The organism is Sphingobium sp. TB-6 (assembly GCF_012927365.1).
In the GTDB taxonomy this organism is placed as follows: Bacteria; Pseudomonadota; Alphaproteobacteria; order Sphingomonadales; family Sphingomonadaceae; genus Sphingobium.
Window position 1 is genome coordinate 1 of record NZ_JABBGL010000018.1, and the last position, 57,671, is coordinate 57,671.

At 60.7% G+C, this 57,671-nt stretch carries 45 protein-coding genes, 1 pseudogene and 1 other annotated feature (1 of these 47 running past the window's edge); of the genes and pseudogenes, 26 read left to right on the plus strand and 20 right to left on the minus strand.

From position 1 onward, the window contains the following. Positions 1 to 652: 652 nt before the first annotated feature. From rodA to HHL26_RS24535, 4 genes and pseudogenes are all read right to left on the minus strand, one after another. A complete protein-coding gene (rodA, locus tag HHL26_RS19060) occupies positions 653 to 1,774 on the minus strand; it encodes a rod shape-determining protein RodA (RefSeq protein WP_169576418.1) in 1,122 nt (373 codons plus the stop codon). A 140-nt stretch (positions 1,775 to 1,914) separates the two neighbouring features. Continuing rightward, positions 1,915 to 2,136, minus strand: a complete 222-nt coding sequence (locus HHL26_RS19065) for a hypothetical protein (RefSeq protein WP_169576420.1) — start codon at positions 2,134 to 2,136, stop codon at positions 1,915 to 1,917. Positions 2,137 to 2,414: 278 nt separating this feature from the next. Beyond that, positions 2,415 to 3,275: a histidine kinase dimerization/phospho-acceptor domain-containing protein gene (locus HHL26_RS24625; protein WP_337960594.1), complete on the minus strand. Its 861-nt coding sequence runs from the start codon at positions 3,273 to 3,275 to the stop codon at positions 2,415 to 2,417. A 33-nt stretch (positions 3,276 to 3,308) separates the two neighbouring features. Continuing rightward, a pseudogene (locus HHL26_RS24535) lies at positions 3,309 to 3,689 on the minus strand (DUF4118 domain-containing protein); the annotation flags it as partial. Between the two features lie 186 nt (positions 3,690 to 3,875). Here HHL26_RS24535 and HHL26_RS19075 point away from each other — a divergent pair. From HHL26_RS19075 to HHL26_RS19095, 5 genes are all read left to right on the plus strand, one after another. Further along, on the plus strand, positions 3,876 to 5,906 hold the full coding sequence (locus tag HHL26_RS19075; RefSeq protein WP_169576423.1) for a lytic transglycosylase domain-containing protein: 2,031 nt from the start codon (positions 3,876 to 3,878) through the stop codon (positions 5,904 to 5,906). Between the two features lie 220 nt (positions 5,907 to 6,126). After that, positions 6,127 to 9,312, plus strand: coding sequence for a transglycosylase domain-containing protein (locus HHL26_RS19080; RefSeq protein ID WP_169576426.1), 3,186 nt, complete (start codon positions 6,127 to 6,129; stop codon positions 9,310 to 9,312). Positions 9,313 to 9,381: 69 nt separating this feature from the next. Beyond that, positions 9,382 to 10,680, plus strand: a complete 1,299-nt coding sequence (locus tag HHL26_RS19085) for a mechanosensitive ion channel domain-containing protein (protein ID WP_240962503.1) — start codon at positions 9,382 to 9,384, stop codon at positions 10,678 to 10,680. Between the two features lie 11 nt (positions 10,681 to 10,691). Beyond that, a complete protein-coding gene (locus HHL26_RS19090; RefSeq protein WP_169576428.1) occupies positions 10,692 to 11,156 on the plus strand; it encodes a hypothetical protein in 465 nt (154 codons plus the stop codon). Positions 11,157 to 11,274: 118 nt separating this feature from the next. After that, positions 11,275 to 11,330, plus strand: a sequence feature (sul1 is cis-regulatory element that is thought to sense ions involved in sulfur or methionine metabolism; They are found in Alphaproteobacteria). A 61-nt stretch (positions 11,331 to 11,391) separates the two neighbouring features. Further along, on the plus strand, positions 11,392 to 12,888 hold the full coding sequence (locus HHL26_RS19095; protein WP_169576430.1) for a SulP family inorganic anion transporter: 1,497 nt from the start codon (positions 11,392 to 11,394) through the stop codon (positions 12,886 to 12,888). Between the two features lie 52 nt (positions 12,889 to 12,940). Here the strand turns inward: HHL26_RS19095 and HHL26_RS19100 are convergent, their stop codons facing one another. Further along, positions 12,941 to 14,503 (minus strand): DUF389 domain-containing protein, encoded by a 1,563-nt coding sequence (locus tag HHL26_RS19100; RefSeq protein ID WP_169576432.1) that lies wholly within the window; start codon positions 14,501 to 14,503, stop codon positions 12,941 to 12,943. 149 nt (positions 14,504 to 14,652) lie between these two features. On the opposite strand from HHL26_RS19100, the gene nhaA reads away from it, so the two are divergent. Together nhaA and HHL26_RS19110 are read left to right on the plus strand one after the other, a co-directional pair. Further along, a complete protein-coding gene (gene nhaA / locus HHL26_RS19105; RefSeq protein WP_169576520.1) occupies positions 14,653 to 15,855 on the plus strand; it encodes a Na+/H+ antiporter NhaA in 1,203 nt (400 codons plus the stop codon). Beyond that, positions 15,848 to 17,146 (plus strand): chloride channel protein, encoded by a 1,299-nt coding sequence (locus HHL26_RS19110; RefSeq protein ID WP_169576433.1) that lies wholly within the window; start codon positions 15,848 to 15,850, stop codon positions 17,144 to 17,146. Before nhaA ends, HHL26_RS19110 begins: the two co-directional genes overlap by 8 nt. 37 nt (positions 17,147 to 17,183) lie before the next feature. Here HHL26_RS19110 and HHL26_RS19115 read toward each other — a convergent pair whose 3' ends face one another. Then, entirely contained in the window at positions 17,184 to 17,684 is a 501-nt protein-coding gene (locus tag HHL26_RS19115) for a MarR family transcriptional regulator (protein WP_240962504.1), read from the minus strand. A 266-nt stretch (positions 17,685 to 17,950) separates the two neighbouring features. On the opposite strand from HHL26_RS19115, the gene ectA reads away from it, so the two are divergent. Genes ectA through HHL26_RS19155 form a run of 8 tightly spaced genes read left to right on the plus strand, consistent with a single transcriptional unit; the run spans position 17,951 to position 26,421 of the window. Beyond that, positions 17,951 to 18,451 (plus strand): diaminobutyrate acetyltransferase, encoded by a 501-nt coding sequence (gene ectA / locus HHL26_RS19120; protein WP_169576438.1) that lies wholly within the window; start codon positions 17,951 to 17,953, stop codon positions 18,449 to 18,451. A gap of 4 nt (positions 18,452 to 18,455) precedes the next feature. Further along, entirely contained in the window at positions 18,456 to 19,766 is a 1,311-nt protein-coding gene (gene ectB, locus HHL26_RS19125) for a diaminobutyrate--2-oxoglutarate transaminase (protein ID WP_169576440.1), read from the plus strand. 19 nt (positions 19,767 to 19,785) lie between these two features. Further along, positions 19,786 to 20,199 (plus strand): ectoine synthase, encoded by a 414-nt coding sequence (locus HHL26_RS19130; RefSeq protein WP_169576441.1) that lies wholly within the window; start codon positions 19,786 to 19,788, stop codon positions 20,197 to 20,199. Positions 20,200 to 20,225: 26 nt separating this feature from the next. Next, positions 20,226 to 21,146, plus strand: coding sequence for an ectoine hydroxylase (gene thpD, locus HHL26_RS19135; protein WP_169576442.1), 921 nt, complete (start codon positions 20,226 to 20,228; stop codon positions 21,144 to 21,146). Continuing rightward, positions 21,143 to 22,585 carry an aspartate kinase gene (locus tag HHL26_RS19140; protein WP_169576443.1) on the plus strand — a complete coding sequence of 481 codons (1,443 nt, stop codon included), beginning with the start codon at positions 21,143 to 21,145 and terminating at the stop codon, positions 22,583 to 22,585. Before thpD ends, HHL26_RS19140 begins: the two co-directional genes overlap by 4 nt. 19 nt (positions 22,586 to 22,604) lie before the next feature. Next, positions 22,605 to 23,840 carry an MFS transporter gene (locus HHL26_RS19145; RefSeq protein WP_240962505.1) on the plus strand — a complete coding sequence of 412 codons (1,236 nt, stop codon included), beginning with the start codon at positions 22,605 to 22,607 and terminating at the stop codon, positions 23,838 to 23,840. Continuing rightward, entirely contained in the window at positions 23,837 to 25,168 is a 1,332-nt protein-coding gene (locus HHL26_RS19150; protein ID WP_169576447.1) for an MFS transporter, read from the plus strand. The genes HHL26_RS19145 and HHL26_RS19150 overlap by 4 nt, the downstream gene beginning before the upstream one ends. Further along, positions 25,165 to 26,421, plus strand: a complete 1,257-nt coding sequence (locus HHL26_RS19155) for a mechanosensitive ion channel domain-containing protein (protein WP_169576449.1) — start codon at positions 25,165 to 25,167, stop codon at positions 26,419 to 26,421. Before HHL26_RS19150 ends, HHL26_RS19155 begins: the two co-directional genes overlap by 4 nt. Here the strand turns inward: HHL26_RS19155 and HHL26_RS19160 are convergent. The 4 genes from HHL26_RS19160 to HHL26_RS19175 are packed head-to-tail and all read right to left on the minus strand — an operon-like array spanning position 26,394 to position 30,749. Beyond that, complete coding sequence (locus HHL26_RS19160) at positions 26,394 to 27,791, minus strand: trehalose-6-phosphate synthase (protein ID WP_169576451.1); 1,398 nt, start codon at positions 27,789 to 27,791, stop codon at positions 26,394 to 26,396. The two genes, HHL26_RS19155 and HHL26_RS19160, sit on opposite strands and share 28 nt — an antisense overlap. Beyond that, positions 27,788 to 28,519, minus strand: a complete 732-nt coding sequence (locus HHL26_RS19165; RefSeq protein ID WP_169576453.1) for a pirin family protein — start codon at positions 28,517 to 28,519, stop codon at positions 27,788 to 27,790. The genes HHL26_RS19160 and HHL26_RS19165 overlap by 4 nt, the downstream gene beginning before the upstream one ends. 8 nt (positions 28,520 to 28,527) lie before the next feature. Further along, complete coding sequence (locus HHL26_RS19170; RefSeq protein ID WP_169576454.1) at positions 28,528 to 29,214, minus strand: response regulator transcription factor; 687 nt, start codon at positions 29,212 to 29,214, stop codon at positions 28,528 to 28,530. Further along, positions 29,211 to 30,749 carry an ATP-binding protein gene (locus HHL26_RS19175; RefSeq protein ID WP_169576456.1) on the minus strand — a complete coding sequence of 513 codons (1,539 nt, stop codon included), beginning with the start codon at positions 30,747 to 30,749 and terminating at the stop codon, positions 29,211 to 29,213. The genes HHL26_RS19170 and HHL26_RS19175 overlap by 4 nt, the downstream gene beginning before the upstream one ends. 229 nt (positions 30,750 to 30,978) lie before the next feature. Between HHL26_RS19175 and HHL26_RS19180 the strand changes: the two genes are divergently transcribed. The 6 genes from HHL26_RS19180 (at position 30,979) to HHL26_RS19205 (ending at position 37,727) form a co-directional block, all read left to right on the plus strand. After that, positions 30,979 to 31,416 carry a response regulator gene (locus HHL26_RS19180; RefSeq protein ID WP_240962506.1) on the plus strand — a complete coding sequence of 146 codons (438 nt, stop codon included), beginning with the start codon at positions 30,979 to 30,981 and terminating at the stop codon, positions 31,414 to 31,416. 104 nt (positions 31,417 to 31,520) lie between these two features. Further along, positions 31,521 to 32,219, plus strand: a complete 699-nt coding sequence (locus tag HHL26_RS19185) for a hypothetical protein (protein WP_169576457.1) — start codon at positions 31,521 to 31,523, stop codon at positions 32,217 to 32,219. Between the two features lie 179 nt (positions 32,220 to 32,398). Next, positions 32,399 to 32,842, plus strand: a complete 444-nt coding sequence (locus HHL26_RS19190) for a potassium channel family protein (RefSeq protein ID WP_169576459.1) — start codon at positions 32,399 to 32,401, stop codon at positions 32,840 to 32,842. A gap of 226 nt (positions 32,843 to 33,068) precedes the next feature. Beyond that, positions 33,069 to 34,844, plus strand: coding sequence for an SLC13 family permease (locus HHL26_RS19195; protein WP_169576460.1), 1,776 nt, complete (start codon positions 33,069 to 33,071; stop codon positions 34,842 to 34,844). A gap of 52 nt (positions 34,845 to 34,896) precedes the next feature. Continuing rightward, a complete protein-coding gene (locus HHL26_RS19200) occupies positions 34,897 to 36,429 on the plus strand; it encodes a right-handed parallel beta-helix repeat-containing protein (RefSeq protein WP_240962507.1) in 1,533 nt (510 codons plus the stop codon). 86 nt (positions 36,430 to 36,515) lie between these two features. After that, complete coding sequence (locus tag HHL26_RS19205) at positions 36,516 to 37,727, plus strand: hypothetical protein (protein WP_169576464.1); 1,212 nt, start codon at positions 36,516 to 36,518, stop codon at positions 37,725 to 37,727. Between the two features lie 130 nt (positions 37,728 to 37,857). On the opposite strand, the gene HHL26_RS19210 is transcribed toward HHL26_RS19205, so the two are convergent. Both HHL26_RS19210 and HHL26_RS19215 read right to left on the minus strand, forming a co-directional pair. Next, positions 37,858 to 40,923: an Ig-like domain-containing protein gene (locus HHL26_RS19210; protein WP_169576465.1), complete on the minus strand. Its 3,066-nt coding sequence runs from the start codon at positions 40,921 to 40,923 to the stop codon at positions 37,858 to 37,860. 453 nt (positions 40,924 to 41,376) lie between these two features. Continuing rightward, positions 41,377 to 42,261 carry an MBL fold metallo-hydrolase gene (locus HHL26_RS19215; protein WP_169576467.1) on the minus strand — a complete coding sequence of 295 codons (885 nt, stop codon included), beginning with the start codon at positions 42,259 to 42,261 and terminating at the stop codon, positions 41,377 to 41,379. 58 nt (positions 42,262 to 42,319) lie between these two features. Between HHL26_RS19215 and HHL26_RS19220 the strand changes: the two genes are divergently transcribed. From HHL26_RS19220 to HHL26_RS19235, 4 genes are all read left to right on the plus strand, one after another. Then, positions 42,320 to 42,634, plus strand: coding sequence for a metalloregulator ArsR/SmtB family transcription factor (locus tag HHL26_RS19220; RefSeq protein WP_169576469.1), 315 nt, complete (start codon positions 42,320 to 42,322; stop codon positions 42,632 to 42,634). A gap of 4 nt (positions 42,635 to 42,638) precedes the next feature. Beyond that, positions 42,639 to 43,160 carry a rhodanese family protein gene (locus tag HHL26_RS19225; protein ID WP_169576470.1) on the plus strand — a complete coding sequence of 174 codons (522 nt, stop codon included), beginning with the start codon at positions 42,639 to 42,641 and terminating at the stop codon, positions 43,158 to 43,160. Positions 43,161 to 43,179: 19 nt separating this feature from the next. Further along, on the plus strand, positions 43,180 to 43,950 hold the full coding sequence (locus HHL26_RS19230; protein ID WP_240962508.1) for a sulfite exporter TauE/SafE family protein: 771 nt from the start codon (positions 43,180 to 43,182) through the stop codon (positions 43,948 to 43,950). Positions 43,951 to 45,139: 1,189 nt separating this feature from the next. After that, a complete protein-coding gene (locus HHL26_RS19235; protein ID WP_240962509.1) occupies positions 45,140 to 45,580 on the plus strand; it encodes a hypothetical protein in 441 nt (146 codons plus the stop codon). On the opposite strand, the gene HHL26_RS19240 is transcribed toward HHL26_RS19235, so the two are convergent. Beyond that, positions 45,564 to 49,298 carry a conjugal transfer protein TraG N-terminal domain-containing protein gene (locus tag HHL26_RS19240; protein WP_169576472.1) on the minus strand — a complete coding sequence of 1,245 codons (3,735 nt, stop codon included), beginning with the start codon at positions 49,296 to 49,298 and terminating at the stop codon, positions 45,564 to 45,566. The two genes, HHL26_RS19235 and HHL26_RS19240, sit on opposite strands and share 17 nt — an antisense overlap. Positions 49,299 to 49,311: 13 nt before the next feature. After that, on the minus strand, positions 49,312 to 50,667 hold the full coding sequence (locus HHL26_RS19245; RefSeq protein WP_169576528.1) for a conjugal transfer protein TraH: 1,356 nt from the start codon (positions 50,665 to 50,667) through the stop codon (positions 49,312 to 49,314). 172 nt (positions 50,668 to 50,839) lie between these two features. Between HHL26_RS19245 and HHL26_RS19250 the strand changes: the two genes are divergently transcribed. Continuing rightward, on the plus strand, positions 50,840 to 52,009 hold the full coding sequence (locus HHL26_RS19250) for an ATP-binding protein (RefSeq protein ID WP_240962510.1): 1,170 nt from the start codon (positions 50,840 to 50,842) through the stop codon (positions 52,007 to 52,009). Positions 52,010 to 52,029: 20 nt separating this feature from the next. On the opposite strand, the gene HHL26_RS19255 is transcribed toward HHL26_RS19250, so the two are convergent. From HHL26_RS19255 to HHL26_RS19280, 6 genes are all read right to left on the minus strand, one after another. Next, the gene (locus tag HHL26_RS19255) at positions 52,030 to 52,539 is read right to left on the minus strand and encodes a hypothetical protein (protein WP_240962517.1); all 510 of its coding nucleotides are present in this window, start codon (positions 52,537 to 52,539) and stop codon (positions 52,030 to 52,032) included. 62 nt (positions 52,540 to 52,601) lie between these two features. Then, positions 52,602 to 53,396 (minus strand): conjugal transfer protein TraF, encoded by a 795-nt coding sequence (locus HHL26_RS19260; RefSeq protein WP_240962511.1) that lies wholly within the window; start codon positions 53,394 to 53,396, stop codon positions 52,602 to 52,604. 68 nt (positions 53,397 to 53,464) lie between these two features. Then, complete coding sequence (locus HHL26_RS19265) at positions 53,465 to 54,064, minus strand: S26 family signal peptidase (protein ID WP_169576476.1); 600 nt, start codon at positions 54,062 to 54,064, stop codon at positions 53,465 to 53,467. Beyond that, positions 54,036 to 54,635 (minus strand): type-F conjugative transfer system pilin assembly protein TrbC, encoded by a 600-nt coding sequence (locus HHL26_RS19270; protein WP_277349421.1) that lies wholly within the window; start codon positions 54,633 to 54,635, stop codon positions 54,036 to 54,038. The genes HHL26_RS19265 and HHL26_RS19270 overlap by 29 nt, the downstream gene beginning before the upstream one ends. A gap of 220 nt (positions 54,636 to 54,855) precedes the next feature. Then, positions 54,856 to 55,941, minus strand: coding sequence for a conjugal transfer protein TraN (traN, locus tag HHL26_RS19275; RefSeq protein WP_169576480.1), 1,086 nt, complete (start codon positions 55,939 to 55,941; stop codon positions 54,856 to 54,858). Further along, positions 55,938 to 57,671, minus strand: the 3' portion of a protein-coding gene (locus HHL26_RS19280) for a hypothetical protein (protein ID WP_169576482.1). It continues 204 nt past the right edge of the window; 1,734 of the gene's 1,938 nt are visible here — the last part of the coding sequence; its start codon lies off the right edge, out of view; its stop codon occupies positions 55,938 to 55,940. Before HHL26_RS19280 ends, traN begins: the two co-directional genes overlap by 4 nt.

Genomic DNA, 57,671 nt, shown 5'->3' on the forward strand with positions numbered 1-57,671 from the left:
GACGACCGCCGCGAACGAAACAACAACAGACGTAGCCAGCACGGCCCTGTCTCCGGGGGCGACATCATCTCGGAACAAAGGGGCGCAATCATCTCGGAAACGAGGGGCGGCTTCATCGGAATCGGCATGTAGAGAAATTCGGAGCGTCATCGATGAACCGGGTGATCAGCCAGCCCCGGCCGCCGCCCTTCTCTGCAGTACCGACCCGGGAGGTCGCGCCATGACCCGGCATGGCGGCAACAATGCTCGTTGGTACCATGCCCCGGGTCAGAGGCGCCCTTGTGCCGCTTCCCAATCCCGTGCTCTTGTCGACGCTATTCGCAGGGGGCTCTCACCGAAACAAGTATCGAAGCCGGCAGCAATATTGCTCGTCTGCATTGGATGTCGCCGGCTTCATAACCGACCAATGGCTCCCCAGGGCCGGGCGAAAAGCGAAATCCTCATAGGCCTTCGCCAAGCCCTTGCGGGTCGTCCATGTCAGGCTTTCGTACGCCTGGCGGCGCCCGAAACCCATCACCTATGCAGACTGACCGGTTCCAGATTGTAAATTGATGTAAGCGGACATTCTTCACTGCAAACATTAGCGTCCTTGATCGAGTGCAGAGATGCGAAGTCGGCCGTGTTCGGTTTCGCGACGACCGAAGTCAGCAGGTTAGTTATGCAGCCAATCTTTGCCCAAACCTGCTGAGCGTTGCTCGTCGCGATGGAATGCCATCAATATCCCTAGAAGGAGCAGGACGGTTAACATTGCCGAACCGCCGTAGGACATGAGCGGAAGCGGAATCCCGACCACAGGTGCGAGCCCCATTACCATGGAAAGATTAATTCCCACATATAGGAAAAGGGTGAAAGACAGTCCCAACGCGGTCAATTGCGTGAAACGAAATCGGCTGTTGTTGCCAAGCCGAGAGCCCCACCGGATAAGATAGCCATAGGTGAGGGCGATGAAGATTCCTCCGATCATGCCCCACTCTTCCATCATGGTAGCGAATATGAAGTCGGTGTGCGTTTCCGGGAGGTATTCCAGGTGGCTTTGGGTGCCGCTCAAGAAGCCCTTCCCCCAAAAGCCACCTGATCCAATAGCAATTTTTGACTGGCTGATGTGGTATCCCGTTCCCAACGGATCGCTGTCCGGGTCGAGAAAAATGAGAATGCGGTTCTTTTGATAGTCATGCAACATGGCCCAACCCACAGGCGCCATGACGAGTACCGCCGCGCCCCCGCCAATAAAATAGCGCCATGCCGTTCCCGCGAGGAACATAAGGCACACACCGGCAAAGGTTATCATCATGGCAGTGCCCAGGTCGGGTTGCAACATGACCAAGCCTGCCGGGACGCCCACAATCGCTGCCCCTGCTAATACAATGGCAGGACTGCTTGTGAACATTGGAGGTGTCCGATGGTAAAAACGTGCCAATGTCAGGACTACGGCGATCTTCATGAATTCCGATGGCTGTAGCCTTATGATGCCGAGATCAATCCATCTCTGCGCGCCCATGCCGATCTTGCCGAACAACTCCACGACAAGCAGCAGGCCCAGTGTAATGGCATAGAAGGGATATGCGATTTTCATCCACGTTGATACGGGAACCAGTGAAACAACGCACATCAAGCCGAATATGGCGATGAAGCGTATGCCCTGATTCAGCGCCCATGGTGAGACATCGGCTCCTGCAGCCGAATAAAGGGTGGCCAGGCCAAAAGCTGTGATTGCGAACAGGACAATCAGCATGTCCCATGGAAGGCGACGAAGGCTGTCGGGAATTAGACTCATTTGTTCATCTGGATCATTTTTGGTCCGGATTCTTGAATAACCGGAGGAGCAGGGGCTTCAAACGGTATGGGTGTGGCGGCGCTCAACTCAATGTGCGTTGGTAAGCCGTACTATGGCGATCCGAACAAGTCCGCCGATTGTCATGCGTTCACGGGATGCATCAAGACTTGATCCAGATACTCATTTTCCGGAAAACGCGTTCGCGCAATCAAGATGGCCTCTTGCACGAGCGCGGCATAAAGCTGGCGCCGCGTTTCAACGCTCGCTGTCTGGCAATCCAGTTCCCCGAATCCCGCGGAAAGTTCTTGGACGAGCTTGGGGCGGATTGACGTTATGGTCGGCGATTCCATCCAGTTATGCATCAAACCATCTCTCCATCATCGCTTTCTCTCATCCCGGTCGGGCGAGCTAGAGCTGATGTGCCGTTCACCGCGAGATGTTTTCCGAATGTGCAATCCAACAAATGGGCCACGGCGGCGGCGCTATGGGCTTGAATAGAAAACCTCCGCCGTGGTTGCGTCACTGATGCCTCTCCAAGGGAATGAGAGGCATAGCACTTGCGTTCTAGAGTTGGACTGGCAGTCGGTCCATATATATAAATCCTATATAGTGAAGCCGTGCGAGAAGATGCCGGTCAGACTTATCGGTTTTGCACAGTGACGGTCACCGCCCGACGGTTCTGCGCCCATGCGTTCTCATCCGATCCCAGCGCCGCTGGCTTTTCCTTGCCATAGCTGATGGTCGAGATTCGCGAGGAGTCCACCCCGATCGAGGCGAGATAATTTTTCGCCGCATTTGCCCGACGGTCACCCAAGGCGATGTTATATTCCCGCGTTCCCCGTTCATCACAATGTCGATCGATGGCATCCACTTTCGTTTGCTGGTCGGCGGCGATCCCCGCTTCCAGTCGACCAAGATCCAGAAGATTGGCGGTGTATCGATCGAGACGTTGGCATTGCTCCTCGATGGTGCGGAGCAATTGCCGATGTGTCTGCCGATCAAGCTCGTCGGAAAACGACGCCAGACTGGAAGCCGAAGCGGCAATCGCCGCCAGCGGCGTGCGCATGTCGTGCGACAGGGAGGAAAGCACAGCCGTCTTGAACACTTCCGACCGTCGGACCGCCTCGATACGCGCCTGCTGCTGAAGAAGCAGGCAGCATTCGGCTGCCAGGCTCATCAGATTGACCAGTGCTTCGATGTCGACCGGCGCTTTACGGACAGCCTGCGGCTCATTGTCGAACACGATGACTCCTCCGGGTCCGATCGCGGTCAAAAGCAAATAGGCGACATGCCCATCCCGTTCATATCGAGGCATGCCGCTCTGCAATGTCTCTCGAGCGATTTGGCCGAAGCGGGCAGGAAGGTGTTCGGTGCCGATGGGGTTCCCGTCCCGATCGAAGAACTCGCTTTCGTCCAGCCAAGCCGTCCCGATATCGCGAAGCGCGTCTGCAACTTCTTCGAGCTGCAAGGCATTTTGAAGCCTGTTGCTCACAGTCAGCATCAGATGAATGCGTGTCTGGGCTTCTTCCGCCGCTGCTGCGCGATCTTTCAGGCGGCCGGCAAGGACGCCGGACAATATGGCTGTGGCGTTGAAGGCGATCAGAGGCGTCAATTCGTCAAATGATGTCGCGCCAAATTGCAGGACCGGCTCACTCAGAAAGAAATTATATATGGCGGAAGCGGCGATGGCGGCGGCAAGGCCGCTCCGCAGGCCCGCGAATGAACCGATAAAGGTCACGCCGACGACATAGATCAGCGCGGCGCTGACGCGCTTCCCAGCTCCCTGGGCGATATAGACACCGGCCGTGCTGGCCATAAACAGGCCGAGGCTGAAAATTCTGGGCTTGATGCCATCCATCCAGTGCGGGGAAGGGTGCCAATGCGCGTATAAATTTCCGGACCCAGACCGTGGCATGGCCGCACGATAGCCGCTCTGGGCTAAATCCGCACATACGGATTTTATACGCGCTGATGCAAAGGCTCCGGAACCATAGAAAAGCTATAGTAACCTCCTATGCCGATCCTGTGTAACATGAGTGAAATGCAATCTGCTGCGCTGCAATTCCTGCGCTTTTGAATGTCGTTGATGGTGCCTGCAACAATGATCCCTATTCTGCTCATGATGGTCGCGGCCAGCGCGCAGAGCGAAGCGTCGGTTCCCACTCCCGCTGCAACCTATCCTCCAGGCGCTGTGGTACAGCCGGTTCCGCACTCGACCGAGCCGAGCCCATGGCGGCAGGCACAAAGCCGAATCGGTGTGGCGAGCGATTCCAGCATCTCCGGCACGATCAGCCAGTGGCGCGCCCTGCAACAGAGCGATGCGCTCGGCCCGTCCACCTATATGAGCTTCATCATGGCCAACCCCGGCTGGCCCGGCGAGGACCGGATGCGGCGGCTGGCGGAAACGGGGATCAACCCCAACAGCTATGATCCGGGGCAAGTCATCGCCTTCTTCACCCGCTTCCCGCCGCGGACCGCAACCGGCAACGCGCGCTATGCGCTGGCATTGATGCAGCAGAACCGCATGGGCGAGGCGCGGGTCGCCGCGCGCAACGCCTGGATCGGCGGCATACTCACGTCCGACGATGAAGCGCGGCTGTTCTCGCTCTTCGGCTCGGGCTGGACCTTGGTCGAACATGATCTGCGCGCCGACATGCTGCTGTGGAAGGGCGACACGGTGGGGGCGCAGCGGATGCTTAGCTTTGTCTCGCCACCCCGCCGCCCCATCTATGAAGCGCGCATCGCCTTCCGCCAGAAGGCGCCCGACGCTGCGATGAAGATGCAACTGGCCGAAGCGGTCGGCGCCAGCGACGCGGGCTTTGTCGCGGACAAGGCAAGCTGGCTGCTCAATACCGGCAACTGGATAGCGGGGCGCCAATATCTCGCCAACCGCCCGGCACTGACCTTCCGGCCTGGCGACGCGGAAAAATGGTATGAGACGCTGCTGACCCAGGCCCGCGCCGCCGCGAACGACAGCCAGTGGAGCTTCGCCTACAGCATCGCCAGCAAGCTGGACGATGCGTATCCGGCGGGAACCGACGTGAGAATAAGGCCGATCGGAGAGCGCGACGATTATACCAGCCTCGCCTGGCTGGCAGGATCGACGGCCTTCTACAATCTGAACAAGCCGCTCGACGCGATGGAAATGTTCCGTCGTTATGCGGAAGCCGCGAAATCTCCGCAGACCCAGTCGAAAGGCTTTTACTGGGCAGGTCGCGCTGCGCTTGCAGCAGGGGACGCCGCCAGCGCGAACAGCTATTTTGCCCGTGCCGCCGTCTTCCCAGACCAATATTATGGCCAGCTTGCGCTCGAACGGCTGGGCCGCCCGATCCCTGCTCCCGCAGTGGTGGAGCGCCCGGTGGAAATCTCCGCGGCTGAGCGGACCGCCTTCGCCAACCGCTCGGTCGTCCGAGCCGTGAAAGCGCTGGGCGAAATGGGCTATTGGGAGGATCAGAGCAAATTCGCCCGCGCCATCGCCAATAATGCCGACAGCGACGCCGACCATTATCTCGCCGTCGAACTGGCGCAGAGCATCGGCCGCCCCGACATGGGCGTGATGGTCGGGCGGCGCGCTGTCTCCAGCGGCCTGACCGGCTATGGGACCAGCGCCTTCCCCCGCGTGCCCGTCCCGTCCGAAGCGCAAGCTAACTGGACCATGGTCCACGCCATCGCCCGGCAGGAAAGCCAGTTCGACCGGCAGATCGTCAGCCATGCGGGCGCGCGCGGCCTGATGCAGCTGATGCCCGGCACGGCGCGCGAACAGGCCGGAAAGATGGGGATGAGCTATGACCCCAGTGCTCTCAACGATCCCAATTACAACATCATGCTGGGCTCGTCCTACTTCCAACGGATGCTCAACTATTATGGCGGCAGCTACCCGCTGGCGGTGGCGGCCTATAATGCCGGGCCGGGCAATGTTAACCGCTGGATCAAGGCCAATGGGGACCCCCGTATGCCGGGCGCCGACATGCTGCGCTGGATCGAGCAGATCCCGATCTACGAGACGAAAAATTATGTCCAGCGCGTGCTGGAAAATGCGGTGGTCTATGAAGCGATGAACCCGGAACGCGCCCGCTTCCGGGGGACGACGACGCCGCTGTCCAAATATCTCGGCAAACAGACACCGGGCTGAGGCTGCCGGCCATCATCGATGGATTATTGGGTCCATATCAGGTTGCAAAAGGGCTTCGGCCTGCACATTGAGCGACGAAGTGAATTAAATTTGCGATGAAACGAATTTCGGTTCTGTGCGTTCTTATCATGTGCAATTGCGTTACGGCGGGTGCGGTTTCCGGTTTGTTGTCGATGGCAGAGATGTGAAGCTGCGGCGTCGCCTTGAGGTGAGGAGGGCGATGACGGCATTTCCAGGAACCGAGAAGATCAAGGCTGGCGTGGCGCGGCGGACAACCGACCTGGGCGCGTTCATGGGTCGTCGATGGTGGAACCGTCGTTGGCTGAAAGTCGCGTTTATAGGAGCGGTAGCTTTCTTGCTGCTCGCCGTTCTGGAGATGCGAACCTCCTATATCCAGTCTCAGCTTTTTTCCCACTTGGCCGGGCGGATGCATTTCAGTCTGGGCGATGGCGCGAACGACAACATCGTCTTTCCTGGTCACGGCCCCTTCGACCGGCGACTGGGCTATGCGCGATTGCCGGATTATATAGAAAGCCTGACGCGCAAAGGATATGCGATCGAAAAGCAGGCGCGGACGTCACCCACGCTGCGAGCATTCCAAAATCTCGGCGGATTTCCACCCTATCGTGAGAAGGCTTCTGCGGGCCTGACGCTGGTCGGCGACAAAGGTCGGCCCATCTTTTCCTATCGCGATCCAACTCATGTCTATGCGTCCTATGCGGAGGTGCCCGACCTTGCCGTGCGTAGCCTCCTTTTCGTTGAAAATCGCGAACTGCTGAATCTGCGTCATCCTCGCCGCAATCCGGCCGTCGAATGGGACCGGCTGGGTCTCGCGCTGGTAAGTTTTGGCGCTCGCGCCGATGGCGAGCGCAGCCCAGGCGGCAGCACGATTGCCACGCAGATGGAAAAGCTGCGTCACTCGCCCGAGGGACGGACGACCGGTGCTATAGAAAAGCTGCGTCAGATGACGTCTGCTTCCCTGCGCGCCTATAATTCAGGTCTCAATACGATCGCGTTCCGCAAGCAGACGGTGGTCGACGCGCTTAATCTGATTCCGCTGGCCGGCTTTCCGGGACATGGTGAGGTCACCGGCCTCGGCGATGGGCTTCAACTCTGGTATGGAGCCGATTTCGCCAGCGTAAACAGGGAGCTTCGCACGCCAGTCCGGTCGATGTCCGACTGGGGTCGGAAGGGACTTGCTCTCAAGCAGGTGTTGAGCCTTGTGATCGCCCAGCGCCGCCCCGCTTATTATCTGGGGAAGGGGCGGGCCGAACTGGAGGCGCTCACGGAGAGCTATCTGCGCCTGATGGCTTCTGAAGGCGTGATCCAGCCCGAACTTGGCGATGCTGCGGTTGCTGCGCGGCTTCGGTTCAATAAGTCGCCCCCCGCTCCGGCGCCTCTGCCTGACTCCATCGCCAAGGCAGCAAATGCATTGAGAGTGGATCTTGGGAAGCTGATCGAAACGCCAAGCTTCTATGATCTCCACCGCCTGGATCTCACTGTCGACACAGCAATCGACAAAAAGGCCCAGGGAGAGGCGACGGCGCTACTACGAAGCCTGAAGCAGCCCGGGCGGCTGTCGGAACTGGGTCTGATCGGTCCGCGCATGCTAGGAGGAGATGCGCCCGCCCAGGTCAATTACAGCTTCACTCTTTATGAGCGCGGTCCTGACGCCACCCACGTCCGCATCCGCACGGACAGCCTTGACGGTCCGCTGGACGTAAATGCCGGAACGAAGCTGGAATTGGGTTCCACTGCGAAGGTTCGCACCCTCATCACCTATCTCGACATCATCGCCGATCTGCATGGCAAGCTGAGAGGACAGTCGACCGAACAACTGACCCGCCTGACCGAAAGGGGAGATGCATTGACTGCCTGGGTAGCCGGGGAGCTTCTCGAAAAGGGTGATATTCTCAAAAGGGGAGGCGGGGGGCTTGCGGCCATCATAGACGCGGCGATGGAGAAGGAATATTCCGCGGGGACCGGCGAGCGCTTCTTTACGGCGGGAGGGATGCACCGCTTCGCCAATTTCAGTCGGCGTGATGGGGGCATGATGACCGTGTCCCATGCGCTCCAGCAGAGCGTCAATCTCGTCTTCATCCGCATGATGCGCGATATCGTGGACTATCATATCGCCCGCATCCCCGGCACGGAGGGGATACTCGAAAACCCCGATCATCCCGCCCGGCGCGAATATCTGCGCCGTTTCATCGACATGGAGGGCCGCCAATATCTCGCCCGCTTCCTTCCCGCCTATCGCGATCTGAACCAGGCGGCGATCCTCGACCATGTGGCGGAGGGTGCCAAATTCCTTCGGCCACGGCTGGCTGCGGCTTTCCGCACGGTGCTACCCCAAGGGGATATCGATCAATTTTCCGCCTTCATTCATCGGTGGGCGACACATCCCCCGATGAATGATGATGGGATGCGCGATCTGTATGAGACCTATGCGCCCGACCGTCTCGATCTCGCCGACCGATCCTATATCGCCGATATTCATCCGCTCGAACTCTGGCTGGCCGGTTACCTCTATTCGCACCCCGGCGCTTCCTGGCGGGATATAGTCGCTGCGGGCGCTGACGTGCGACAGGAGTCCTACCGCTGGCTGCTCAAGCCCAACCGTTTCGCCGCCCAGAACCGCCGGATCAGAACCATGCTCGAGCAGCAGGCCTTCATCCCGATCCATAAAGACTGGCAGCGGGTCGGTTATCCTTTCGAGGCCCTCATTCCCTCCTATGCGACCGCGATCGGCACGTCGGGAGATCGTCCCGACGCGCTGGCCGAACTGATGGGCATCATTGCCAGTGGTGGCTATCGGCTGGCGCCCAGACTGATCGAAAGGCTGCATTTCGCGGAAGGCACGCCCTATGAAACGATCGTGACGGCAAAACCCGAAAAAGGCGAACGGGTGCTTCGCCCGGAGATTGCCGCAGCAGTCCGTCGCGGCCTCATAGATGTGGTGGAAAATGGCACGGCGAGGCGCGCCTATGAAGCTGTCGTCGGGCCGGATGGCAAACCGATCACGATCGGCGGCAAGACAGGGACGGGCGACAATCGCGAGCAAAGATATGGGCCGGGACACCGGCTCGTCGGGTCGGAGGCGCGGTCGCGCACAGCCACTTTCGCCTTCTTCATCGGCGATCGCTATTTCGGTACTGTGACCGCGTTCGTGGAGGGTAGCGCTGCTTCCCATTACCGGTTCACCAGCGCCTTACCGGCGCAATTGTTCAAACTTCTGGCGCCCGTGACAGAGCAGGTGATCCGACCATCTGCGAACAGCGTCCGGGCAGAGACGGAAAAGACCGCCGATTTCGACTGGTCGGCTGCACTTGCCCGGCCCCATCTGCCTGATACCGCGCTACCGGGCTTTTTCCGGTCTCCATCCTTGCTGATGACCTTCGATTGACCCTTGGCCACCTCTCTTGCCCTTGTCCGGTCCGCCCATCGACAGGCCGCAGAGCAGGGGTGGAACCACATGACTGGAGACATTGTGATGGACTGGCATGAATGGAGCCAACGCCTGGGGCCGGGCGCAGTTCAGACGCCCGACCTTGCATCGCTGATCGTCGCCGTGGGGCTGATTTCCGGGGCTTGGGCGATCGGCTGGGCAGCGGGACGAATGGCCGGGCCGCCCCTCGCCGCGCGTCTGGCACAGATTGAGGGCCGATTTGCTTCGAAATATGCCGAAGCCATGTCGGTGGTCGTCCGTAACGCTGCCGTTATCCTGTTGCTGCTCCTGTCCTTCAAGCTCGTAGCACTGAGTCCGCTGGGCGACCTGCTGGCGGCGCTGGGCATCGGCCTGGCGGCGGCGCTGCTGGCATTTCGCCTTGCGCGCGCCGGCGGTCTGCGCTGGCTCGCGGCGATGGCTCTGGGAACATTCGCCCTATTGGTGGCGACCATCGGCACACTGGGCGGTCTGGCGCCTCTCCTACAGGGAATGAGCGATGTGGGATTTTCCGTGGGCAAGCACCGTTTCTCGCTCCTGACCGCCATCAATTCCCTTATCATCGTGGCAATCCTCTATGCAGCGGCTCGCCTGGCCAATCAGGTTTTGCATCATCTGATCGGCCGGGCCAGCGGGCTGGACGCGGCGCAGCAACTCCTCGTCCAGAAGTTGGCCGGCATCGGCGTCATCGTGGTCGCGGTGCTGCTTGGAATTGACTTGCTGGGCCTCGACCTGACGGCACTGACCGTCTTTTCCGGGGCGGTCGGTCTGGCTGTAGGCTTCGGCCTGCAAAAGACCTTCGGCAACCTGATTGCGGGCCTGATCCTGCTTATGGATCGGTCCGTCAAGCCGGGCGACGTCATCGTCGTGGGCGATACATTCGGCGCCGTCGGCAAAATCGGGGTGCGTGCCGTCTCGGTGGTGACGCGCGACGGCAAGGAGCATCTCATCCCCAATGAGCAACTGATGACCGAAGCGGTCGAGAACTGGTCCTATTCGGATCGCAATGTCCGTATTCACATACCCGTGGGCGTCGGCTATGGCAGCGACCTTGCATTGGCCCAGAAGCTGATGATCGAAGCGGCATCTGAGGCGACGCGCGTACTGGACGATCCCAAGCCCTCGGTTTGGCTGAAGGGCTTTGGCGATAGTTCAGTGGATCATGAGATTCTGGCTTGGATCGGCGACCCCGAACTGGGGGTCGGCAATGTGCGGTCCGACATTTTGAACCGCGTCTGGCGGCTATTTTCCGAAAAGGGCATTGAAATCCCGTTTCCCCAGCGCGACGTCCATATTCGATCGATGGCGTCGGCAGAAATGGCGAAGTGAGGAGATTGGAAATGCGTTTCTTCATCCTGCTCGGCCTGGCCGCGCTTTCAGCATGTGATTCTGTCGAACGAAAGGATGATCTGGCATCGCTTCCGGCTGACAATTCGAGCGACGATATGATGGCATTGCCAACGGAGCCAGATACGAATGTCGCAAATGAAACGCCGGTGCCGAGCGAAGTCAGCATGCCCGCATTTGCTCCCCAATATCCCGGCTCGACGATCAAGGTCGCCATCAACGCAAATGCGGGTAGCGACGTGACGCATGAAGTGCGGCTGGCCACAAAGGATGACGCGGCAGCGATCTTCGAATTCTACCGGGGACACTTCACGGCGGCAGGGCTACGCAAGACGTCTGAATTTCAGTCTGGCGGGACCGGGATGATGTCCGCTATCGGAAAGGGCCGGAAAGCGTCGATCGCCATCGCCAGGGAAGGGGATCACAATATCATCATCGTTACATTCTCGGGCGACTGAGGACGGTTTCACATGCCCGTAGCGGTCAAGAGGGGGAGAGGTAGCGTTACTCGCGCGACATGCCATGTTCCAAGTCCTTGCAATGCGGCAGGCACTTTGGCTACCAGCGGCCCATTCGTAAGGACCCGGTGAAATTCCGGGTGGCTATTCCGGCCGCCGATCCGCCGGACAACATCACACATGAATAGACGGGAAGCGTCCTGGTGGCGCCATGTGCCTTGTTGTGGATTTTGAGATGATTGACAGATTTGCCTCTTACCGGCGCCAATGGTTCGCGGACGCAAACACCGCGCGCGCCGACGTCCTTGCCGGGATTGTGGTCGCGCTCGCGCTGATACCGGAAGCCATCGGCTTTTCCATCATCGCCGGAGTTGATCCCCGCGTCGGCCTGTACGCGTCGGTCGTTATCGCCATGGTCATTGCCCTGATCGGCGGACGGCCCGGTATGATCTCCGCCGCGACGGCGGCCGTCGCCGTGCTGGTCGGGCCGCTGGTGAAAGACCATGGGCTCCCCTATCTGTTCGCCGCGACCATATTGATGGGCGTGATCCAGGCGATGGCCGGACTGCTGCGGCTGGACCTGTTGATGCAATTTGTGTCCCGGTCGGTCATCACGGGGTTCGTCAATGCGCTGGCGATCCTCATCTTCATGGCCCAGTTGCCACAAATCACCCATGTCGGCTGGCAGACCTATGCGATGGTCGCTGCCGGGCTTGCGATCATCTATCTTTTTCCGCGTCTGACGAAGACCATACCATCCCCCCTGGTCGCCATATTGGCTCTGACGGCGATCAGCATAGGCTTCGGTATCGACGTTCACACCGTAAGCGACATGGGCAGGCTGCCGCAGGGATTGCCGAGCTTTGCGCTCCCGCAGGTTCCATTCAGCCTGGAAACGCTGCGTATCATCCTGCCCTACTCCGTCACCATGGCGGCGGTCGGCCTGCTGGAATCGCTGCTGACCGCGCAGATCGTGGACGACATGACGCATACGGACAGCGACAAGAAGCACGAATGCATCGGTCAGGGTGGCGCGAACATCGCCGCTGCCCTGTTCGGCGGCATGGGTGGCTGCGCCATGATCGGCCAGTCGGTCATCAACGTGGCGTCCGGGGGCCGGGGCAGGCTGTCGACATTTGTGGCGGGCGCGGTCCTGCTCATTCTGCTCGCCCTGCTGGGACCATGGGTCGGCCGCGTGCCGATGCCCGCCCTGGCCGCCGTCATGATCATGGTGTCGATCGGCACCTTCAGCTGGAATTCGATTCCGAACTTGCTGCGGCATCCGCCGACCTCTTCCGTGGTCATGCTGGTGACAGTGGTGGTCGTGGTCGCGACGCGCGATCTGTCCCTGGGCGTCGTGAGCGGCGTGTTGCTGTCGGGCATCTTTTTCGTGGGCAAGGTCCAACGGATGTTCGCCGTTGGGCGCAGCCTGTCAGACGATGGTCATCAAGCCGTTTACAGGGTCACTGGACAAATCTTCTTTGCCTCCGTCGACCGCTTTTCGCGGGCCTTCCAACCCGAAGGGTCGGCTCGCCATGTGACCATCGACGTATCCGCCGCGCATTTCTGGGACATTTCTGCCGTAGCGGCACTCGACAAGATCGTTCTGCGGCTGCGTCGGGAGGGTAAAGAGGTCGATATTATCGGCTATAACCGGGCCAGTGCGGACATCATCGACCGCTTTGCCCTCCACGACAAGACGGGCGTGGAAATGGGAGCGGCGCCACATTGAATGTCGTGCCGGTGTCCTGCTTGCAGCGGCATCGCAAGAGTCCGCATGGACGTTAAGGAAGGCTTTCTGTGCGGGATGGGAACAGACGAAATGCCTGTCCGGCAGGAGCGCGGGATACGGCCTTGACGCCATTTACCCGCAACAGCTCCGCAATCGCCAATGCCCGCCGTTGCGCAAGATTAGGGCTTTCTGAAGCCGCTTCGGGCAGAGCGGGAACAGCGAGCGCCTGAATGTTCCACCGCCGCGCCGCCCAGGCCGAGGTCAGCACCGCTTGCCGGGCGATGCTGTCGAGCGTGTCGCTGTTGTCCGCAAAGGATATTATCGGCAAGTCGGCCTGCGGCGGGATGATCGCCAACTGCCAACCTTCGACCTGCCCCGACGCGCGCGCCTCAAGCGCTCGATAGGTCGCAAGCGTCGCGCCGGGCAGCGGTGCTGCGGCTACGCTGGCCCGATGGTGATCGCGGTCTACGGTTACCTGATCGGTCGAGACCCCCGCCGACAGGGCCAGCGACTGGACGACCATGTTGACGCGGTTGGATTCCAGCGCCGCTGCTTCGCTGGCCTGGCGCATTTCTTCGCGCTGGGCGTCGATGGCCCCCGCGCCCGGTTCCAGCAGAACCCGATCCAGGCGAAGCCGGATCGGTCGCCCAAGACGCTGCTCCAGCTCGGCCTGTAGAGCATCGTTGTTCCTCGCCTGATTGCGTGGGCTAATCACCACGGCCCGCACCAGAAGCGGATGGGCGTCAAAGTCCAGGTCAAGCTGTGTGATGCGGGAGTTCGAACCGAAGCGATCCGAAAGATAGGAGCGGGCCTGATTGGTCGTTACCGCTTCGGTTGCTATGCGCTTGAGCGAAATGCCGAGCGGGACAGCCATGGCTGCAAAGACGAACAGCAGGATGAAGGTCTGCGTCCAGCTCTGTTGGCTGGAGAGATGGTGGCCGAAACCATAATAGCGCGCCATCACATTGGCAGACAGGGCAATTGTCACGAAGTTGGTCACGAACAGCGCGAAGGCGCCCCCCAGGACCGGCATGTTCCAGGTGGCAAGGCCGTATCCGACCACCGCCAATGGCGGCATCAGGGCGGTTGCAATAGCAACGCCGACGATGGTGTCGCCACGGCCGCGGATGATCGCGAAGGTTCCCGCCAGGGCCGCGAACAGGGCGACGGCCAGATCGAAAAGGTTGGGCCGGGTGCGCGCGATGATTTCGGCGGTCGGGGCCTGAAGCGGAGAAAGCGCGACGATCAGCGCCGTGAACAGCACCGCCGCGACGCTGCCGATGGCGAGCGCGACCAGCGCCCGGCGCATCTCCCCAAAGTCGAACAGCGCCAGGCTGAAGCCCAACCCCAATATGGGGCTCATCAAAGGCGAGATCAGCATCGCCCCGATCACTACTGCCGGGGACGAGAGGAGCAGGCCGAGAACCGCGATCCCGGCCGACATCATCGTCATGAAGGCATAGCGCGGGGACCAGCCGCTATCGCCGAAAATCCGTTCCAGCACATGTTCATGGTCGACCCGTCCGACGACGGCACTGCGCCACCAGCGATAGAGGGCCACTCTTTCCAGCCGCTCATCGGCAAATTGTGCGAAACCTTGCAATTGCGCTGTCATATATTCCCCTTGCGCACCGTTTCCCGCACCCGATCGCTATACCATCCCTTGAGCCCAAAACCAGCTTCAGGCCTAAATCTGCGATTTTTCTTGCGAAATGACCCGGTTTTCTTGGACATGGCATGGCAAGGGCCGTTATCGGCTTTCCCATGCTGACTCTCGATACTTTCAACCGCCCACGCTCGGCGCTGCGCGATTTTCTCAGGACCGAGGCGGCGGGGGGTATCCTTCTGATCCTTGCGGCGCTGCTTGCGATGATTGTCGCGAACAGCCCATGGGCCAACGTCTATTTTGAGGTCCTGCACCTCCATCTGGGTCCGCTGTCGTTGCTCCACTGGATCAATGACGCGTTGATGGCGCTGTTCTTCCTGCTTGTGGGGCTGGAGATAAAGCGAGAGTTCATAGATGGGCGACTCTCGAAATGGAGCGACCGTTGGTTGCCCGTGATCGCGGCGATGGCAGGAATGGTTGTTCCCGCCGTTACATATTTGCTGGTTGCCGGTCGCACGCCGGGACTCGCCAACGGATGGGCGATCCCGGCCGCGACCGACATCGCCTTTGCCATCGGCGTGCTTGCCCTGCTGGGCAAGCGCGCCCCAACATCGCTCAAGCTGCTGCTGACCACCGTCGCCATCGTCGACGATATGGGCGCGGTTCTCATTATTGCGCTGGCCTACACCAAGGGGATCAGCGGTCTTGCGCTGCTGATCGCTGCGCTTTTGTTCAGCGCGATGCTGATCCTCAACCGGTCGGGCGTGAAGAAGCTTTGGCCCTATTTGGTGCTGGCCGCCGCCCTTTGGCTCGCGGTATTTTTATCCGGGGTCCATGCCACGATAGCCGGTGTTCTGGCCGCGCTGGCCATTCCCATCCGCACGTCGCCGGGCGCTCCGGACGATGCAGAATCCCCCCTCCATCGTCTCGAACATGGTCTGCATCCCTGGGTTGCATTTGCGATCGTGCCCCTGTTCGGATTCGCCAATGCTGGCGTATCGCTCGCCGGTGTCGGCATGGAACAGATCACTGGGCCGCTCCCACTCGGCATCGGCGCCGGATTGTTTCTGGGCAAGCAGGTCGGGATATTCGCCAGTATCCGGGGCGCGGTAGCCGCAGGGATCGCAGACCGTCCGGCAGGCGCGACCTGGCTTCAGGTCTATGGTCTCGCGCTCATCTGCGGCATCGGCTTCACGATGAGCCTTTTCATCGGCGGCCTTGCGTTCAGCGATCCGCTCCTATCCGACGAGGTCAAGATCGGGGTTTTGGGTGGATCAGTGCTTTCTGCGGTTGCGGGCTATCTGCTTCTGCGGCTTGCTCCACGATTGCCTCGCGGCGAGGGGAGCGCCGACGATGCGTAATTCTCTGCGCCTCCGCGCCCGCCTGCGCCTATACGGCCTGAGGCCGACGGTCTGGCGCAGGCGGGCCGCCTTCCTGGGTGGGGCGATATTGATTGGCCTCGTCGCGCTGACATTCGCGCACCTGGCCGACGAGGCCAATCATGTCTTCCTGTCAATCGTGGCGCGCTGGTGGTGGGCGCCGCTGCTCATTACGCCAGCGGGCTTTGCCGGGCTGGTCTGGGCGACGAGACGGTTTGCGCCGGCCGCCACCGGATCCGGCATACCCCAGACGATCGCCGCGACCCGCAATCCGGAGCGAGGCATGGATCGGCTGGTTTCCGCGCGGACCGCGATGGCCAAATTCATTCTCACGATCTGCACTTTGCTGCTGGGCGCGTCGGTCGGCCGGGAAGGCCCTACCGTGCAGATTGCAGCTTCCATCATGGGATACGCGCACCGTTTCCTTGCAATCCCGGTTCGGGCCTCGGTCTATATCGCCGGTGGCGCGGCAGGCGTCGCGGCTGCGTTCAACACGCCGTTGGCGGGTGTGGCCTTCGCGATCGAGGAACTGGCCGCCGCCTATGAGCAGCGGATGACCCTGTTGGTGATGGCGGCCGTGCTGATCGCCGGCATGGTCAGCCTGGGTCTTGCTGGGGATTATGTCTATTTCGGTGCCATGCAGCAGACGCTGAGTGTCCGTGAGGCATTGGTGGCTGCGCCGATTGCAGGCGTGCTGGGGGGGCTGCTCGGTTCGTTTTTCTCTCGCGCCTTGCTCGCGGTAGGAAGCACAGCCTGGCGGCCGATGGCCTGGATGAGGAGGCGGCCCCTCATGTTCGCCACATGTTGCGGCGGCATCGTCGCGGTAACCGGCGTCTTGACGGGTCTGACCTGGGGCACGGGTTATTCCACGGCGCATGCGATCATCACCGGATCGGACGTTCCAATCTGGTTCGGCGCGGCCAAGCTGCTGACGACGTTGGCAACGGCGGTATCGGGGCTTCCCGGCGGCATCTTCGCGCCTTCGCTCTCGGTCGGCGCAGGCGTTGGAGATGTGCTTCGAAGCATCTTTCCAACCTATCCGCCCGGAGCGATCGTCCTCCTTGGGATGGTGGCATATTTCACGGGCGTGGTGCGTGCGCCGCTGACGGCTGTCATCATCATTTCAGAAACAACCGCAAGCCGGGGGCTCATGATGCCGCTTCTGGCGTCCGCGCTGGTAGCCGATTTTGTGGCTCCCTTTGTCTGCCGCAAGCGGCTTTATCATCAGATGTCGCTGCGCTTCATGGATTCAGGCGGAACAAAATCGATCTGATCGGGACGCTTTGCATCGGCGAGCAAGCCCCTGTCTCTCAATCTGGGGTGGATCGATCAATCAGTCCACTGTCCAGAAGCGGGGCCGCGTCGATTTCCTGCGCTCCCATGAGGGTCGCCAGCTTTTCCACGGCAGACAGGATCATCGCCTGTTCCCAGCTGGGCAGCTCGATGAACCGTTCCGTGAACGTCATCTGCAAGGAGTCCGGTGCGTCGGCAATCGCGGCTCTGCCAGCCGGGAGCGCGGTCAGCATGAACCGGCGTTTATCCTTTTCGCCGCGTTGACGCTGAACAAAGCCAAGCGCCTCCAGTCTGTCGACGATCGTCGTGATGGTGGCCTGGCTGAATTGCAGGGCTTGCGCGATGCCGCTTGGCGTCGCCTTCTTTTGCGCGTCGATTTCGCGCAGCACCAGCAACTGGGATGGCGTGAGGCCGGTGGTCGTGGCGAGTTGGCGGCTGCCGATTTCCGTGGCGCGAAGAACCCGGCGCAGCGCGCGAAGGGTGAGTGAGGCAATTTCAGAATCCATGCGCCACCACATAGCCGGAACGCCTTGCGCGCGCCAATCAGGAGAGATTTTCGCCCCAGCGCCAAGCAAACTACTTTGGTAGATAAAGTATTATTTTGGAGACAGGGTTGAAATTTTCGCCTTAACCTGCATATATTGCGCCAAATCGTTGAAGGGTGCGGTCCTTTCGATGTAAATAATCGTTCGGGAGATAAAACATCTTCATATCCCAAGCTACAGCGGCGTCCACGCCGCCACGGGCTTCTGCGCGCCTCGAAGCAGGCAAGGGGCAGAAATTTTTGTTTCGCAGACCTGTGGCGACCGATGGTCCCGCCATAACCGCACTAATTGCGGCTTGTACGCCGCTGGATTCCAATTCGGCCTATTGCAATTTGCTGCAATGCACGGATTTTGCTGGCAGTTGCATCGTCGCCGAGCGCGGTGGTGACCTGGTCGGCTGGGTGTCGGGCTATCGCCCGCCTGTCGCCCCGGAAAATTTCTTCGTCTGGCAGGTCGCGGTGTCGGCCCCAGCGCGCGGTCAGCGACTGGCCAGTCGAATGATCGATAGCCTGCTGTTCCGCCCTGAACAGCAGGGCGTCACCCATCTGACAACGACCATCACCGATGACAATGGCGCCTCCTGGGCGCTGTTCGAGGGCCTCGCCCGCAATTGGTGCGTGCCGCTGGAAAAGAGCGTTCGTTTCGATCGGCAGACCCATTTCGCCGGAGCGCATGCCACGGAATGGCAGGCGCGAATTGGTCCGATGTCCGACTTATTGAAGAAACAGGAGGAGAGCTGAGATCATGAACAACCCCAGCCAGCCTAAACCCAGTGCAGACATTCCCGATATTGCCATTTTCGAACGGCGAGAATCGGAAGTGCGAAGCTACGCCCGGTCGATGCCGCGCCAGTTCAACACCGCTGAAGGCGTGTGGATGCAGGATAGCCATGGAGGGCGCTATCTCGATTTTCTGTCGGGCTGTTCGACGTTGAATTATGGTCATAATCATCCGGTCCTGAAGACCGCGCTGATGGACTATATTGGCGCCAATGGCATCGCTCATGGACTTGATCTGCACACCGACGCCAAGGCTGATTTCCTGCATACGTTCGAGCAGCTAATCCTGAAGCCCCGATCGCTCGACTATCGCGCGATGTTCACCGGGCCGACTGGCACCAATGCGGTCGAAGCCGCGATCAAGCTGGCGCGCAAGGTGACGGGGCGCGAACTGGTGATCGCTTTCACCAACGGCTTTCACGGCATGACGCTGGGCGCGCTCGCCTGCACGGGTAACGCCGCCAAGCGCGGTGGGGCAGGGGTTCCCCTCTCCCATGTCGCGCATGAACCCTATGACGGCTATCACGGGCCGGATGTCGATACGGCGGGCCTGCTGGAGCGGCGCCTGAGCGATCCATCCAGCGGACTTGACGCGCCAGCTGCCATATTGGTGGAGACGGTGCAGGGTGAAGGCGGCCTTAATGCCGCTTCGCCCGAATGGCTCCGCAAGATAGCCGATATCGCCCGCCGTCACGGAGCCTTGATGATCGTCGATGATATCCAGGCAGGCTGCGGCCGCACCGGCGACTTCTTCAGTTTTGAAGGCATGGGTTTCACGCCGGACATCGTCACTATGGCCAAATCGCTGTCAGGCATGGGTCTGCCCTTTGCGCTCACGCTGTTCCGGCCGGAACTCGACCAGTGGTCGCCCGGCGAACATAATGGCACCTTCCGGGGCAACAACCATGCCTTTGTAACCGCAACGGCGACACTGCGCCATTTCTGGAGCGATGATCGCTTCCAGCAGGATGTCGCACGGCGCGCTGCGCTGCTGGAGCGACGGCTGGAGGCGATGGCCTTCGAGCATAGCCTGTCGACGCGGGGTCGCGGCATGATGCGCGGCATCGACGTCGGATCGGGCGAGATCGCCACCCAGGTGACATCGGCCTGCTTCGACCAGGGACTTATCATCGAAACCAGCGGCGCTCATGACGAAATCGTCAAGGTTCTCGCGCCTCTCATCATCGATGAAGCTCAGCTTTCGGCCGGTCTCGACATATTGGAGCAAAGCATCCGTGCGGCTCTGGCAGTCCCCTATGGCGTGGCTGCAGAATAAGAAAGGAGTCAAGCAGACAATGATCGTTCGCAAGCTGCGTGACATCCGCAAGTCCGACCGCAATGTGAAATCCAAGGGATGGGAAAGCGCCCGTCTTCTGCTCAAGGACGACAATATGGGATTTTCCTTCCACCTGACGACCATGTATGCCGGGGAGGAACTGCACATGCATTATCAAAACCACCTCGAAGCCGTGCTGGTGCTGAAGGGCAATGGCACGATCGAGGATCTGGGCACGGGTATCACGCACCAGCTCGCACCGGGGGTCATGTATGCGCTCAACGCCCATGACAAGCATATCGTCCGGCCTGAAACCGACATCCAGTGCGCCTGCGTGTTCAATCCGCCCGTGACCGGCCAGGAAGTGCATGACGAAAACGGGGCTTATCCCGCCGATCCGGCGCTGGTGCGCCAGTCCGCTCTGACCAACTGACTATAACCACGAAAGGGGGAAGTCCCTTGCAAGACATCTACCCATCCCGCCACGCAAAGGTGGCGGAGTTTTTGCCGCGCCTTGATCCCGTCGTTCATGGCGACTGGACCGAGGATGCGCCTATCAGCCGTGAGCAGGCCGATGCCTTCGACCGGGATGGCTATCTGGTCCTGGAAGAGCTGTTTTCGGACGAGGAAATGGCCTTCCTGCAGCGGGAGGCCGGAAAGCTGCTGGCCGATCCCGATGCGCTGGAGGAAGAGACCGTCGTCACGGAACCGGGCGAACGCGAGATCCGGTCAATCTTCCGCATCCATGCGCAAAGTCCGGTGGTGGCGCGGCTGGCGGCCGACCAGCGGCTGGCCGGAATTGCCCGTTTCCTGCTGGGGGATGCGGTCTACATCCATCAGTCACGGCTCAACTACAAGCCGGGGTTCCATGGCAAGGAATTCTACTGGCACAGCGATTTCGAGACCTGGCATGTGGAAGACGGGATGCCGCGGATGCGCGCGCTGTCGATGTCCGTCCTGCTGGCGGAAAACACGCCGCATAACGGCCCGCTCATGCTGATCCCCGGATCGCACCGCACATTTCTGACCTGCGTCGGAGAAACGCCGGAGGATCATTATCGCCAGTCGCTCAAGCGCCAGGAATATGGTGTGCCCGATCAGGACAGCCTGGCCGAGCTTGCGCACAAACATGGTATCGTCGCGCCGACCGGAAAGCCGGGGTCGGTCGTGATCTTCGACTGCAACATCATGCATGGGTCGAATGGCAACATCACGCCCTTCCCGCGCGCCAACGCTTTCCTTGTCTACAACGCCGTAAGCAATGCGCTGGAGGCGCCCTTCGGCGTGGGAAAGCCGCGCCCGCAATTCATCGCGGCCCGCGGAGCGCCCGAAGAGGTGGTGCCGGTAGCCGGCGCGCTGGTGGGGGAGGTGCTGGTATGAGTGGACAGCATAGCGTCGAGAAGATCGGCGGCACATCCATGGCCGCGACAGCGACATTGTTCGACAATGTCCTGATCGGGGGGCGCGGCGGCGCTGATCTCTACAACCGCATTTTCGTCGTTTCGGCCTATGCCGGCATGACCGACCTGCTGCTGGAGCACAAGAAAAGCGGCGAGCCGGGCGTCTATACCCGCTTCGTTGCCGATGACGGCGCGGATGGCTGGCGCGAGGCCATGGAAAGGGTCCGTCAGGCGATGCACGATCGCAATGGCCAGATGTTCGCGCGGTCGCAAAGCCGGGGCGAGGCGGACCGCTTCGTCGACACGCGAATCGACGCGGTGGCGGCCTGTCTGGACGATCTGGCGCGGCTGCGCAGCCATGGCCGCTTCTGCGTCAAGGAACAGCTTGTCACCGTGCGCGAACTGCTCGCGGGGCTGGGGGAGGCGCACAGCGCCCACAGCACCGCTCTGCTGTTGCGCGACAGGGGCGTCAATGCCCGCTTTGTGGACCTGACGCTCTGGGACCGGCAGGAGATGCAGGAACTGGACGACCGGATCGTCGCCGCGCTGGAGCCGATTAACCTTGCCACGACCCTGCCGATCGTCACCGGCTATGCCGGGTGCAGCGAAGGCATGGTGCGCCGATATGCGCGCGGCTATTCGGAAATGACCTTTTCCCGCATTGCCGTGCTGACCAGCGCGCGCGAGGCGATCATCCACAAGGAATTTCACCTCTCGAGCGCCGATCCTCGACTGGTCGGTGCGGACAGGGCGCGCAAGATCGGCCGCACCAATTATGATGTCGCCGACCAGCTTGCCAATCTGGGAATGGAGGCGATCCATCCGGGCGCAGGCCGCGGGCTGCGGCAGACGGCGATCCCGCTGCGGGTGCGCAACACCTTCGACCGGGAGGATGGCGGGACGCTGATTTGCGGAAATTATGTGTCCGATAGTCCGAGGGTGGAAATCGTTACCGGAATCCACCGAGCGCAGGCCTTGCAGTTTTTCGAGCAGGACATGGTCGGGGTGAAGGGCTATGACGCTGCCATATTGGAGGCGTTGACGCGCCATGGCGCGTGGATCGTCAGCAAATCGTCCAACGCCAACACCATAACGCATTATCTGTCCGCCGACGCCGCGACCGTGGCGTGGGTGATCACTGATCTCCAGCGACTCTATCCCGACGCTGCCATCTCGTCCCATCCGGTTGCGATGGTGTCCGTGATCGGCAGCGACATTGCACGGCCGGGATTGGTCGTCGATGCGCTCCGGGCGCTGGACGATGCCGACATCGGCGTGATTGCGATGCAGCACCAGATCCGCAATGTGGATGTGCAGTTCATCGTCGCGACCGATGATTTCGAAGCCGCCATCCGCGCCCTGCACGAAGCGTTGGTGGAGGGCGGCGGCCAGGCCGGCGAGGGACGGCGCGCGGCCTGAGCGGCCCGTCTGGAAGTCCATGCTATCCGCCATCCTGCCTGTTCGCGCCCTGTTGCTCGCCATCTTCATGCTGATGGCGGGCAGCGGCTTTCTGGCGACGCTCCTCAGCCTGCGCCTTAACCGTGCGGGATATGACACGATGCTGATCGGCCTCGTCGCGACCGCCTATTTCGGCGGCTTGGTGATCGGCGCCTTGCGGTCGGCATCCGTCGTGCGTCGGGTCGGACATATCCGGGCCTTTGCTGCGTTCGTCGCGCTGCTGTCGGCTAGCACGCTGGGCTATGCCCTGCTGGTACATCCGCTCCTGTGGGCCGGCTTGCGGCTGGTCGATGGGCTGTGCGTTGCGGGAGTGTTCGTCTGCCTGGAAAGCTGGCTCAACGACCGTGCCGATGCTGCGATGCGCGGCAGCGTGCTGGCCGCCTACATGGTTGCGCTCTATTCCGGGCAGGCGTTGGGGCAGCCTCTGCTCGCGGCGAGTGGCGGATTGCCCGCCGTGCCGTTCGAACTGGCGTCGATCCTGATCTCGCTGGCCATCATTCCGCTTTGCCTGACCCGCAGTTCCGCACCCGTGCCGGCAGAAGCGAGCGCCTTCTCCATACGCACCCTGTTCGCCGCTTCTCCGCTGGGTGTGGTTGGGGCGGTGGCTACGGGACTGATGCTCGGCGCCTTCTACGGCCTCGCTGCGGTCCATGTCCGCCGGCTGGGCCTAGACCTGACGCAGACCGCCAGTTTCATGATGACCGTCATTCTGGGCGGCGTCGCTCTGCAATGGCCGCTGGGGCGGCTGTCAGACCGCTATGACCGGCGACAGGTGATCGTGCTGAGTTTCGCGGCGACGCTGGGCGTCAGCCTCGCGCTTTCCATGATATTGGCGGGCGGGCCGGTGCTACTGGCGCTGGGCGCAATCTTCGGCGGGCTGAGCTTCGCGCTCTATCCGCTCTGCGTCGCCCATTGCAACGACCGCCTGCTTGCTTCCGAGCGCGTGGCGGCAAGCGGGCGGCTCGTGTTGCTCTATTCGATCGGGGCAGCGCTTGGCCCGGTCTGTGCGGCCATGTTCATGACACTGTCGGGCAATAGCGGCCTGTTCCTTTTCATCGCCCTGTGTGCCGGGGCTACGCTGCTGTTCGGCCTCTGGCGACAAGCGGCGATGAGCCCGGTGCCGACCACCGGCCAGCAGGATTTCCAGATACTGCCCCGCACGACGCCCATGGCTTCGTTGCTCGATCCCCATACAGCCGATGGACAAGGTGAATGACCGCAATCGCAACCAACCCGCCCCTTGCCGCTGTTGAACCCTCGGCCCTTCGCCGCGCCATCGCGGCATCGGCCATGGGCAACGCCACCGAATGGTTCGACTATGGCATCTACGCCTATGGCGTCACCTATATCTCTGCCGCGTTGTTCCCAGGTGAGGTGGACGACGCCATATTGTTCGCGCTGGCGACTTTCGCCATCTCCTTCCTTGTTCGTCCGCTCGGCGGGCTGTTCTGGGGGCCATTGGGCGACAGGCTGGGCCGCAAGTCCGTGCTCGCGCTGACGATCCTGCTGATGGCAGGGGCGACGCTGGGTGTGGGCCTGATCCCCGATTATGCCATCATCGGCCTCTGGGCGCCGGTGCTGCTGATCATCCTGCGCATGGTGCAGGGCTTTTCGACCGGCGGCGAATATGGCGGCGCTGCAACCTTCATGGCCGAATATGCGCCTGACGAAAGGCGCGGCTTCTATGGCAGCTTCCTGGAGTTCGGAACGCTGGCGGGCTTTTCGCTGGGGGCGGCGTTGATGCTCGCCTTCTCGCTGCTTCTCGGCGACCAGGCGATGCACCAATGGGGGTGGCGCATCCCCTTCCTGATCGCCGGGCCGCTGGGGCTGGTCGGCATGTATCTGCGCGCGCAGATGGAGGACACGCCGATCTTTCGCGATCAGGAGCAGCGGGGAAGCGAGATGGCGTCTATGCCGGTGAGGACCATGATGCGCCGATACCGGCGGCCGATGCTGGTGGTCGGCGGGCTGGTCGTTGCGCTCAACGTCGTCAACTACATGCTGCTCAGCTACATGCCGACCTACCTTCAACGGCGCATCGGTCTGTCGCCGGACCATGCGCTGCTGGTGCCGATCATCGGCATGGTGTTCATGATGCTGCTCCTGCCCTTCGCCGGGGCCTTGTCCGACCGGGTGGGCAGGCGCGCGATGTGGCGGTTCTCGCTCATCGGACTGCTGTTGGCGGTAGTGCCGCTCTACATGCTGATGGCGACGGGCTTTGCTGGCGCGATCATTGGCTTCGTCCTGCTGGGCATGCTTTATGTGCCGCAACTGGCGACGATTTCCGCGACCTTCCCAGCGCTGTTCCCGACGCCTGTCCGCTTCGCCGGGTTCGCCATCGCCTATAATGTCTCGACCTCGATCTTTGGAGGGACGGCGCCTGCCATCGGCAGCGGCCTCATCACCCTGACGGGCAATGAACTGATGCCGGCGGCTTACATGATGCTGGCCTGCATCATCGGGCTGATCGCCCTTCGCTTCATGCCGGAGACCGCAGGACGATCGCTTCATGGTGACCCCTTCAACGAGGAAAAGATTGCATGATCACCAACATGCCGCTTTCGCCGGATAGCATCGGCATCCTGGCTCACAGCTATGTGCGGGAGCCATGGATGCAGGCGGGGTTTGCCCTGCTGGTGCTGACGCTTGTCGCCTGGGTTGCGAATTGGGTCACTAAGCGGATCGTGCTCAAGCTGTTGCTGCGCCTTGCCGGGCGGTTGGGTTTCAACATGGAGGCCAGCCATCTGGGCAGGATGACGGCGCGCCTGTCCAATATCGTTCCCACGCTTGTGATCCAGCTGGGCCTGGCTGCCATCCCGCATCTTCCACCCCAACTGGAGGCATTGGCGCAGAGCCTGTGCACCGCCTTCATCATGCTGACTGTCGCGCTGGCGCTGGCCGGTGGCCTCGACCTGCTCCATGATTTCTATCAGCGCCGTCACGATGCCGTGCACCGTCCGATCAAGGGCTATGTTCAGGTCGGCAAATTGCTGGTCTACGGCGCCGCCGCGATACTGATATTGGCCGCCTTGATGAATCAGTCCCCATTCCTGCTGCTTTCCGGCCTGGGGGCTATGGCGGCGGTGCTGATGCTAGTGTTCAAGGACACGATCCTGTCCCTCGTCGCTTCCGTCCAGATCGGATCCAACGATATGGTGCGGGTGGGCGACTGGATCGAAATGCCGCAACTCGATGCCAATGGCGACGTGGTCGATATCGCGCTGCACACGGTCAAGGTGCAGAATTTCGACAAGACCATCACCACCATTCCCACGCATCGGCTGATCTCGGAGAGCTTCCGCAACTGGCGCGGCATGGCGGAGTCGGGCGGTCGCCGGATCATGCGATCGATCATGATCGACCAGAACAGCATCGCCTTTCTGGACGACGCCATGTTGGAATCCCTGTCTCGCTTCGAGTTGCTGAAGGCCTATCTGGACGGCAAGCTGGAGGAACTCGGCAGATGGAATGATGCGCAGGGCGCCGGGGAGCAGGTGAACACGCGGCGGCTGACCAATATCGGAACATTTCGCGCCTATATGCTTGCCTATCTGGAGGCCCGAACCGACATTGCCAGCGACAAGACGCTGTTGGTCCGGCAGCTCGCGCCGGGGGAATATGGCCTGCCATTGGAGATTTACGCCTTCGCCGACACGACTGAATGGGCCGAGTATGAAAGAATTCAGGGGGACATATTCGACCACCTGCTGGCGATCCTGCCGGAATTCGGCCTTCGGCTCTTCCAGCGTCCTACCGGGGTCGATGTGAATTATCGGTCGATGCAGTCGGCGGCTTGATCGGCCAGATGTCCGACGAAGCGATCACGCCACCACTCCATGTCCTGGCGCTGGACTATCGCAATCAGCTGTTCCCACCGCGCTACGCGTTCGGCCTTGGGCATGGCCAGCGCCTTGGCGATCGCATCGGAAATGTCTTCGCTGCTATAGGGGTTTACCTGCAGCGCTGCGGTTAACTGTGCCGCAGCGCCGGCGAAACGGGAGAGAATGAGGACGCCGGGGTCTTCAGGGTCCTGAGCGGCGATATATTCCTTGGCGACGATGTTCATGCCGTCGCGCAGGGGAGTGACCAGGCCAATGCGAGCCGCGCGATACATGCCGGCAAGTTCCGCACGACTAAATCCCTGATTGACATAGCGGATGGGAACCCAATGCGGACTGGCATAGGCTCCGTTGATGTGGCCCGACAGCGTTTCAAGGCTGTGACGGATATCCTGATAGCTCAGAACCTCGCTGCGGGAAGGCGGAGAGATCTGAAGCAGGAAGATCTGCGCGCGCAGATCGGGCCTGTCAGCGAGAAACCGCTCATAACCGCGAAATCGCTCCTGCACGCCCTTGCAATAATCCAGCCGGTCGACGCCGATGATCATGGCGCGGCCATTGGCGCTCTCGATCATCGACTGATAGCTGGAGCGAGCCGTGTCGCTTTTGATGTGGGCCCGAAAATTCTCCGTATCGAGGCCGATCGGGCAGGCCACGACTTTCACCGATCGACCATTCCAGCACATCACACCATGCTTGTCGGGCGTCAGCCCGATTTCGACGCGAACATAGTCCAGAAAGGAGTCCATCCAATCCGTGGTCTGGAAGCCGATCACATCATAGGCGAAGAGCGCCTCGACAAGCTCCCTGTGATTGGGGAGTGAAAGCAGCAGGCGCATGGGTGGCCAAGGAATGTGAAGGAAAAACCCCAGTCGATTGCGTCGTTCGCGCACGCGCAATTCCCGTCCCAGTGGGATAAGATGGTAGTCATTGACCCAGATCAGGTCGTCAGGTTCCAATAACGGGATCAGTGTTTCGGCAAAGCGCTGGTTGACCCGTTCATATCCGCCCGCGAAGCTCCGGTCGAATGCGGTAAGATCGATACGATAATGGAACAACGGCCAAAGTGTGCAGTTCGCATAGCCGTTATAATATTCCTGGATGTCCTGATGCTCCAGGTCGATTGTCGCCGTGGTAACGCCATGCATCTTTTGCAGATGCACATGGCCGTTGAAATTCGCGGTTTCCTCGCCTGACCACCCGAACCAGATGCCATTTCCTTCTCGCATGGCGGCGGAAAGCGCCACGGCAAGGCCACCTTGGTTTCCGTTCGCACAGTCGTCGCTGGCTGTCTGAACCCGGTTGGAAACGGCGATCAGGCGGCTCATAGCGTTTCGACCAGCAGGATTTCTGTGGTGTCGATCGCCCGGATGGTGGCTTGCCGTTCACCCTGGAGGGCCAGGCTATCGCCTGGACCAAGGCCATAATCCTCTCCAATCACGCACCGGCCCGACCCTGAAACCATATAATAGGGGGAATGTGGATCGAAATTGGCGTCGAGCTGTGTGCCCGCTTCGATCCTCGCTCCCCAGATCCTTGAGGGCGCGCGTAGCAGAAGCGCCTGATCCTCCAGATTTCCGCTGGCTATCAGGACCCATTGGCCGCTTTCCTGCTTTCCTGGAAAGCGGCCGATCGCGCGAAAATAAGGGCCATGACCGTCTGCCGCAGGAAGCCATAGTTCGAGAAATTCGGCCGTCCTGTTATCTGGATTGATGGTCGCATGAAGGAGGCCGTCTCCAGACGAAATAAGCTGGATCTGGCCGGCTCGGGCGAAAGATGACGGACCAAGCGTCCCAATATGTCCTACCCGGCCCTGCAAGATCCATTGCACTATGTCGAAATGATCGAGCGGCTCGGTCACGGCGTTCGCCTTGGGACTCAGAAAGTTGTGATTGAGGATCCGCAGGCTGCCCCAGTTCATACGATCCGAACGCGCATAGCCCGCGAAGGAGAAGTGGTGCCGGGCAAACAGGTCGTCCCGCTTGGTCGTGCCCATGAGATCGACCGGCCTATAGTCGATCACGCCATAGCTCCAGACCGATGTAGGAAGCTGCATTCACCATCTCAATTTGCCCCCACAAGACGATAGCCTACCCCCGGTTCGGTCAGCAGCAGGGATGGATCTGAAGGATCTTCCTCGATCTTCTGGCGCAGAAGACCGATATAGACTCTGAGATATTGGGTGTCGGTCGCTTCGGCTCCCCAACCCGCCGACAGCAGCCTCTTGTGCGTCACCACTTGCCCCGCACTGCGCGCGAGGGTCTGTAAAAGGTCATATTCCTTGGGAGAAAGCTTCACCGTCTCACCAGCCAGCGTCACCCGCCGGGACGGAAAGTCGATGGCCAACGGACCCGCAGAGTAGGTCGGTGCATTGCTCTTCAGGCGGGAATGGCGGCGCACCGCTGCGCGGATGCGCGCCATCAACTCGCCGATCTCGAAGGGCTTGTTGACATAGTCGTCCGCGCCCTCGTCGAGCGCCGCGATCTTTTCCTGCTCCTGGTGGCGTGCCGAGATGACGATGATGGGAACGTCGCTGCGAAGCCGGATCTGCTGGATGAGCGCCTTGCCGTCTATGTCCGGAAGCCCCAGGTCGAGAAGAATGAGATCAAGGTCGAGCGCTTCGGCAAAGCCCAGGGCGGTCCCGCCTTCCTTCGCAACGGTGATGTGATAGCCCGCCGTTCCCAGCACCGATTGCAGCACGTCGAGCAGGGAAGGCTCGTCATCGACGATGAGGATATGCGGCGCTGTCATGCTTGCCGTGCCTCCTGGGCGAGCGGGAGGGAAATCGTGATCATGGTTCCCCGGCCACTGGGTCCTGGAGAGTCAGCCATTATCCTTCCCCCGAGAGCTTCGACGAATCCTTTTGCGATTGCCAGCCCCAGACCGCTGCCGCGGGGCGAGGGTTCCGAGCGCGGAACGCGATAGAAGCGGGCGAACACATTTTCCAGGTCAGCCTGCGGGATACCGCACCCTTCGTCGGATATGCTGATGATGCAGCTATCGCCACTGTGGCGGGCTTCAACGCCGATACGCGTCCCGTCTTCGCTGTAGAGGATCGCGTTGTCGAGCAGGTTGATGATGACAAGTTCGAACATGGCCGCATCGACGCTGACAAGCAGATGCTCCTCTCCCAGGCGACGCTCGATCATGCGGTGGCCTGCGCGGGGACGAACCCTCTGAATGATGACGCTGAGCGTTTCGGCCACCTCCAATGTCTGTCGCCGGGCCAGCGATTGGCCCGCCTCCAGCCGGCTCATTTCCAGGAGATTGGAGGTATATCGGTTCAGGCGCTCGCATTCGTTGACGATCCGGCGCAAAAGGCGGATCGTGGCTTCCCCATCGAGTTGTTCACGAAAGTCGATAAGGCTCGAGGCCGAAGCGCTGATCGCTGTCAGCGGCGTGCGAAAGTCGTGGCTGACGGATGAGAGGAGCGCCGTCTTGAGCTCCTCGGTGCGGGTCTGCGCTTTTGCTTCGGCATTGCTCTCCGAGAGGGCGGCGCGTTCCACGGCCAATGCCACGAGACTGGCCAGGGCCGACATGAAGGCATTGTCCGGTTCCGGTTCCGCACCCGCTTCAAACAGGATTACGCCTTCGAAACCATCGCTACTGTCGAGGCGATAGGCAATGCAGGTTCCATCCCTTTGGGGTTCTGTACCGTTAGTTTGCATGTTTCGGATTAACGCCGCCGCCCCAGGCCTATCTGGAATGCGCGTCGCATTGGCGAACGATCCGTCCCGCACGAGGAAGAGCGAGACCGTCATGCTCGTGCCCGGCGGCAGGCCGGCACTGAGAGCAGAGGCGATGTCCGTGATCCTGACCGCAGATTGCAAGGAGCGGCTGATGTCCAGCAGGCTGGCTAACTGCCAATTGCTATGCTTGGCTGCGCTGGCATGGTCCTTGAGCCGCCCGGCTAAGACTCCTGAGACCAGCGCGCACAAAGTGAAGACGAGAAAAGGGACGATGTCACGTCCACTCGCGATCCGAAAGCTCAGCACGGGTTCAGCTAGATAGAAATTATAGAGCAGGAAGGCTGCGGCCGCGGCGATGAGCGCGGACACAAGTCCCCCGATTGCGCCTGCGGTCACTACGCCGAGCACGAAGATCAATGCTGCTGCAGCCTGTCCGAACGCTGGCTTGGCCATGACCGCGCCGAACCCGGAGAGAAGTACGACGAAAGCCACGGCTGACATTTGCCAGCCGGGCCCGAAACCTGTCTTTCGGAATCGAAGGCCCGACACCGCCTTGCGGTCGGCTGCTGTTACCTCCGGCGCCGTGGTGTCTGCCATGAAGGCCAGCCTAGTAGGCGGTGGCGAACAGGTCCATGTATATAAAAGTTATAATAACAGCTTCTCGAAATCTGCCGTAGCCATTGCCTTCCAAAGGGGGGATGTTTGAGCGGCGTGACTGGGAAGTGGGGAATAGAGACCGATGCGCCTGTGGACCATCGGGAACAGCCCCTTTGCGCACCGCGCCCTTCCACCCAGGCTGTGTTTTTGGCATATAGGTCGCATAATCATGACTGAAGCCGTGCGATTTGGCGGGTCTGAATATACCGGAAAGCCCCGTTTCGAACGACCCATGGTCATCCTGGTCGTTGAGGATGAGGCTCTGGTGAACATGAACGTATGTGAATTCCTCATCGATGAGGAATTCACCGTCTTTTCCGCGCGCGAGGCCAAAGAAGCTCTTATGCTCATGGAGGCGCTTGGTGGATCTGTCGATCTTCTCTTCACCGACGTGAACATGCCCGGCGGAATGGATGGATTTGACCTCGTTCGATTAACCCAGGAGCGTTGGCCCGCCGTCAAGATATTGATCACGACCGGAGGGCGTGATTCGAGCGATCTTCCGCCGGATCTACAAAAGTTGGGTCCTATGTTGATGAAGCCTTACAAGCTTGAAATCATGGAAAATACGATTTCCAATATTCTGGCGAGTGCCCAGAGACAATGACAGTATCTCATATGTTATAGTTGCCATTATTTAGGCAAATCATCATGCGGTTGGCGTGTCAGATTACAGGTTCCGGCGCTGATCCATTTAGCCGGAGAACGATCATGTATAGAACTATTGTTACAGCCCTTATTGTGTCAGCTTCCAGTCCCGTTGTTGCCCAAGAGGCATCCAATGTGACTGCCGCCGTAATGAGCCAGGATCAGATCGTCGCCTTCAACAAGGCGGTGGCTGACTTCACTGCCGGTCAGCAGGCCCAACAAGCCGGTGACAATGCCACCGCTGTCGCGAAATATGATGCGGCTCTTCCCGCTATCCAGGATGCCGTGAAGGTCCAGCCCGATAATCTTAACAATGTGAATTTTCTCGCCAACGCGCTTTACGCTGCGGCCGCGGCTAACGTCGCGCTCAACAAAATTGACGCTGTTCCTCCGCTTTATGAAGAGAGCCTTCCTTACTGGCGCAAGGTCGTCGAAGCGAAGCCAACAGATGCAACCAGCAGCATGGTCCTGACGAGCGTCCTCATCCAGCTCGGCAATTTCAAGCTGTCGAAGCAGGATAAGGAAGGTGCTTCGCCGCTCTATGTCGAAGCGATGTCATTGGCGCGCAAGTCGGTTGGTGAGAACGGCAATGCCGCAAACAGAAACCTGCTTCTCTCCGCCATCATAGGCGCGAGCCAGACAAGCGACGATCCGGCCCTGAAGTCGGAGGCCGCTGCAATGTCAAAAGCGATGATGGCCGATGGTACGGTCGATGCGGTCAACAAGCCCGCAGCGCAGATTCTGGCTGGCTCAGGCAAATAACAGCCGCAGCCGTTCCTTTTTTCTCGCGCCCTCGACGGTAGCCGGGGGCGCGCGAGATGGTGGAAATTCGGTTCGGGTCAGGCCGTCATTTCAGCGGTCCTGCAGGGCATCTTCATCCGCATGATCTTGTGCCATAACCGATCCAGCAGGAATTCATCGCTGGTATGGAGCGGCCGTTTATGAGCATGTCGGTGCAATTGGCGATCTCGACGGTGATGGTCGCGGCGACGGTTTTCATCCATCTGGTGGGCTTGGCCGGCTTGCTCGCAGTGCTTCGCCGGCATCGCCACGCGTCCAGCCTGATCCTCGCCTTTATCATCAATGGCGCGGCCATCCTGTTTGCCGCCTTTGGTCTGTTTGTCCTTCATGCCATCGAAATCTGGCTTTGGGCCGCTCTTTATCTGGTGATCGATGCCTTCTCCGACCTCGAAGAGGCATTATATTTTTCGACCTCCACCTATGTGACGATCGGCTATGGAGACGTGGTGCTGCCCGTCGGCCGCCGGATCCTGGGCGTGATTGAAGGCGCCAATGGGATAATCCTGATCGGTTGGTCGACCGCCTTCTTCTTTTCCATCGTTGACCGATTGAAGCTCCTCGAACGCGACCTGCAGAAAGGATGAATGGTCGGCCGGATGCCTTTTGGCAGTAATTGAGAAGGTCAGTCGGTAAAACGATCCCCATGCACCATCGGACCACGCCCGGCGCTTGATATTATGGGAAGCGCAATTGCTCATATATGCACGCAAGATTATTACGGCAGTGAGAAGAGCCTCAATATATGCAGAAGCGAAACATGGATAGCGGGTTTCCGGGGGCGCGCGAAGGGTCGTCTGGGGGGCAGAGTTAATGCCGAATCCACACGCATTGGCGTCACTGCTGCTAGCCGTTGCCATGTTCTATGGCTTTGCCAGAGGGCGTGTGCAGATCGAGATCATCTCGCTTCTGACGATTGCCGCCATCGCATTGGGACTTTATTTTTTTCCCTTGCCCGGCGCGCAGCCCAAGGATGGACTGGCCCTGGCGTTCGAAGGTTTCGGCCACCATGCCCTGGTGACGATCTGCGCGCTGATGATTTTGGGACGCGGCCTGGTCGTGACGGGCGCCCTAGATCCTGCGGCACAGGCGCTAAACCGGGTCTGGCGTTGGAATTCCCAACTGGGGCTGCTCGTCACGCTGATGCTCGCGATGACGATGAGCATGATCATCAACGACACGCCGGTCATGGTCTTGCTGCTGCCGATATTGACGCAACTGTCCATAAAGGGCGGAATGCCAGCGTCAAAGACGCTTATCCCGATCAATGCCGCGATCCTGATCGGCGGGATGTCCACCTCGATCGGGACGTCTACCAACCTTCTGGTCGTTTCGATCGCACGGGATCTGGGAATGGCTCCGATCGGGGTTTTCCATTTTACAGGGATCGTTGCGACGTCCGCCCTGATCGCGCTGCCTTTTATCTGGTTGGTCATGCCCCGGCTGTTGCCCGACAATTCGGCAAGGGTCGCGCCTAACAGCCGTGTATTCCTGGCGTCGCTGCGTCTGCTTGATACATCGGTCGCGTTGGGGAAGTCGGAAGACCAGATCCGATCCATGTTGCCCGAAGAGGCGTTGTTCCATCCGCGGCCGGGGGAGGTGCCCTCGGTAGGCGAAAGGATCGGTATTGCCGGCTCCCACGACGTTCTGGAGGAAGCATCGCGGCGCACCGGCATGGCGCTCGCACCCGCATGGCTTCTTGAACGGCTGAGAGAACATGCTGGTCGGGTCGGAGAGGATTTGATCGTCGCGGAGCTTGCGATTGCTCCCGACAGCCGACTTATCGGGCTGACATTGCCGACCGCAGGACTGGAAAACATCGCAGTGCTGGGCGTCGATCAGGCGCGTCGCCTGATCGGGGAAACCCGGGAGAAGAGCGCGGCGGCCCCGCTTGCCGAAGGAGACGTCCTTCTGGTCCTTGGGACGCTCGATGCCATCAATCAGTTCGCCGAGGCGGACGGGCTGCTCTTGCTGGAAGGCGGCAGGGAAATGCGCCGATCGGCCAAGGCGCGCCTGTCGCTTGCGATCATGGTGGTGTCGGTGGGGCTTGCCAGCCTTGGCCTCGTCCCCATCGCCATTTCTGCGCTGGCCGGGGCGATCGTGATGTTCGCAACCGGGTGCGTGCGCTTCGATCGCGTGGGCCGCGCGCTTTCGGCCAAGGTCATCGTTCTGGTCGCCGCCAGCATCGCGCTGGGCAAGCTTGTCCTGGTATCCGGCGCAGCCCAGTGGCTTGGCCAGCAGCTGGCGGAGAGTTTGCACGGGGTTCCGCCTGCCGCCGTACTCGCAATCATCATGCTTTTTGTGACGCTGCTGACCAATTTCGCGTCCAACGCCACGGCTGCCGCTGTAGGAACGCCCATTGCGTTCAATCTCGCACAGACGCTGGGCCTTCCGGCCGAGCCACTCATTCTTGCAGTGCTGTTCGGGTGCAACCTCTGTTACGCCACTCCCATAGCCTATCAGACGAACATGATGATCCTGACAGAGGGAGGCTACAGCTTCCGCGACTATATCCGCTCGGGCCTGCCGCTCGTCCTTCTTATGACCATCATTCTGTCGTTTCTGCTGGTCACGCGCTATGGCCTCTGAAGCAGTGGGACAGTTGCGTGAGCCCCCTGCTTTCATCCGCGTCGCCCGCATATTGGCAGCTTTTCTGTGCTTCATCACCTTTTTGTCAGCGGCGAATGCAACCGCGCGAGATCATTATGTCGATGCAGCACGGGGCGATGATCGAAATGACGGTCTGACGCCAGCTTCCCCCTGGCGCTCGCTGGCCCAGGTTCGGCAAGCATCGCTGGGGCCGGGAGACCGCGTGCTTCTGATGGCAGGCTCTGTCTGGAAAGAGCCGCTCGAGATCAGGCGATCAGGGGGACGCAAGGCGCCCATCATCTTCACGACTTTCGGCACCGGCCCACGCCCGCGGATCGATGTTGGGGGCCGTTTCGACTATGGCGTGGCCATACTCAACGCGGAATATGTCGAAGTCGGAGGCCTTGAGGTCACCAACGAAAGTGAAACGCCAAGCCCGCGCTACGGCGTTCTCATTTCGCAGAAGGATACGGGCGTGGCGCGAAACATCATCGTGCGCGACATGTATATTCACGATATTCGTGGAACGAATGACCGCAAGGATAATGGCGGCATCATTTTCCAGGCGCTTGCCTCAACCCGGGCTACGCGCTTTCATAATCTCGTCATCGAACGCAACATCATCTGGCGGGCGGACCGCTCGGGGATCGCCGGGATCAGCGACCAGGTCACGCCCGACCGTTGGTTCCCGAGCGAAGGCGTGGTGATCCGCGACAATTATCTGGACGACATCGGCGGGGACGGCATTGTTCCGCGCGGCACGGACGGGGCGCTTGTCGAGCACAACATCGTCTACCGCGCCGCCGCGCGCGCGACTGGCTACAAGGTCGCGATCTGGCAATGGAGCACCGACAATACCCTGATCCAGCTGAATGAAGTGGGGTTCACCCACGGGCGCTGGGATGGCCAGGGCTTTGACTCTGACTTCAACTCGCGCCGGACAACGATTGCCTATAATTTCAGCCACGATAATGAGGGCGGGTTCGTCCTCATCTGTTCACCGGATCGTACAAGGGCCGATAATATGGGGAATGTCGGCACAGTGGTGAGCCGCAATGTGAGCCGCCACGACGGTGCGCGCATCGTTCAGCTAGCCGGCCCAATTTCGCACGCGCGGATCGAAAGCAATGTCATTTACGTCGGCAAGGATCAGGACGTCACGATGATCGCTGCGACCCATTGGGACGGATGGGCCAACGACGTGAGCTTCAGCAACAACATGTTCGCTGTCGCGGGCACGGCGCGCTATGGTCATGAAATCGGGCGCGACGGGCCGAAATATCTGGTAGCGGCAGGTTTCCCACATTCTCAGGCTCTTCGGTTCGAAGGCAATCGCTTTCTCGGCCGCCATGTCGATCCACCCGACGATTCTCGCGGCATTTGGGAACCGGAATACCAAGGCACGGCCGCGGATTGGTCGGCACCAACATTTGATCCTGCGGCGCCAGTCGGCTTCGACGTCTATCTTGCAAATCATCGCAGGTGGATGCTGGCAATGCTTGCGAGGGAATTGGGACAGCCCGTGAAACTGCTTGCTGCCAGGCGCTCCTCCTGGATGGAGGCACGGCCGCGGCCGGCACCTTGAACTGGTGAGTGTCGGCCAAGACATCATTAGATGTTGTTGATTTTGCGTATAATACTGACGATCTTTGAGTGAATTGGGGACTGATTATGATTTCAGCTGTTGCCATTGCTGTAGCGATTCTGGTGACGCTGATTCTGACATTTGGCCGCTTTGCCAAAAGCGAGGCATGGTGCGCCACCGTCACTCCGCTGGCTTCGATCATAGGGTCGGGATTTCTTATTTGCGGCCCTCTCCTGGCACGAGAGTTCGGGGCTGGCGCGATCATTGCCATGACGCTGTTGCTCGCGATCGCCTACGCAGCCGGCGGTGTGGTGCGTTACAATATACAATATGCCGAAGACCATGCTGCGACGCTTGATTTCAACGACAGGCTCGCATGGACTATGCGCGTCGCGCAGATTTTGCTTGCCATCGCCTATGCTGTGTCCGTTGCCTATTATCTGAAGCTGCTGGCGGAATTCCTCCTGAAGGCAATTCCGGCCAGTTCGGCCGATCATAGTGTCCTATCCAACGTCATCGTAACCACCATCCTGATCGCATTGGCGGCCCTTTCATTGTCGGGAGACATCAGGAAAGTCGAGCATGCGGCCCATACCAGTGTTTCGGTCAAGATCGGCCTGATTGCAGGGCTTCTGACAGGGCTCGGCCTCTGGTGGGCGACAAATCCGGCGCTGGCCATTGCCTTGCCATCCGTAAAGGCAAGCTGGGCAGGCCTGCCGATGCTGCTGGGCTTGCTGATCACCGTGCAGGGTTTCGAAACCTCGCGCTATCTTGGCGAGCAGTATGATCAGGAGACACGTATCCGGACGATGCGTCATGCGCAGTGGATTTCTTCGGTCATCTACATCCTATTCCTTGCACTGCTGACCCCGGTTCTTGAACCTGCTTCGCGGGCCGAAGGTGTCGCGGGGATCTATGACGTCATGGCCATGGTTGCGCCCTTGCTGGGCCTGTTCGTCCTTGGCGGGGCATTGACCAGCCAATTGAGTGCCGCCATCGCTGACTCCATCGGTTCGGGTGGGCTTCTGGTCGAGGTTTCGCGACGCAGGCTATCGGTACGATCGGCCTTCCTCGTGGCGAGCGCCCTCTCTGTTGCGGTGGTCTGGCTGACCGATCCGTTCGAGGTCATAGCCTTATCCTCGCGGGCGTTTGCCGCATATTATGCGGTGCAGGCGCTCATCGCCCTGTGGGTGTCCAGGCGCATCGGCGTGGGTGGACCAGTCCTGCATGCCGGCTTTGTCTTGATAGGACTTGTCTGTCTGGTCGCGGCCATGGTGGGAGCTCCCGCTGAGGGCTGAAGCTGGCTCGCCTGCCATCTGATCCGCGCTCGAACCCTGATGCATGGATTCCGAAAAGTTGGGGTGGCTTTACAGATTAATCGCCGCTGATCCTGCCTGAGCTTCGTCTCATCGCTATCAGGCGTGCGGATCAGGCGAAAAACCAGTCACTGCCCAGGCGGACCTCGTACAGATGGCCGTCATTGACCTGATCGGCGTGGTAATCGGCCACGTACAGGCTCATCAAATTACCGTCGTTCGGATCGCTGCTGGGGGCGTACTCCATCCCCTTGATTTTCATGCCGCTATAACCGGAAGAGAAGACATTGATGGTCCCCTCGATGGTGCCTTCCGCGTCCATAATCCAGATCAGCTTGGAAGCGCCAGAGGCGACGAAGTAGAGGTCATGCACGGGATCGTAGGCCAGCGCCTCCGCATCGGTCATGACTGATGGGAGCGGAACAGCATTGACGAACACGCCCTGATCGGTGAGCTCGATCATCTGCTTCAGTGTTCCGTCGAGCTGGTGAATATGGCCCGTCAGCGGATCGATCTTGAGGTCTTCGGTATCGAGATAGCCCAGGTGGCGGGTGTCGAAGGAGCCAAGTCGGACGGTCGGGTTCGTCGGCGAGACCCACGACACGGCATATTTGTCGTCGTCCGATATGTACAAGTAACCGTTGTTCGGATTGTAGGCGAGACCGGTCGGTTCCTTGGTAAAGGAATTGAGACTGTAATTGGTGTCGTAGGTCCCGTCGAGTTTCAGGGAAAACAGGTTCGTCGGGCTGAAGAACGGACTTTCGTCATGCTCGGAGTCGGCAACGAACATTCTGCCGAGGCTAGGGATATAGGCCAGCCCCGATGGGTCGCTGATGCCATACTGGCCATTGCTGCCGTCTTTATAGATGGACCCGTCGTAGATATTATAGCCGTGGATGACCGAGGGCGTGAGCGCCGGCATGGCGGGCACAACAACATCATCATCGATAATCTTGCCGGTGGCGATGCCGGTGCCGATCTTGGCATTGGTCACCGAATTGATCTGGACGGTGAAATCCTCGAGCCGTTCGCCCACAGTATCGTTGACGAGAGAGACGTCGAACGATTTGGTCGTTTGCCCCGCGAGGAATGTCACTGCTCCGACCTTAGCGACATAATCGCTGCCCGCAGTTGCCGTGTGGTCGACGGTGCTGAAGTTCACGGTGACGTCCTGGGTCGACGCCTGGCTGAGCGACAGGTTGAAGGTGATCTTGCTGCTGTCCTCGGCGCCCGGCGCGACAGAGCTGATCGATACCGTCGGCAAGGATGGGGGAGGCGAGCCTTGTTGCGTATAAGTGATCGTCAGCACGGGATGCACTGCGCCTTGGGCTGACGAGAAGTCCCAGATATCGGTACTCGTCGGGTTGAACACCCAGCCCAGGTTCGCCGCATTCTGCCCGGCGGACGTTGTCGCCGCGGCGTTCCAGGCGATCAGGCTGTCCGTCACGTCAATGACGTGCGTTCCCAGGGCTACCGCCCCGATGGCGAGGCCAGTCGCAGTCGACTCGACCCCATCGGTCTGCACGCCATTACCCAGACTGTTCCAGGTTGATGTGTCGCTCCAGTTGACCAGCATCCGATTGAGCGTGCCGCCATTGGTGGAAGGTCCCGTAACCTCCAGCTGGAGGGTGGCCGACACGATCTGGGCGCCCAAGGGAATCTGCCCCGGCCCTGTGCCGAACAGACCGCCGAACTTGAGCAGAACCTGCTCGTTCTTGCCAGATTCCAGACCGGAGCGAAGCACGAACGAGTCGGGATAGGACATGCTTGCCACATTCTGCTTCAGCATCGTATCCAGGGCACCAGCATATCCGTTGGCACCCTGGCTGAAGGTGACACTGACGGCGCTGAGGTCATTCGATTGAGAGGGTGCGACGGTAACGTTCACATTCCCCTGGGCGCTGCCGCCAGCACCGTCCGAAACGCTATATATGAAAGTGTCGCTGCCGGTATAGTCAGCAGCGGGTGTGTAAAGAACCTTGCCGTTCTGAACCTGAACGCTGCCGTGACCGGCGGTGCCCAGTCCGGTGACGCTCAAGGGATCGCCATCGGCATCCGTATCGTTCGCCAGGACGTCTATCAGCACCGGCGTGTTTGCATATGTCCCCGCACTATCGGTGTTGGCGACCGGCGCGCTGTTGACCGACGTGATGGCGATGGTGACCGTTGCCTGATTGGAAGTCAGGCTTCCGTCGCTGGCGGTGAAATTGAACGAAGCCGTACCGCTGAAGTTGGCGGACGGGGTAAAGCTGTAGCCGCCGGTCGTCGCATTGACCGTCGCCGATCCGCCGATGGCGGAGTTGCTGACAAGCTTATAGGTCAGCGTGGGGCTGTCCACGTCTGTCGCCACTAACTGGCCGGTGATGGGCGGGCCATTTTTGGTACCCGACGCGATGCCGGGCTGGGCAACTGGTGCGTCGTTGACGTCGGTGACGGTGATGGAAGCCGTCGCGATGCCGGTGGAGAAGGCGGTCTGGCCGCCAGTGGTTGTCGCATTGACTTTGGTGCCCACCGACCCGCTCGTCTGGTCCCAGGCGTGATAGGTGAAGTTCGCCGTAGTGCCGTTGTTGCCGTTCGGGACAAAGCGGACATAGTCCGATGACCGCAGCACAAGTGCGGAACTGTCACTGACTGAGCCTACGGACGACCAGGTCGTGCGGCCATCGGTCGAATATTGCCACTGGCCGTTGCCCGAGGACAGGCCAGCGATGGCTATCCCCCGCAAGGCACTGGAATCAACATCTGTCGAGTTCAGGAAGGATGATACGGACTGACCGCTATTTGTGGTCTGATCCTCGGTGATCGTGCTGAAGGTTACTGGGTCGGGAGACAATATAGGCGCATCGTTGACGCCCGTTACGGTGAATTTCAGAGTGGCGGTGCCGGATCCGCTGCCGGAGGCGGTATAGGTGAAGCTATCACTGGCGGTTGCGCCCGACTTGAGTTGTTCTGCCGCGTCACTCGATGCGGTGTAGATGTAAGAGCCGTCAGGCATGATGGTGAGCGACCCGTAGAGGCCCTGGATCGTCCAGCCGGTGTTTGGCACGTCAAAAATGCCGCTGCCCGCTTTGATCTGCGTGACCTGGTCGGCAAGGCTGTCGTTCAGAAGAACATTGCCGGAAACGCTGCTGTTCTCGAGGACCTTAGCGGTGTCGCTCCGTAATCTGAATCTAAGCATGATATCGCTCCGCCTCGTTCGCGCAATCGGCTTGGCCGGAGGCAATCGTGGGGGTGGGGAAGCGACGATCCGATCTATGTCAGGTCAAGTCAAATTACCCTTGGGTGTAGACCGTATTTAGGTTTCGCAAACAAAGGGCATCCACTGTAGGGCTGGCACGCAGTTAACGAAGCCGAGATGAAACGCCGGTGAATTCCTCCGGGATAGGAACGCTTCGTCCGTTGGTTGCAAGGCCCTGAACCTACCGCAAAATATTTGCGCATCCTAAGCGTTCACCGATTGTTCGCTTTTCGCGTTGCCTGGCGTACTCTCCATTGTGTCCTGAGGTGTTCAGGCTCCACAATCAATCCGACCGCGATGGTGGTGTCACGAACAAATAGGGCTGGGCGGTGTCGGGCATGGGCCTCCCGAGCTTAAGGGCGCTGGCGGGACGAGGATAGGCAGAGGCCTCGATCAGCGCTTCTTCATTGTGACCGGAATCTTCAGATAGTGCACGCCATTGTGTTCCGCCTCCGGGAAATTGCCGGCGCGGATGTTTACCTGTATGGAGGGCAGCAGCAGCCGGGGCACCGCCAGCGTGGCGTCCCGCGCTTCCCGCATGGCGACGAAGCTGTCCTCATCCACGCCGTCATGAATATGGACGCTGGCCCGTCGCTCCTCTGCCACCGTTGTTTCCCAGCGATACTCCTCCCGTCCCGGTGCCTTGTAATCATGGCACAGAAACAGGCGGGTCTCACCGGGCAGGGTCAGCAGCCTGCGGATCGAACGGTAGAGGGTCCGGGCATTGCCACCGGGGAAATCAGCTCGAGCCGTACCGTAGTCGGGCATAAACAGCGTATCACCGACAAACGCCGCATCGCCGACCAGATAGGCGATATCGGCAGGCGTATGGCCGGGAACATGCATGACGGCGAAACGCAGCGTGCCGACCGCAAACTGCTCGCCATCGAGGAAGAGGCGGTCGAAGTCCGAACCGTCGGTCCGCAAATCGTCCAGTCCAAAGACTGGGCGAAAGATCTTCTGCACGTCGCGAATATGCTCGCCAATGCCGATCGGCGCGCCGGTCTTCGCCTTGATAAAGGGCGCGGCCGACAGGTGATCGGCATGGGCGTGGGTTTCCAGCACCATGGCAATCCGCCAGTCATGCGCATGCGCAAAGGCCAGTATCCGTTCGGCCGAGCGCGTGTCCGCCTCTCCCCTGGCGAGGTCAAAGTCCATCACCGGGTCGATGACGGCCGCATCGCGCGTTTCAGGATCGGCGACCAGATAGCTCACCGTAAAGGTCGCTTCGTCGAAAAAGGCTTCGATCAGGGGTTGGGTGTCCACGCTCTTCTCCATTGCTGCTTGACAATATATTACAATTTACTAAATTAGCAATATCTAATGGAGTGCCGCGATGATCCGCCCGCCGATGGACCCTGCCACCTTCGAGAAGAAGGCGGGCGAGGTAGCGAACCTCTTGAAAGCGATGGGCAATGCCCGGCGTCTGATGGTGCTGTGCAAGCTGGTCGAACATGGCGAGATGACGGTGGGCGACCTCGCGCATGAAGTCGGCCTGTCACAATCCGCCTTGTCGCAGCATCTCGCCCGGATGCGGGAGGAAGGGCTGGTCGCCTTTCGCCGGGAGAGCCAGACGCTCTGGTATCGCATCGCCGATCCGCGGACCGAAGAATTGCTCGCCACCCTTTATACCCTCTTCTGCAAGGATTGATCCAATGCCGATCACGACCATCACGCCGCAGGACGCGGACAAGGCCATCGTGAAGGGCGCCACGCTCGTCGACATCCGTGGAGCTGACGAACATGCCCGCGAACATATAGCGGGGGCGCTCCATGTTCCGCTCGATCGTCTTGGAGCGTTGCCGAACGTATCGGGGCCGATCATCTTCTACTGCAAGTCGGGTATGCGCACGCAGGCCAATGAAGCGGCGCTGCAAGCCGCCGCGGGTTTCACACCCTGCCACATCCTCGAAGGCGGCCTCGACGGCTGGCGAGCGGCCAGACTGCCGACCCGCCTCGACCGCAAGCAGCCGCTGGAAATCATGCGGCAGGTGCAGATCACCGCAGGCGGGCTCGTGCTTTTGGGCGTCCTGCTCGGCTTTCTTGTCGGCCCAACCTTTTTCGGCCTGTCGGCCTTCGTTGGAGCGGGGTTGGTGATGGCGGGCGCGACCGGTTGGTGCGGCATGGCGAAGCTGTTGCGGCTGATGCCATGGAACCGTCGCGCCTTCCGAGCCTGAGGTCGTGATGCCTCCGGTCATGATCGTTGCCGCACTGGCGTCGGGCGGTGTAATCGGCATCGTTCTAGGTCTTGTCGGCGGGGGCGGATCGATCCTGGCCGTGCCGCTGCTGGTCTATGTGGTGGGCGTGGCCTCCCCTCATGCCGCCATCGGAACGGCGGCGGTCGCGGTGGCCGCCAATGCCGCCGCCAGCCTGATCGGTCATGCCCGCGCAGGCACGGTAAAATGGCCCTGCGCCCTTGTGTTTGCGGCGGCGGGTATCACCGGGGCCGGGATCGGCGCGGAAATCGGCAAGGCGGTGGACGGCAAAAGGCTGCTGATGCTGTTCGGCCTGCTGATGATCGGCGTGGGCCTTTCGATGTTGCGGAAGAGGCGCGCCATCGAAGCGCCCGACGTCCGCCTGTCACGCGCAACTGCTGCGAAGCTGCTGCCCCGCCTCGTGTCGATCGGCCTTGGCGTCGGGCTGGCGGCTGGATTTTTCGGGATAGGCGGCGGCTTCCTGATCGTGCCGGGCTTGATGGCGGCGACGACGATGCCGCTCAAAAATGCCGTCGGCACCTCGCTGGTGGTCGTCACCGCGCTGGGGCTGACCACGGCGGCATCCTATGCTCTGTCAGGCTATGTCGATTGGCTGCTGGTGGGCCTGATGATCGCGGGCGGAGCCGGTGGTTCGGTCATCAGCATCGCGATGGGGCACAAGATTGCTTCGCGCAAGGGGCGGCTGGAGCGGATCTTCGCTCTCACGGTGATCGCAGTCGGTATCTATGTGTCATTAGATATCGTTCGATAAAAGCACTATATTGTATCTTTTCTAAGAGCGAACTTCACCTAAATTCGTTAAATTTATTTCTGAATAACCGAATTATCTATGAATATTTTTATTATAATTACCTGACATTATATTATTTCTATTTCTGATGTTTGAATTTTTGTCATGAGAAAGCCAAAGAAACAATGAGACAATCAGGCTGCACATCGCACTAAGTTTGACAAATTCACTGTGAGTCGGGCTTCTAAGGATTATGGTCGACACCAAGCAGAGAACGAAGAAGGCTGCCCACGCATGCCGATGGAGTTGGGTCGCGATAGCGTTGGCAAGCCAACAGAGCACGCCCGCCACCAAAGCACTTGCGCCGACCAAAAGTAAAGACTGAGCAATGGATTCCAGGACAAACACGACCATCCTCTCCTTGCGCAATATATACCACAAAGAGCAATTTTATTCAAATTCGGCTTGGTCGAGTACGACCTATGATCTAAATTACTTATTTGACGCGGTGCAATCGTAATTGCTCATGGGGTTGGCGAAAAGGGCGTGTGTAAACCGCACGATCTGATTTATCCTGTGGATGGTTGTGACGCTCGAACAGCATATGATCCTCACGCAAGGCAAGACGAGGCTGGTCGCGATTTCGGGAATCGACAGGCTGCCGCGAGCGAGCGCGACGCGCTTGTGCGCCTCATGTACAGCGGTCCCAAAATATTGGGGGTCATCCTTTGCGCGGTCGAGAGGTGTGGATTGGCCCGGAGACGGGACCGGCTTAGATTTCGACCAAGCCGCTGGAAGTGAGCGAAAAATGCTACGGCGATGGGCCCCCGATCGGCGCCGGTTGAAACCCCATCAACATCTCTTCTTCCCAAGTTATTTCAGATAGTTGCGCTGCACAATGGCAGGATTATGCTTTGGCGCCGATCCGCATGCGAGATCGGGAGGCACTCTAAATGAACTATCCGAAAATGTGATAGGCGTGAAAGCCCAAGATCGCTCTGTACCAACTTGCTTGCTCGGCAAAACGTGCGATAGGCGCAAACTTCGGGAATTTTTGTCCCGCGATCATTGTTAAAGCGGGGGATGCACCTGTCACGTGAGAAGGGAAGGGGTTGATCATCGGCGCGGCTGATTGAGAATTGGCTTCCGTGGAGAATAGCATTTCCCTGATGCAGCTAAGCTGATAAGCTGTTGATCAGGAAAGAAGATTATGCCTGATGTGGATCATATGGATGAGGCGCAGGGCGGCGGCGGTGTTCCCAACATCGGCGACTTCCTCTGGCGCCCGCGCTATGCCAAGCTCTGGTGGGCGGCCATCCCGATCTACTGGTTGGGAATGGCAGGGAACTCACGCTTTTCGCTTTTGGCCGAATTCTATGAATCAGCGCTTGCAGGATTCCTGATCGTCTTTTTCTTCCCGCCGATGGTGGTACTGATCCTTGGCTTCGGCTTTTTGCGGGAGTGGCTGTCCGTCCTTCCTGAGAGCGTTGAGGAAGCGCACGGCGTCGACGACCCAAATTTCATGTCTGACCGCTTTGGACCATCGGGCATGCCAAGTGAATTCGATCCGCTTGATCCAAGCTCTGGAGTTTTTTGGATTGGAAATCCTCTGAATCCGACGCATCCCGCGAACATCAATCGCGCTTCTTGAACGCGGGATTCCCGTCCATCGGCCCCTTATCAAGATCATTCGTGAAACCGCCGCTATTGAGAATAGAAGTCTGTTCGATTGAGGAGAGCGGGGCCATGAGATCGAACGTGCCGCGTCGGCTATCGGCCTGTTCCAAATATCGATTCCGAATGCCCTGGTGCCCGAGAATCTCGTTTGAAAGTTGGCTTGCGAACGCCGCTTCAGGCGTGGAAGACTTAGCCGCCATTCGTTCGGCATTCGCGATCCCCTGACGGACATCATAATTGACGACGTTCAGCTGCGAATTAGCTGTCTCGATGGTACTTCCCGTTTCTTGCGACGATATGCCGAGAGAGCCGCTGGCGTTGCCTGAAGTCGCGCGACCGCTTGTGGTGGCCGTTCCTCTGGGCGAACTGGTCGTCGCGCCGCCACCCATTTCGCCCTTTACCGTAATTCCAAATGACGTCTGATCCTGCGCAGATCGCACGATGCTTCTTTCCCAGCCGGTCTGCGCCATGATGGCCTGCACATCCCGCTCGAGTGTATCCGCGACCTGCGGTTTCAATCGCCAGTTGCCCTTGCGATCCATTTCGAATCCGCCACGCAGCCAGTTCGCCATGGCGGCGCGTCCTTCGGCGCCGCCGCCCATGAAGTGCTCGATCGTGTCTGGTCCAGCCTGCTTTCCTGCTTCGAACCTTGTGCTGGTGTCATTCCGTGCGGATTTCTCGAAGCCCGCGCTGGTCGAGACGAGGAGGTCGTTATGCGCAAGGCTGAAGCGCGCATGGCCGCCATTGGCGACAGCGCCGAGCTGGCTTTCGTTGAGGAGACCCGCCTGCCACATCTGGGCGGCGGTCGCCGGCGTCAGATTGAGGCTGAAGTCGCCATTCTGGTCCATGGCGATCTGGCGCTTGCTCATCTCGATTCCGTTCGCACGCAGGAGGGATTGCATGCGAGTCAGACGCTCCTTGTCCACGATGCCGGAGAGGCGCGCGTTGCGGGCGCGATCGGCGATCCCTTCTGCACCTCCTTCTGCCATATCGATCTGGTTGCCCGACGTGTCGCTCAGCGTCCTGATGAAACTGTCGAGTCGCGCGGCCTCGCGCGTTGACACGCCGGCAGCCGTTGCGCCCTCCGCGAATCCGAAATTCTCCGATTGCCGTCTTTGCTCACCGATCCGAGCAGCGCTGCGCGTTCCGTCATGACCGACCTCCCGCTGGGCATCGAGCCTGCCGGACCGTTCCGCAAAATCATAGCCGGCAGCCTCTCTTGTGCGGCCATAGACGCTGGTGCCTTCGCGTGCCGCCTCGGCGGTGGCGCCGTCGGCAGTTCCAAGATCAGTGGACGCCCTGTACGTTTCCAGCGCCCGAGCAACCTGGGCCTCATTGCGACCCGTTGCGCGGGAGAGTTGAGTGATGGCGGAGGACCGTGCTTCGCCGGAGAGGGCGTTGATGAAGGAGATGCGGCGGCTCATTTCATCGACGGGTAGTCCGAGCATGGCAGCCGCCTGGCGCTGCCCCTCATTTCCGCCTGTGCGATGGGCCTGCTCGGTCGCGACATTGCCTCGCTCGATCGATTCCACCCGGTTGCCCGCATAGTCGCGGCGGCCCTCCATCGCGCCGACCTGGACCTGCGCCGACGTCAGGTCATTGCGCAGCATTTGTTCCTGCTCAAAGCTGTTGGCGATGAGCTTCGCGAAGGTCGGATCGGCGCTGGCCTCAGCAATCACGCCGCTGGCTTTCAATTGCGCATCTTGGGCTGAGTAGCCCGCACGCTCGAAATGGCGGGTCGCCCCCTGCATCATCATGCCATAGGCGCGGGTGTCGCCGAAGGCCCGCCACTGGACGAGATTCTGGGTGAAGCCCGCGAACGCCTTTTCGCCCGCTTCCCCGGCGCCGAAATAGACGGTACCAAGCTTTCTCAAGGCATCCTTCTCGGCGAAATTGTGGATCGCGCCGGTCGCCGCTGCGGCGCGCACGGCGTTCGCCGTGGCAGGTTCGCTGAGATCCCGGCCTGTAAGCGCGGGTGCGAGGCCGCCAAGTTCGCGTGCCGCGTCAATGCCGCCAAGGGCCATGGCGGCACCGCCCGGGCTGCCGTCGCCATGCGCACCTTCGATGGCGCCAGCGGCGCCGAAGGCCCGATTCGCGCCGAAAGTCGAGCGCTCGCCATAGTCCGCAAACCCGGAGGCGGCCCCGCGGCGGGCTCCAGTGCCCATGGCGGAGGCCTGCGCTTCCAGGGCGGAGGCATAGCCTTCGGAGGTCGATACATTGGCGGCCGCTGACGATCCTTGCGCCTGCGCGCCCAGCGAACCGCTGGTGAAGGCCGAGAAGACATTGCCCGAGAAGCGGAACACCGTGAACACGAAGGCGCCGGAGAGCCCGGCAGCGGCTGTGCGGAAACTCCCGAAAATGGCGAGGGCCTTCATTGCCGAGGAAGGGGCAAGCATCCATGCGTTCGCCGCCAGATGGTTTGACCGCATCTCCGCAAGGGCCGCCATCGCCCGGCCAAGGGTCAGTTGATAGATGCCCGCGTCGATCACGCCCCAGAGCGCCACGAACACGAACAAGCCCAGCGCAAAGCTCGCGACGCGCAAGTTGATGGGCGTCAGGATGAACAGCAGCGCGATCGGCATCATGAAGAGCATGATCCCGAAGACGGTCGCTCTTATGGTGGGGAACCATTCATTCGCCGTGGACATGCTGGCAAGGCCGCTCGAGATCATCGCCCGATTGGCCATGACCCTGGAAGCGGTCGCCGGGCTGTCCTCGAACAGCACGTCGCCCACGCTGTTGCCGAGGAGGATATTGGTGAGGAATGCCTGGGCGGTGAGCGGCGTTCCCAGCATCATGTCGCCCATCTCGGCAAGGTTCGACCGGCAGCGGGCAAGCTGGTCCGTCTTGTCGATGTCATAGCCCGTCCGCTGGCAGACCTGGGTGGAATAGCTTTCGAACAGGGAGGCATCGGACAGCCGTTCGGAGATATGCTGCCAGGCTTCATCGCAGCTGACCGTGGTGCCGCCCTTGTCGGATGCGGTGAAGACGGTGCTGAAGGTCGCAGGACCGGCCATCGCGGCGAAGGCGGCGGGAAGATCAGTGCTGGTGCGGAAGAGCTGATCGTCATCGATCCCATAAGCGGGCGATACGCGGGCGACCGGATAACATTGGCGGACATAATCCTTGATCGTCGCATCGAGAAAGGCGTCCGTCATCGGACCACGCGGGGAGACGGCATTCAGGAAGAGGTCGAAGGCATGCCCGCCGGCCCCGAATTCCAGCTTGGCATGCGGATCGAGCGTATTGTCGTCGATCGTCTCGGCAAGCGCACGCTCCAGCATATTGGTGACGCCGGCCACAAGCACGATGAGATTGGGAACGTCGCCGACCGGCTGATAGGCGTTGCGGACACGGTCATAGACATGGACCGTCCCGGTCGTCGCTACGAGGCCGACAAAGAGGCCGATCCCCACCAGCATCTGAAGGCCGAAGGCGACAAGACCCATCCCAGTGCCACGGATCATGGCGAGCACTGACCCCAGCGCGAGGCCGACCACGGCTATGATCACCACCAACGTCTCGTAGCGCGGATCGGCGAAGATCATCGAGACAAGGCGGAAAGCGTCCACCGTCTCTGCAAAGCCGTCATAGGTGTGAAAGCTCGCCTCCATCGCCAGCGCGGGTGAGGTGGAGAGCAGCGCGGGGAGGATGGCGGCGAGGAGGGAGGCTGGGCGGAGGGCTTTGCGCATGGGGGACCTTGCGTCAGCGGTTGCGGTTGGCGGCAGCGCCTGCGGCATCGCGCGCATCCTTGTCGCGCTGGCGGATGAGACCGGCATAGCTGGTCGAGAGGTTCGTCTGGGACAGGGCGGCCAGATAGGACTGACGCATCTGGGCACGCTGGCGCAGCACCTCTTCGCGCAGGTCGCGGAGTTGCTCGATCCCCTTGGTGAGAATCCGCGTCTGACAGATATTGTTGTTGCTGCTATCGGCCGCGCCGGCACCTGTTGTGCCGCGCTCGGCATTGGAGAGCGCGAAATCAATGCTGCGCGTCAAGTCATTCAACATCTGATAGGCAAGGGTGAGGGCCACCAGCTCGTCGGTGTCACCGATCACCGAGTCCACGACATCCTGTCGCACGCCCCATTCGAGCATGCGATAGACGGGCAAGGTTCGGACATTGGCGACGAACTGCCGTTCCTCCGCCGTCAGCGCGGCGCGTGTGCGGATCTTCTCCGCGATCCCGGTCATCCGCTCGCGTGTCAGGGTGAGCGCCCCCTTGCCGCCATCCTGGGTGCAATCGGCGCTGGTCGCTGGCACATTGAGCGCGCGGCGCATCACCCGGCCGCTCAGGAAATCGTCGGAGGACTCGCTGTCCTGAGCGGCGCAGGCGGGGATCGCCGAAAAGAGCGGCACCTTGTCGTTGTTGTCCCAGCGCATATAGACGTCGCCCACGCGCGCGCGCATCACGCCTGCCCAGTCCGACGCGCCGACTCGGGCCGCGGCATGAGCGAGGAGGGACCCCGTCTTGAAGATGTCGGTGACGTCGACCGGGCAATTGGCGAGCGCGTCCTTCAGATCCTCGGTCGGATTATTGCCGTTCGACTGGATCTTCTCGCGGCTCTGCTGATAGCTTTTGGAGAGGCCGGCTTTCACCGACTTGTAGCCGGTCATCTCCTCGATGATGCCCGACATATTGTCATCGCCCTTGGCGATCTGCACCATGCGATTGGCGAGCCGACAGTCGTTCACCTGGATGCTATTCAGGTAATTGGTGGCCGCTTCCATCTTTGAAATGATATTTCCCATCTTCTCGTCCAGCGTCTCGAGGAGATATTGGAAAGCGACCGCCGGCGCGGCCTGAAGAATGCTTTCGAGTTTCTCGACGAGATAGTCTGGATCGAGGAAGGACATGCCGCCAAGGAACATGTCGATGCCGCCACAGCCCGCCTTCACCTTGGGGAGGGTGAGGCTCATCAGATAGTCATTATGGACGTCGACCCGCCCCGACATGCCGCCGGCCGTCACATAGCCTCGCGTCTGGTCCTCGAAGCTCCCGGGACTCGTATAGGTGACATTGTCGAACCAATGTTCGGCCCAACCCTGCGCATAAGCGGGCATGCCAGGGATCCACACCGAGAGCAGAAGAACGCTCCAGATCGGGCAGCGATACTTATGGCGTTGCATGACGGTGGTCTCCCAGCGAGGCGGTTTGGTACAGGATCGGTCTGCCAGACCCGTTCGATTTCCCTGAAATAACCTTGCAAATCGGGAATAATATTCCGATAATGCTATGATGATTAGACGCCGTATCGCAGCGCAAGTGACCGAACGCCTTGCCGAGGCTCCAGCCGTGGCACTGCTTGGACCGCGACAGGTGGGCAAGACGACTCTTGCCCTCGAGATCGGCGAGATGGCGCCGTCGATCTATCTCGACCTCGAATCCGAGACGGACCGGGCAAAGCTGAGTGATCCGGAACTCTACCTTGCGGGGCATCAGGACAAGCTGGTGATCCTGGACGAGGTCCATCGTCTGCCGGGCCTCTTCCAGACGTTGCGCGGCCTTATCGACAAGGGCAGACGAGCTGGATTCAAGTCCGGCCGCTTCCTGCTCCTTGGCTCTGCGTCGATCGATCTGCTCGCCCAGTCTGGCGAGACCCTTGCAGGGCGGGTCAGCTATCTTGAAATGGGGCCGCTCGATGCAGTTGAGATTGACGCCCAGGCGGCAAGCCGCCTCTGGGTGCGGGGCGGTTTCCCGGACAGCTTTCTGAAGCCAAGCGATCGCTCGAGTCTTCGCTGGCGCCAGGACTTCATCCGCACCTATCTGGAGCGGGATGTTCCGATGCTGGGTCCGAGGATCGCGGCGGAAACCCTGCGACGCTTCTGGACGATGCTCGCGCATCATCAGTCGGGTCTGCTCAACGCAGCGGATTTCGCGCGCGGCCTTGGCCTGGATTCCAAGACCATCGCCAATTATCTCGACCTTCTTGTCGACCTGCTGCTCGTCCGTCGGCTCGAACCATGGCACAGCAACAGTGCGAAAAGGCTCGTCAAATCGCCGCGTATTTATGTGCGGGACAGCGGTCTGGTCCACGCCCTGCTTGGTCTGGGTGATGAAGAGGCGATTCTTGGTCATCCCGTAGCGGGCGGAAGCTGGGAAGGCTTCGTCATCGAAAATCTGATTGCTGCTGCGCCTGAGGGCAGCGTCGCTAATTTCTACCGGACGGCGGCAGGCGCCGAAATCGATCTGCTCATCACCCTGCCTGGTGGTGAACTCTGGGTCTATGAGATCAAGCGCAGCCTGGCGCCCAAGGTGGAACGCGGTTTCCATCATGCGTGCGAAGACCTCCGGCCAGCGCGCCGCAACGTCATCTATCCCGGTGCGGAAGCCTATCCCATGTCGGCTGGCATCATGGTCATGCCTCTCGTGGCTGCGGCCATGGATCTGCTCGAGCGCCACTGAGGCCGACCTCCATATCAGCCTCATCGAACGGATCCGTAGGAATTGCGAGTACCGACAATAGCTGTGAATTTTGCCATGGCGCGCACGCCGACGGCTGGCCTGACGCCGGTCTGCATCTTGACGCCAAGATAGAGATTGCGCGCGAGATTGGCTTCAAGGTCGGTGCCGATCGCGATGGGAATGAGCCGATCGGGATCACCGGCAGGCCGGAGCCAGGCGACCGGGTGACCAATCCAGGGGAGGCCGAGTCGTCCGGACCGGAGCATCGCCTCTTCCTCGCCGATGGTGCGGACCGAAAATCCGAAGCGGGTCCTCAGCCTCCCGAGCTTGCCCCACAGGTCGCCGCAAGGGATGCAGCCGGGCGCGCTGCTCATTTCTACGAGGAAGGCCGATCCCTGACCGCGCAGAGTCGCATCGAAATCGGGCGGATAGTCCATGGTCCCTGGAACCCGGCCGAGCCATTGGCGCATCGCCGCCTCGTTTCCGACAGGGTGGATCGCCGCGCGCGCTGCATCCATGCGATCAGGCATGGCAGCGGCAAGGGGGAAGCCTCCGACCGCCAGGGCGATGCCGTTCAGGATAGCCCAGCCTTTCACGGTTGCCTGCCGCTTGGCTGCGTCGCTGGATCGCTTGCCGCGACCGGGCCGTTGGCGAGTGCATCGAAAAAGCCGTCTTCCTCACCGGCGCCGGTCAGGAATTGCTCGGGTCGGATATCGCCTAAGAGCAGCTTGACGGCCTGATAGGCAGTCTGGATGAGGTTGGGATAAGCCTCGACGCCATTGGCGATCACCATGCGCTGGCTCGACCCCCGGCGGATGATCATGGTGGTCGGCGTTACCTCAACGCCGAACCGGTTCTTGAGATCAGGGCGGCGGTCGAGATCCATCTGGCTCACCTGCCAGCCCATCTCGTCCTGGAAGCGCTGGATGAGCGGCCACTGGACGCGGCAATAGCCGCAGCTGGCCCGTGAGAACATGACGAGTGCGAATTCATTGCCCTTCGAACGAAGATAGGCGCGCCGTGTGGCATCTTTCTCGGCACCCTGTGCGTCGCGCGCATCGCCTACCACTGGATAGGCGCTCCGGGCACTAAGTTCGGGATGGGTGAGGAGGGCCAGCTGGGTCACGCCGGCAAAGGCGCGCGCCTTGCGCCGGGCAAAGTCCTGGAGGCGCCAGAAATCGGCGACCGCGTCCACCGTCAGCACTGTCGCCGCATAGTCGCGCTGCTCGGTGATGAGCTTGGCGATGCGCGGGGGACTCCAGCGCGCAAGCTCTTTCATGGGAGGGATGACTGGCGCCTTGGGGACCATATCCTCCACGGCACCTGGAGGTGCAGGCGGCACGGCATACCACCAGAATCCGCGCTTCACCGAGTCGGCCTGCGCCATCGCTGGACCCGCCAGAAGGAACGCTGCCAGAGGCATGGCCCAGGGCATATATGGTGCGATCGATCCTCTCACAGCACGCGCTCCATGCGCGTCAGCCGGCTGACCTGCACGGGGCCGAAATAGCGGCTGTCGAACCCGTCCGGATGATCAGAGCCAAGGTAGATAAAGCCTGGGGGAAGAGGATGATCGCCCCAGCGCAAATGATCGAGACGCTGTCCATTCCGCCCGAAGGGACGGCTCGCACCCAGATAATGCGCGCCGCAATAATAGAGGCTCCCCGTTACCGTCCCGTCATGCACCGACCGACGCTCGACCTCGTGCAGGCGCTCGCCCGGCATGCAGAGCGTGCGCTTGGTCACGCTGACAGGGCGAGGGCCAGCGATAGGGTGCGAGAGGTTGAACATCACAAGATCTCCCTTGTGGATTGGGCCGGGGGCCTTGCGGACCGCCCAGGCATTGATCGACGGGCTCATGACGATTGTGACGGCCGGAATGGCCGCCCAGGTGAGGCAGGCGATCGGCACGATGATCGCGATGCCAAGGGCAAGGCGCCGGGGATTGGCCGGTTGTTCGCCGACTGCGCCACCGAGCGCCAGCGCGGCTTCGCGAGGCAAGGCCTTGAGGCGAGGCCAAAGGCTCCTAGCGGCGAGATAGACGAGCCGCAGCATCGCTCACCTCCTCTTTGCCGCCAAGGCGCGCATATTCCTCGATGAGCCCGGAAAGCGCCGCGTCGCCATAGACGAGGTGGGAAGCGCGTGGCCCTGTCTCATCCTCTCGCTCGCAATAGGGCTGGGTGGGGTCGCCTGGCACCATGGCGAAGGCGGGAACCCGGGAAACGCCATGCTGTCGAAACAGGATCGGATCGACCACGACCTGGACAGCGCGCATGGCGCAGGCTGGTCCTTCGCAGCCCGGATCAATCCGCAGCATCCGTGCCGTCAGCTCCGCCATCGGCCCTATTTTGGTGAGACCACCGGGCATTCCGCGAAATGTGATCACGCCGCCGATCTTCTCGAGGCTCGCGGCATAGGTGCGCAGCGTTTCCACCGGCATGGCAGAGGAGGCAAACAGCAAGGGGACAAATGCCCTGGCCGGGTGAGACAAAGGGACGGGTGGTGCTTGTGGTTCGCCAGGCGGAGCAAGGCCGATCGCCTGGTAGATCCGGGCAGTCATCGCCTCATGCTGGGCGGCTATATCCTGGGTGGCGGCGGCCTGAGCTGACCTTGCGCGTTCCTCCATTCCTCGCCCTTGAACGCGCTGTCGCATGGCTTCGAAGGCGCGCTTCTTCAACTCTGGCGAAGGCGATGGAAGGGACGTCGGACCGACGCCGTCGTTGCTTTTGGTTGAAGCGGTTGCGGCGCGCAGGCGTTCAAGCGAAGCGGGTTCACTGGAACTCTGGGCTGAAGCCACCTCGCCATGGCATGTCACCAACAGGGCACCGGCGAGTACAATCAGGCGATCAGGGTTTGATGACGCTGAGATAGGCATCGACCTTATCCTCCATATCGATCTCGATGTCGGACTGGGCGCGGGCTTCAATGTCCGTATAATATTCGGAGAGGTCCATCCGGCTGAAATCTAAGCCCTGGAACTCTTCTGCCGTAAATCCCCGGCAATAAGGCTGCTTTGCCGTCCCCCAGCCCAAGTCGTTGAATGATTTGAGTTGCGGTCGACCCTGTTCCTGGATGATCCGCCCGAGCTTGGTGTTGAAGCAGCAATGGCCTTTGGCCTTCTGGATGCAGACGCCAAGGATCGATGAGGAGCAGTAGGTGCCGATCTCATGGCACATGCCAGAGCCGCGCAGCATGCCCGTTTCCATATCCTGTTGGTCGCAGCCCTGGAGCAGAACCTCCATCATGAAATTGATGGCAAGACTGATCGCGATCGATGTGGGATCGAGGCCGACGATGATGGCGTTGGCGCCGGCACTGGCAGCCTCCGAAGCAGTCGCTCCCGCCTTGAAGGCGGTATAGGCGGCTTTCATGCCCGTGAAGACGCCCTTGGCGACCGCGATCTTGGTGGTGATCGAGGACAAGGACCCACCCATTCCGTCCTTCACGATCTTGCCCTTGTCCTTGCAGCAATTCTGGAAGGTGACGCTGGCGCCGGGCGGCCGGCAGCGCAGCGCCCGGCCACCGAAGATTTCGATCGTGCCAAGACAATTGCCGTCGGCATCAACCGCCCCGTCATTGGCTGGCCCGGGATCGTCAACGGGGGCCTCTTCCTCGATCGGGTTGGCGTCCGTGTCGGTACAGCTATTGGGTGAGCAGGTAGGCGTGCCTCCGGCGGCGGGCGTCAGGCATTGATAAGCCGTGCCCAGGGGACAGCCATATTGGCCGGCTTCATCGGTGACGCAGGCGGCTTGCTGGATCGGGCATTGGACGGCGCCCGCCGCCATGGCGACGCAGCTTGCCATTTCGCGCGCATCGGCGGCATCGCCATTGCCGTTCAAGTCGACGGCACAGATTTCGGCTGCCTGGGCAATCCCGCGAGGCGCGAGGGCGAAGGCTGCGAGGCCAAGGAGCAGGCATATGCGCCGGCTCATTGGGAGGCCGCCGTGCAAGCGAGGTCGGAGCCTGCCAGGCGAACGGTCTGCATCATGACGACCGCCTCGGGGAAATCGTCGATGCAGCCGCAGTCCGTGACGATTTCTTCTCCCGCGCCGAGCGGACAGACCGAGTCCGCCGAGCAGACATGATAGAAGCTGTCCCAGCCGGTCGGGTCATTCTGCTTTTGTGCGACTGCGCCGGCAGGCGCCACTCCGCTGTTCGCCTTGGGCGCTCGGGTCTTGCAGATCGCCTCGCAGGATGAGACGGTCGGGCGATCGGGCATGGAGAAGGACCTAGTCGTCTCACTCAAGCTGCCATCGGCAGCCTTGGTGCGGTCAGCAAGCATCGTCTCGGTCGAATGGTCGATGATATAGGCGGCGCGCGAGAGATCAGGTTCGTTTGTGGCAGAGCTGTCGGTGACGCAGCTGTAGCGCCGTGTCCGAAGGAAGAAGTCGCGCATATATTGATAGGTGCAGCTGCCAGAGCCGAAGAGTCGGGTCTGGGCGAGAGGCCTCATGCCCGTATTGACGCCGCTGCGGACGGTTTCGACCCCGTCCACATCTTCAGCGATGAGGCGGCAGGCGCTGTTCCCCGCATAGCCCGCGCAAAGATCGACCAGCCTTTCGCTGACCTCGCAGGCGGTGTCGACCATGACCTCGACCGTGACATAGCCCCAATTGCCGTCGCCGCCGCCACGGACCCGCGCTCCGACGATCGTCGCGCCGGCCTTGAGCTGGGACGTGATGTCGATCGCATTGCGGTTGTACCAGGGATCATCGCTGATCCGGCAATCGCCCGTGGGCAAGCCTTCACCCAGCCATTGCCGTTTCCCGGCATAGCCGACGATCTCGCCATTGACCCGGGCCTGGACCCAGTCATCCGCGCCCATCTCGACAATGCGCGCCGAGACGATCCGGGTTGGCGCAATCGGGTCTAAGGTCGCAGTGTAGATGGGCGGCGAACTGCCGCAACTTCCAGCGCCCCGGATCTGATAGCGCCTGCAATTGGTGCCGCAACTCGTGACCGATGCGATTGAACCGCTGACGGCGAGAATGTCGTCATAGTCCCAGCTCTTGACGTTGATCTCCCGCTCGATCGTGCAGCTGCTCGTCGCCTCCGCCTTGCCGCTCGCCGCAGGCGAGCCGGTAAGGGCCGTGAAGACCGAACTGGATTGCGAGGCGGCAAAGGCGTCGCTGCTGATCGCGGCAGGGTTGGCACGATAAGCGGTCGTCGAGACGCTGGGATTACTGGTGCAGGCCGTGGTCTGCGCGCCGACATAGCGGATGACCGGGCCGTCGATGCTTGCCTGCACGACGCCGATCCTGGAATCGGCCGTGGTAAGGACCCCGATGACCCCGCCGCCCAGGTCGGTCAGCACCGAAGAGAGATTGCTCGAGACCAGATTGGCGCCGCAGCTGGCATTGACGCAGTAGCAGCCTGAAAGCTCGGGCATGGCGACTTGGGAAAGCTTCAGATCCCCCGATGCGCCGACATCCCATTTGAAGGATTTGCACTGGTTCCAGGTGCCGGCGTCGCAGGAGATGATCCCGTTGGCGCAAATGCCCGACACGATCACCGGGACGGTGAGATTGCTGTCGAAGCTGCCGTCGAGATCCTTGTCGCGCGTGATGGTGAGATGGGTGATGTCGCCGCTGCTGCCTGGCTGGACGAGAAGTTCCAGCATCGTCGCGCTTTGCTGGCAGGCGAGGCTGGTCGCAAAGCTCTG

Coding starts and splice junctions, on each gene's coding strand:
- rodA (WP_169576418.1), bottom strand. CDS start 1,774: ATGAGTCTAATTCCCGACAGCCTTCGTCGCCTTCCATGGGACATGCTG.
- HHL26_RS19065 (WP_169576420.1), bottom strand. CDS start 2,136: ATGCATAACTGGATGGAATCGCCGACCATAACGTCAATCCGCCCCAAG.
- HHL26_RS24625 (WP_337960594.1), bottom strand. CDS start 3,275: ATGCTGACTGTGAGCAACAGGCTTCAAAATGCCTTGCAGCTCGAAGAA.
- HHL26_RS19075 (WP_169576423.1), top strand. CDS start 3,876: ATGATCCCTATTCTGCTCATGATGGTCGCGGCCAGCGCGCAGAGCGAA.
- HHL26_RS19080 (WP_169576426.1), top strand. CDS start 6,127: ATGACGGCATTTCCAGGAACCGAGAAGATCAAGGCTGGCGTGGCGCGG.
- HHL26_RS19085 (WP_240962503.1), top strand. CDS start 9,382: ATGACTGGAGACATTGTGATGGACTGGCATGAATGGAGCCAACGCCTG.
- HHL26_RS19090 (WP_169576428.1), top strand. CDS start 10,692: ATGCGTTTCTTCATCCTGCTCGGCCTGGCCGCGCTTTCAGCATGTGAT.
- HHL26_RS19095 (WP_169576430.1), top strand. CDS start 11,392: ATGATTGACAGATTTGCCTCTTACCGGCGCCAATGGTTCGCGGACGCA.
- HHL26_RS19100 (WP_169576432.1), bottom strand. CDS start 14,503: ATGACAGCGCAATTGCAAGGTTTCGCACAATTTGCCGATGAGCGGCTG.
- nhaA (WP_169576520.1), top strand. CDS start 14,653: ATGCTGACTCTCGATACTTTCAACCGCCCACGCTCGGCGCTGCGCGAT.
- HHL26_RS19110 (WP_169576433.1), top strand. CDS start 15,848: ATGCGTAATTCTCTGCGCCTCCGCGCCCGCCTGCGCCTATACGGCCTG.
- HHL26_RS19115 (WP_240962504.1), bottom strand. CDS start 17,684: ATGTGGTGGCGCATGGATTCTGAAATTGCCTCACTCACCCTTCGCGCG.
- ectB (WP_169576440.1), top strand. CDS start 18,456: ATGAACAACCCCAGCCAGCCTAAACCCAGTGCAGACATTCCCGATATT.
- HHL26_RS19130 (WP_169576441.1), top strand. CDS start 19,786: ATGATCGTTCGCAAGCTGCGTGACATCCGCAAGTCCGACCGCAATGTG.
- HHL26_RS19140 (WP_169576443.1), top strand. CDS start 21,143: ATGAGTGGACAGCATAGCGTCGAGAAGATCGGCGGCACATCCATGGCC.
- HHL26_RS19145 (WP_240962505.1), top strand. CDS start 22,605: ATGCTATCCGCCATCCTGCCTGTTCGCGCCCTGTTGCTCGCCATCTTC.
- HHL26_RS19150 (WP_169576447.1), top strand. CDS start 23,837: ATGACCGCAATCGCAACCAACCCGCCCCTTGCCGCTGTTGAACCCTCG.
- HHL26_RS19155 (WP_169576449.1), top strand. CDS start 25,165: ATGATCACCAACATGCCGCTTTCGCCGGATAGCATCGGCATCCTGGCT.
- HHL26_RS19160 (WP_169576451.1), bottom strand. CDS start 27,791: ATGAGCCGCCTGATCGCCGTTTCCAACCGGGTTCAGACAGCCAGCGAC.
- HHL26_RS19165 (WP_169576453.1), bottom strand. CDS start 28,519: ATGCAGCTTCCTACATCGGTCTGGAGCTATGGCGTGATCGACTATAGG.
- HHL26_RS19170 (WP_169576454.1), bottom strand. CDS start 29,214: ATGACAGCGCCGCATATCCTCATCGTCGATGACGAGCCTTCCCTGCTC.
- HHL26_RS19175 (WP_169576456.1), bottom strand. CDS start 30,749: ATGGCAGACACCACGGCGCCGGAGGTAACAGCAGCCGACCGCAAGGCG.
- HHL26_RS19180 (WP_240962506.1), top strand. CDS start 30,979: ATGACTGAAGCCGTGCGATTTGGCGGGTCTGAATATACCGGAAAGCCC.
- HHL26_RS19185 (WP_169576457.1), top strand. CDS start 31,521: ATGTATAGAACTATTGTTACAGCCCTTATTGTGTCAGCTTCCAGTCCC.
- HHL26_RS19190 (WP_169576459.1), top strand. CDS start 32,399: ATGAGCATGTCGGTGCAATTGGCGATCTCGACGGTGATGGTCGCGGCG.
- HHL26_RS19195 (WP_169576460.1), top strand. CDS start 33,069: ATGCCGAATCCACACGCATTGGCGTCACTGCTGCTAGCCGTTGCCATG.
- HHL26_RS19205 (WP_169576464.1), top strand. CDS start 36,516: ATGATTTCAGCTGTTGCCATTGCTGTAGCGATTCTGGTGACGCTGATT.
- HHL26_RS19210 (WP_169576465.1), bottom strand. CDS start 40,923: ATGCTTAGATTCAGATTACGGAGCGACACCGCTAAGGTCCTCGAGAAC.
- HHL26_RS19215 (WP_169576467.1), bottom strand. CDS start 42,261: ATGGAGAAGAGCGTGGACACCCAACCCCTGATCGAAGCCTTTTTCGAC.
- HHL26_RS19220 (WP_169576469.1), top strand. CDS start 42,320: ATGATCCGCCCGCCGATGGACCCTGCCACCTTCGAGAAGAAGGCGGGC.
- HHL26_RS19225 (WP_169576470.1), top strand. CDS start 42,639: ATGCCGATCACGACCATCACGCCGCAGGACGCGGACAAGGCCATCGTG.
- HHL26_RS19230 (WP_240962508.1), top strand. CDS start 43,180: ATGATCGTTGCCGCACTGGCGTCGGGCGGTGTAATCGGCATCGTTCTA.
- HHL26_RS19235 (WP_240962509.1), top strand. CDS start 45,140: ATGCCTGATGTGGATCATATGGATGAGGCGCAGGGCGGCGGCGGTGTT.
- HHL26_RS19240 (WP_169576472.1), bottom strand. CDS start 49,298: ATGCGCAAAGCCCTCCGCCCAGCCTCCCTCCTCGCCGCCATCCTCCCC.
- HHL26_RS19245 (WP_169576528.1), bottom strand. CDS start 50,667: ATGCCCGCTTATGCGCAGGGTTGGGCCGAACATTGGTTCGACAATGTC.
- HHL26_RS19250 (WP_240962510.1), top strand. CDS start 50,840: ATGATGATTAGACGCCGTATCGCAGCGCAAGTGACCGAACGCCTTGCC.
- HHL26_RS19255 (WP_240962517.1), bottom strand. CDS start 52,539: ATGCCTGATCGCATGGATGCAGCGCGCGCGGCGATCCACCCTGTCGGA.
- HHL26_RS19260 (WP_240962511.1), bottom strand. CDS start 53,396: ATGGCGCAGGCCGACTCGGTGAAGCGCGGATTCTGGTGGTATGCCGTG.
- HHL26_RS19265 (WP_169576476.1), bottom strand. CDS start 54,064: ATGCTGCGGCTCGTCTATCTCGCCGCTAGGAGCCTTTGGCCTCGCCTC.
- HHL26_RS19270 (WP_277349421.1), bottom strand. CDS start 54,635: ATGGAGGAACGCGCAAGGTCAGCTCAGGCCGCCGCCACCCAGGATATA.
- traN (WP_169576480.1), bottom strand. CDS start 55,941: ATGAGCCGGCGCATATGCCTGCTCCTTGGCCTCGCAGCCTTCGCCCTC.